General features: G+C 70.3%; 53 protein-coding genes (2 of these 53 cut by a window edge). 16 read left to right on the top strand and 37 right to left on the bottom strand.

Going from position 1 to position 56,505, the window contains the following annotated elements; all coding sequences use genetic code 11:
- From gltX to FBY41_RS12650, 3 genes are all read right to left on the bottom strand, one after another.
- On the bottom strand, positions 1-1,237 hold the 5' portion of the coding sequence (gene gltX, locus FBY41_RS12660; RefSeq protein ID WP_260439732.1) for a glutamate--tRNA ligase. 407 nt of this gene lie to the left of the window's left edge; the window shows 1,237 of its 1,644 coding nt (coding positions 1-1,237); its start codon is at positions 1,235-1,237; the stop codon falls past the left edge of the window.
- Positions 1,238-1,270: 33 nt separating this feature from the next.
- Complete coding sequence (locus FBY41_RS12655) at positions 1,271-2,050, bottom strand: fumarylacetoacetate hydrolase family protein (RefSeq protein WP_141844599.1); 780 nt, start codon at positions 2,048-2,050, stop codon at positions 1,271-1,273.
- Between the two features lie 64 nt (positions 2,051-2,114).
- Positions 2,115-3,575, bottom strand: coding sequence for a hypothetical protein (locus FBY41_RS12650; protein ID WP_141844598.1), 1,461 nt, complete (start codon positions 3,573-3,575; stop codon positions 2,115-2,117).
- A gap of 69 nt (positions 3,576-3,644) precedes the next feature.
- Between FBY41_RS12650 and FBY41_RS12645 the strand changes: the two genes are divergently transcribed.
- On the top strand, positions 3,645-4,526 hold the full coding sequence (locus FBY41_RS12645) for a 3-methyladenine DNA glycosylase (protein WP_141844597.1): 882 nt from the start codon (positions 3,645-3,647) through the stop codon (positions 4,524-4,526).
- Positions 4,527-5,350: 824 nt separating this feature from the next.
- Here the strand turns inward: FBY41_RS12645 and FBY41_RS12640 are convergent.
- Positions 5,351-5,758, bottom strand: coding sequence for a hypothetical protein (locus tag FBY41_RS12640; RefSeq protein WP_141844596.1), 408 nt, complete (start codon positions 5,756-5,758; stop codon positions 5,351-5,353).
- Positions 5,759-6,003: 245 nt separating this feature from the next.
- Between FBY41_RS12640 and FBY41_RS12635 the strand changes: the two genes are divergently transcribed.
- Positions 6,004-6,645, top strand: coding sequence for a TMEM175 family protein (locus FBY41_RS12635; RefSeq protein WP_141844595.1), 642 nt, complete (start codon positions 6,004-6,006; stop codon positions 6,643-6,645).
- A gap of 455 nt (positions 6,646-7,100) precedes the next feature.
- On the opposite strand, the gene FBY41_RS12630 is transcribed toward FBY41_RS12635, so the two are convergent.
- From FBY41_RS12630 to FBY41_RS12615, 4 genes are all read right to left on the bottom strand, one after another.
- The gene (locus tag FBY41_RS12630; protein ID WP_141844594.1) at positions 7,101-8,207 is read right to left on the bottom strand and encodes a hypothetical protein; all 1,107 of its coding nucleotides are present in this window, start codon (positions 8,205-8,207) and stop codon (positions 7,101-7,103) included.
- On the bottom strand, positions 8,204-9,175 hold the full coding sequence (locus FBY41_RS12625) for a hypothetical protein (protein WP_141844593.1): 972 nt from the start codon (positions 9,173-9,175) through the stop codon (positions 8,204-8,206). The genes FBY41_RS12630 and FBY41_RS12625 overlap by 4 nt, the downstream gene beginning before the upstream one ends.
- Positions 9,176-9,185: 10 nt before the next feature.
- Entirely contained in the window at positions 9,186-9,416 is a 231-nt protein-coding gene (locus FBY41_RS12620; RefSeq protein WP_141844592.1) for a hypothetical protein, read from the bottom strand.
- A gap of 686 nt (positions 9,417-10,102) precedes the next feature.
- Positions 10,103-11,524, bottom strand: coding sequence for a hypothetical protein (locus FBY41_RS12615; RefSeq protein ID WP_141844591.1), 1,422 nt, complete (start codon positions 11,522-11,524; stop codon positions 10,103-10,105).
- Between the two features lie 234 nt (positions 11,525-11,758).
- Between FBY41_RS12615 and FBY41_RS12610 the strand changes: the two genes are divergently transcribed.
- Positions 11,759-11,968, top strand: a complete 210-nt coding sequence (locus FBY41_RS12610) for a hypothetical protein (RefSeq protein ID WP_260439731.1) — start codon at positions 11,759-11,761, stop codon at positions 11,966-11,968.
- 113 nt (positions 11,969-12,081) lie between these two features.
- Here FBY41_RS12610 and FBY41_RS12605 read toward each other — a convergent pair.
- Positions 12,082-13,247 (bottom strand): IS3 family transposase gene (locus FBY41_RS12605; RefSeq protein WP_141841416.1). Its coding sequence is split into 2 segments (ribosomal slippage): positions 12,082-12,960 and positions 12,963-13,247, totalling 1,164 coding nucleotides; the frame shifts between segments, so codons are not numbered across the junction.
- Between the two features lie 77 nt (positions 13,248-13,324).
- Between FBY41_RS12605 and FBY41_RS12600 the strand changes: the two genes are divergently transcribed.
- Positions 13,325-14,044 carry a class I SAM-dependent methyltransferase gene (locus FBY41_RS12600; RefSeq protein ID WP_141844589.1) on the top strand — a complete coding sequence of 240 codons (720 nt, stop codon included), beginning with the start codon at positions 13,325-13,327 and terminating at the stop codon, positions 14,042-14,044.
- A gap of 78 nt (positions 14,045-14,122) precedes the next feature.
- The gene (locus tag FBY41_RS12595) at positions 14,123-14,392 is read left to right on the top strand and encodes a hypothetical protein (RefSeq protein WP_221629271.1); all 270 of its coding nucleotides are present in this window, start codon (positions 14,123-14,125) and stop codon (positions 14,390-14,392) included.
- A 6-nt stretch (positions 14,393-14,398) separates the two neighbouring features.
- On the opposite strand, the gene FBY41_RS12590 is transcribed toward FBY41_RS12595, so the two are convergent.
- On the bottom strand, positions 14,399-15,073 hold the full coding sequence (locus tag FBY41_RS12590) for a TetR/AcrR family transcriptional regulator (protein ID WP_141844588.1): 675 nt from the start codon (positions 15,071-15,073) through the stop codon (positions 14,399-14,401).
- A 156-nt stretch (positions 15,074-15,229) separates the two neighbouring features.
- Here FBY41_RS12590 and FBY41_RS12585 point away from each other — a divergent pair, with 156 nt between their 5' ends.
- The 3 genes from FBY41_RS12585 (at position 15,230) to FBY41_RS12575 (ending at position 16,765) form a co-directional block, all read left to right on the top strand.
- Positions 15,230-15,724 carry a DUF6326 family protein gene (locus FBY41_RS12585; protein WP_141844587.1) on the top strand — a complete coding sequence of 165 codons (495 nt, stop codon included), beginning with the start codon at positions 15,230-15,232 and terminating at the stop codon, positions 15,722-15,724.
- A gap of 37 nt (positions 15,725-15,761) precedes the next feature.
- Positions 15,762-16,025, top strand: a complete 264-nt coding sequence (locus tag FBY41_RS12580) for a DUF1905 domain-containing protein (protein ID WP_141844586.1) — start codon at positions 15,762-15,764, stop codon at positions 16,023-16,025.
- A 107-nt stretch (positions 16,026-16,132) separates the two neighbouring features.
- Complete coding sequence (locus tag FBY41_RS12575; protein WP_141844585.1) at positions 16,133-16,765, top strand: alpha/beta hydrolase; 633 nt, start codon at positions 16,133-16,135, stop codon at positions 16,763-16,765.
- 86 nt (positions 16,766-16,851) lie between these two features.
- On the opposite strand, the gene FBY41_RS12570 is transcribed toward FBY41_RS12575, so the two are convergent.
- From FBY41_RS12570 to FBY41_RS12545, 5 genes are all read right to left on the bottom strand, one after another.
- Complete coding sequence (locus FBY41_RS12570; RefSeq protein WP_141844584.1) at positions 16,852-19,221, bottom strand: arylsulfatase; 2,370 nt, start codon at positions 19,219-19,221, stop codon at positions 16,852-16,854.
- Between the two features lie 162 nt (positions 19,222-19,383).
- On the bottom strand, positions 19,384-20,262 hold the full coding sequence (locus tag FBY41_RS12565; protein WP_185749033.1) for a PD40 domain-containing protein: 879 nt from the start codon (positions 20,260-20,262) through the stop codon (positions 19,384-19,386).
- A gap of 521 nt (positions 20,263-20,783) precedes the next feature.
- A complete protein-coding gene (locus FBY41_RS12560) occupies positions 20,784-21,398 on the bottom strand; it encodes a TOPRIM nucleotidyl transferase/hydrolase domain-containing protein (RefSeq protein ID WP_185749032.1) in 615 nt (204 codons plus the stop codon).
- Between the two features lie 8 nt (positions 21,399-21,406).
- Positions 21,407-21,916, bottom strand: a complete 510-nt coding sequence (locus tag FBY41_RS12550) for a VOC family protein (protein ID WP_185749031.1) — start codon at positions 21,914-21,916, stop codon at positions 21,407-21,409.
- A gap of 228 nt (positions 21,917-22,144) precedes the next feature.
- Positions 22,145-22,702 (bottom strand): TetR family transcriptional regulator, encoded by a 558-nt coding sequence (locus FBY41_RS12545; RefSeq protein WP_141844580.1) that lies wholly within the window; start codon positions 22,700-22,702, stop codon positions 22,145-22,147.
- Between the two features lie 122 nt (positions 22,703-22,824).
- Here FBY41_RS12545 and bioB point away from each other — a divergent pair, with 122 nt between their 5' ends.
- From bioB to bioD, 4 genes are read left to right on the top strand one after another with little or no spacing between them, the layout of a single operon-like run.
- On the top strand, positions 22,825-23,892 hold the full coding sequence (gene bioB / locus FBY41_RS12540; protein WP_141844579.1) for a biotin synthase BioB: 1,068 nt from the start codon (positions 22,825-22,827) through the stop codon (positions 23,890-23,892).
- On the top strand, positions 23,885-25,225 hold the full coding sequence (gene bioA, locus FBY41_RS12535) for an adenosylmethionine--8-amino-7-oxononanoate transaminase (RefSeq protein WP_141844578.1): 1,341 nt from the start codon (positions 23,885-23,887) through the stop codon (positions 25,223-25,225). The genes bioB and bioA overlap by 8 nt, the downstream gene beginning before the upstream one ends.
- On the top strand, positions 25,222-26,385 hold the full coding sequence (locus FBY41_RS12530; protein WP_141844577.1) for an 8-amino-7-oxononanoate synthase: 1,164 nt from the start codon (positions 25,222-25,224) through the stop codon (positions 26,383-26,385). Before bioA ends, FBY41_RS12530 begins: the two co-directional genes overlap by 4 nt.
- Positions 26,382-27,104, top strand: a complete 723-nt coding sequence (bioD, locus tag FBY41_RS12525) for a dethiobiotin synthase (RefSeq protein WP_260439729.1) — start codon at positions 26,382-26,384, stop codon at positions 27,102-27,104. Before FBY41_RS12530 ends, bioD begins: the two co-directional genes overlap by 4 nt.
- Here the strand turns inward: bioD and cimA are convergent.
- The 14 genes from cimA to serA all read right to left on the bottom strand — a co-directional run bounded on the left by cimA (position 27,083) and on the right by serA (position 42,955).
- On the bottom strand, positions 27,083-28,663 hold the full coding sequence (gene cimA / locus FBY41_RS12520; protein WP_141844576.1) for a citramalate synthase: 1,581 nt from the start codon (positions 28,661-28,663) through the stop codon (positions 27,083-27,085). The genes bioD and cimA overlap by 22 nt on opposite strands.
- Before the next feature lie 415 nt (positions 28,664-29,078).
- Positions 29,079-29,819, bottom strand: a complete 741-nt coding sequence (locus FBY41_RS12515) for a gamma-glutamyl-gamma-aminobutyrate hydrolase family protein (RefSeq protein WP_141844575.1) — start codon at positions 29,817-29,819, stop codon at positions 29,079-29,081.
- 32 nt (positions 29,820-29,851) lie between these two features.
- The gene (locus tag FBY41_RS12510) at positions 29,852-30,619 is read right to left on the bottom strand and encodes a 3-oxoacyl-ACP reductase (protein WP_141844574.1); all 768 of its coding nucleotides are present in this window, start codon (positions 30,617-30,619) and stop codon (positions 29,852-29,854) included.
- Positions 30,620-30,630: 11 nt separating this feature from the next.
- Complete coding sequence (locus tag FBY41_RS12505) at positions 30,631-32,001, bottom strand: aldehyde dehydrogenase family protein (RefSeq protein ID WP_141844573.1); 1,371 nt, start codon at positions 31,999-32,001, stop codon at positions 30,631-30,633.
- Positions 31,998-33,365, bottom strand: a complete 1,368-nt coding sequence (locus FBY41_RS12500; RefSeq protein ID WP_141844572.1) for a glutamine synthetase family protein — start codon at positions 33,363-33,365, stop codon at positions 31,998-32,000. The genes FBY41_RS12505 and FBY41_RS12500 overlap by 4 nt, the downstream gene beginning before the upstream one ends.
- A gap of 9 nt (positions 33,366-33,374) precedes the next feature.
- Positions 33,375-34,127, bottom strand: coding sequence for a FadR/GntR family transcriptional regulator (locus tag FBY41_RS12495; RefSeq protein WP_141844571.1), 753 nt, complete (start codon positions 34,125-34,127; stop codon positions 33,375-33,377).
- 1 nt (position 34,128) lies between these two features.
- A complete protein-coding gene (locus FBY41_RS12490) occupies positions 34,129-35,661 on the bottom strand; it encodes an amino acid permease (protein ID WP_141844570.1) in 1,533 nt (510 codons plus the stop codon).
- A gap of 100 nt (positions 35,662-35,761) precedes the next feature.
- Entirely contained in the window at positions 35,762-36,601 is an 840-nt protein-coding gene (locus FBY41_RS12485) for an HAD family hydrolase (protein ID WP_141844569.1), read from the bottom strand.
- A 13-nt stretch (positions 36,602-36,614) separates the two neighbouring features.
- Entirely contained in the window at positions 36,615-37,733 is a 1,119-nt protein-coding gene (locus FBY41_RS12480) for a branched-chain amino acid aminotransferase (protein WP_141844568.1), read from the bottom strand.
- Positions 37,734-37,924: 191 nt separating this feature from the next.
- Positions 37,925-38,986 carry a 3-isopropylmalate dehydrogenase gene (locus tag FBY41_RS12475; protein WP_141844567.1) on the bottom strand — a complete coding sequence of 354 codons (1,062 nt, stop codon included), beginning with the start codon at positions 38,984-38,986 and terminating at the stop codon, positions 37,925-37,927.
- 131 nt (positions 38,987-39,117) lie between these two features.
- The gene (locus FBY41_RS12470) at positions 39,118-39,204 is read right to left on the bottom strand and encodes a 3-isopropylmalate dehydrogenase (protein WP_246069834.1); all 87 of its coding nucleotides are present in this window, start codon (positions 39,202-39,204) and stop codon (positions 39,118-39,120) included.
- A gap of 282 nt (positions 39,205-39,486) precedes the next feature.
- Entirely contained in the window at positions 39,487-40,287 is an 801-nt protein-coding gene (locus FBY41_RS12465) for an ABC transporter permease subunit (RefSeq protein ID WP_141844566.1), read from the bottom strand.
- Positions 40,277-41,182 (bottom strand): ABC transporter ATP-binding protein, encoded by a 906-nt coding sequence (locus FBY41_RS12460; RefSeq protein ID WP_141844565.1) that lies wholly within the window; start codon positions 41,180-41,182, stop codon positions 40,277-40,279. Before FBY41_RS12460 ends, FBY41_RS12465 begins: the two co-directional genes overlap by 11 nt.
- A gap of 189 nt (positions 41,183-41,371) precedes the next feature.
- Positions 41,372-42,955, bottom strand: a complete 1,584-nt coding sequence (serA, locus tag FBY41_RS12455; RefSeq protein ID WP_141844564.1) for a phosphoglycerate dehydrogenase — start codon at positions 42,953-42,955, stop codon at positions 41,372-41,374.
- A 258-nt stretch (positions 42,956-43,213) separates the two neighbouring features.
- Here serA and FBY41_RS12450 point away from each other — a divergent pair, with 258 nt between their 5' ends.
- Positions 43,214-43,966, top strand: coding sequence for an SDR family oxidoreductase (locus FBY41_RS12450; protein WP_141844563.1), 753 nt, complete (start codon positions 43,214-43,216; stop codon positions 43,964-43,966).
- 81 nt (positions 43,967-44,047) lie between these two features.
- On the opposite strand, the gene ilvC is transcribed toward FBY41_RS12450, so the two are convergent.
- The 3 genes from ilvC to FBY41_RS12435 all read right to left on the bottom strand — a co-directional run bounded on the left by ilvC (position 44,048) and on the right by FBY41_RS12435 (position 47,609).
- Positions 44,048-45,076 carry a ketol-acid reductoisomerase gene (ilvC, locus tag FBY41_RS12445; protein WP_141844562.1) on the bottom strand — a complete coding sequence of 343 codons (1,029 nt, stop codon included), beginning with the start codon at positions 45,074-45,076 and terminating at the stop codon, positions 44,048-44,050.
- 130 nt (positions 45,077-45,206) lie between these two features.
- Positions 45,207-45,719 (bottom strand): acetolactate synthase small subunit, encoded by a 513-nt coding sequence (gene ilvN, locus FBY41_RS12440; protein WP_141819059.1) that lies wholly within the window; start codon positions 45,717-45,719, stop codon positions 45,207-45,209.
- A 3-nt stretch (positions 45,720-45,722) separates the two neighbouring features.
- Positions 45,723-47,609: an acetolactate synthase large subunit gene (locus tag FBY41_RS12435; RefSeq protein ID WP_141844561.1), complete on the bottom strand. Its 1,887-nt coding sequence runs from the start codon at positions 47,607-47,609 to the stop codon at positions 45,723-45,725.
- A gap of 322 nt (positions 47,610-47,931) precedes the next feature.
- Here FBY41_RS12435 and FBY41_RS12430 point away from each other — a divergent pair, with 322 nt between their 5' ends.
- A complete protein-coding gene (locus FBY41_RS12430; RefSeq protein ID WP_141844560.1) occupies positions 47,932-48,873 on the top strand; it encodes a GNAT family N-acetyltransferase in 942 nt (313 codons plus the stop codon).
- A gap of 9 nt (positions 48,874-48,882) precedes the next feature.
- Here FBY41_RS12430 and FBY41_RS12425 read toward each other — a convergent pair whose 3' ends face one another.
- Complete coding sequence (locus FBY41_RS12425; protein ID WP_141844559.1) at positions 48,883-49,716, bottom strand: phytanoyl-CoA dioxygenase family protein; 834 nt, start codon at positions 49,714-49,716, stop codon at positions 48,883-48,885.
- A gap of 126 nt (positions 49,717-49,842) precedes the next feature.
- Here FBY41_RS12425 and FBY41_RS12420 point away from each other — a divergent pair, with 126 nt between their 5' ends.
- Positions 49,843-50,673: a helix-turn-helix domain-containing protein gene (locus FBY41_RS12420; protein WP_141844558.1), complete on the top strand. Its 831-nt coding sequence runs from the start codon at positions 49,843-49,845 to the stop codon at positions 50,671-50,673.
- Positions 50,674-50,776: 103 nt separating this feature from the next.
- On the opposite strand, the gene ilvD is transcribed toward FBY41_RS12420, so the two are convergent.
- From ilvD to FBY41_RS12400, 4 genes are all read right to left on the bottom strand, one after another.
- Positions 50,777-52,477, bottom strand: coding sequence for a dihydroxy-acid dehydratase (gene ilvD / locus FBY41_RS12415; RefSeq protein WP_141844557.1), 1,701 nt, complete (start codon positions 52,475-52,477; stop codon positions 50,777-50,779).
- A gap of 85 nt (positions 52,478-52,562) precedes the next feature.
- A complete protein-coding gene (locus FBY41_RS12410) occupies positions 52,563-53,087 on the bottom strand; it encodes a SixA phosphatase family protein (RefSeq protein WP_141844556.1) in 525 nt (174 codons plus the stop codon).
- A gap of 46 nt (positions 53,088-53,133) precedes the next feature.
- Positions 53,134-55,197: a YhgE/Pip domain-containing protein gene (locus tag FBY41_RS12405; RefSeq protein WP_141844555.1), complete on the bottom strand. Its 2,064-nt coding sequence runs from the start codon at positions 55,195-55,197 to the stop codon at positions 53,134-53,136.
- Positions 55,194-55,841 (bottom strand): hypothetical protein, encoded by a 648-nt coding sequence (locus FBY41_RS12400; protein ID WP_141844554.1) that lies wholly within the window; start codon positions 55,839-55,841, stop codon positions 55,194-55,196. Before FBY41_RS12400 ends, FBY41_RS12405 begins: the two co-directional genes overlap by 4 nt.
- A gap of 59 nt (positions 55,842-55,900) precedes the next feature.
- Here FBY41_RS12400 and FBY41_RS12395 point away from each other — a divergent pair, with 59 nt between their 5' ends.
- On the top strand, positions 55,901-56,505 hold the 5' portion of the coding sequence (locus tag FBY41_RS12395) for a TetR/AcrR family transcriptional regulator (RefSeq protein WP_141844553.1). It continues 31 nt past the right edge of the window; only the first 605 of its 636 coding nucleotides appear in the window; the start codon lies at positions 55,901-55,903; its stop codon lies off the right edge, out of view.

Below are 56,505 nucleotides of genomic sequence, written 5' to 3'. Positions count from 1 at the left end.
CGGCCTTGAGCCGGGCCAGCTCGCCGAGCGACTGCGTCTCGCCCAGCACTCCGTCCTCGATGAGATAGGGCAGCAGGCGGCTCGCGAACTCGCCCACCTCGAGCGAGCGGATGTAGACGCCGTTGAGCCAGTCGAGCTTCTTGAGGTCGAAGATCGGGCCGATGGGGTTGACCTTCGCCCAGTCGAACGTGCGGCTGAAGTCCTCGAAGGTGAACACCTCGACATCGGCGCCCTCCGCATCCTGCTGCGGCGGATAGGCAAGCAGCGCAAGGAAGTTCACGAGCGCCTCGGGGAGGTAGCCCTGCTCGCGGAACCACGTCAGGCGGGCTGCCGGGTTCTTGCGCTTGGAGATCTTGGACTTGTCGGTGTTGCGCAGCAGCGGCATGTGCGCGAACTTGGGCGCCTCGAGCCCGAGCCAGCGGTAGAGCAGGATGTGCTTCGGGGTCGAGCTGATCCACTCCTCGCCGCGCACGACGTGGGTGACCCCCATGAGGTGGTCGTCGACCACGACGGCGAGGTGGTAGGTCGGGAAGCCGTCGGCCTTGAGGATCACCTGGTCGTCGGGGCGCGGAGCCGACACCTTGCCGCGGATGACGTCGTCGAAGACGAGCGGCACGTCGTCGGGCACGAGCATGCGCACGACGGGCGTCTCGGTGAAGCCGGGCAGCTCGGCCCGTTCCTCGCGGGTCTTGCCGACGCAGAGCCGGTCGTAGCCGGTCGGCTGCTTGGTCTTCTGCTGGACCTCGCGCATCTGGTCGAGGCGGTCGCGGGAGCACCAGCAGTAGTAGGCGTGGCCCGACTCGAGCAGCTGGTCGACGTAGGGCCGGTAGGTGTCGAGCCGCTCCGACTGGCGGTAGGGCGCGAAGGGTCCACCGATGTCGGGGCCCTCGTCCCAGTGCAGCCCGAGCCACCCGAGCATGTCGTAGAGCTGCGCCTCGCTGTCGGCGCGGAAGCGGGCGCGGTCGGTGTCCTCGACGCGCAGGATGAACTGGCCACCCTGCTGGCGCACGAAGGCGAGGTTGAAGAGCGACATGTAGGCCGTGCCCACGTGCGGGTCACCGGTCGGCGACGGCGCCACGCGCACGCGCACCGGGCCCGACCCGTCAGAGGTCGAGACGCGCGCACCCTCCGGCTGACGGACCTCGACCTGCTCGACGGAGCTGGGGTCGAGCGCGCCGACGGGTGCGTCGGGGACGGGGGAAGACGGCATACCGGTGCTGGAGGTGTTGTCGCTCATGGTGCGACCCAGCCTAGTGGGAGCCCGAAAGGGTCAGCGACGCACGAAGGTGTTGGTCAGCGACCCGATGCCTGCGATCTCGACGGTGACCTGCTGGCCGGCCTCGACGAGCCCGACGCCCGCCGGCGTGCCGGTGAGGATGACGTCTCCGGGCAGGAGCGTGAAGGCGGCAGAGGCGTGCTCGATGATCGCGCCGATGCCGTGGATCATGTCGGCCGTCGTGCCGTCCTGCTTCACGTCGCCGTCGAGCGTCGTCACGATGGCGAGATCGCTGGGGTCGAGCTCGGTCTCGATCCACGGGCCGAGGGGGCAGCTCGTGTCGAAGCCCTTGGCGCGGGCCCACTGGCCGTCGGTGCGCTGCCAGTCGCGGGCCGTCACGTCGTTGGCGATGGTGTAGCCGTAGATGCACTCGGCGGCGTTCTCGGCCTTCACGCCCTTGGTGATCGTCTTGATGACGACGGCGAGCTCGCCCTCGTAGGAGATCTCGCTGCTGCCCGCAGGCAGCACCACCGGGTCGAACGGGCCGACGACCGAGGTGTTGGGCTTGAAGAACATCATCGGCTCGGCCGGAGCCTCGCCGCCCATCTCCTTGGCGTGGTCGGCGTAGTTCTTGCCGATCGCGACGATCTTGGAGCGCGGGATGACGGGCGCGAGCAGGCGCACGTCCTCGAGGAGGACGGGGTCGCCGCCGCTCGGCTGGAGCCCGATGTAGAGCGGGTCGCCGGCCAGCGGGGTGATCACCTCGGTGCCGGGGTCGCCCTGGACGATGCCGTATGCCGGGTCGTCCCCGGTCGTGAACCTCGCGATGCGCACGCGCCCACCCTACGACGGGCCCGGCGCGGCCATGCGTTCGGCGCCGTGTGCGCCGTCGGCGCTGTCAGCGTGGCCAGACGATGGTGACGTCGGCCGGTGACCCCGGCGTGCCGCTCGGCCGCGTGCGGTACTCCGGCACGCCGACGCACGTCCACAGCAGCCCTGCGACGTCGCGGCCCAGCAGGCCTGCGAGGTCGGAGTCGCGGAAGGTCATGCCCGAGGCCGCCGCGCCCAACGCATACGCCATGAGGTGGAGCCGGCCCTCGGCGAGCCCGGCGAGCAGCTGGGCCTCGCGGTAGCCGTGGTCGTCGAGCCCGTCGAGCGGGATGCCGCTCATGGCGACGAAGGAGGCGTCGCGCGCGAGCCCCTGCTCGAGGGCAGCCGTGAAGAGCTCGTCACGGAGGGACTGCTCGTCGAGCGGGCGCACCGGCGACGTGAGGTCGGGCCAGAGGTGGATGCCGGTCGGCACGTCGTCGACGCCGCTGACCGCCACCCAGTGCGGCACGTCGATGCCGCGCAGCGAGGCACTCATCGCGTCGACGAGCACACGGCGCGGGAGGGAGCGGTCGGGGTGGAGCCGGCGGATCGACCCCTTGCTGACCACGACGGCGTCGGTGCTCGGGCCGCCCGCGGAGGTGAGCTCGACCGGAGTCCCGCGCTCGAGCTCGGCGCCGAGGACGCGCTGCTCCCCCGCGCGCTGGGCGGCCGTGACGAGCGGGAACTCGAGGCCGTCGGCGTCGTGGTGGCCGGACATCGGGTCGCCGGTGAGGTGCACGGCGGGGTCGCCCGGGCCGAGGGCCACGAGGGCGACCGGGAACTCGTGCACCCGGTCGGCGCCCACGAGGGCGGCCACCTCGGCGTCGGGGAAGGTCGTGAACAGGCGCGCCGTCAGGCCCGCGGAGTCGGCGAGGGCCAGCGTCTGGGCGAGCATGGTGCCGGCATCCCAGTAGATGTGGCGGAAGCCGCGTTCGCGGTAGCGCCAGCCGGTGCGCCACGGCACCCCCGTGACGACGACGGTCACGGCGTCACCCGACGGCGGCGGTCCGAGGACGACGAGGGCATGGGCCTCGGGGTCGTACCAGTGAAGTCCCGGCTCCAGCCCGTCGACGGCAGCCCCGCGCGGGACGGCGACGTAGAGCTCGAGCGGGAAGCGCGCCCCCGCCGAGCCCGCGGCGCGGAAGAGCATGACCCCACCGTCGGGGCGCGTCGTGCGCCGGGTGACCCCGGAGGACAGGTAGAGCAGACGGGACAGGCCCGGGAGGTCGAGCCGGCTCGCCTCGACGTCCGCGGTGCCCGCGAGCACCGCCGTGGCGGGAGCCGACGACCCGGCGAGGTCCGGCGGCAGGAGGACCCGCCGCAGGTCGTCGTCGTAGCGCTTGTAGCACTGCGGACGCCGCGTCACGTCGTTGGGCACGAGGTCCTGCACGAGCCGGTCGTCGTCCGGGACCTCGGTCCACTCGCGCTCGGGGGTGTAGCACGTCAGGCGGTGCAGCACGTGCGTGGGTAGATCGACGTCCGGTGCCATGAGGCCATCCTGCCCCGGCCCGCCGGTGGGCGGTGGGGATCGCCGGCGGCAGTCACCTACCCTCGTGGGGTGCAGGTCCTGGACGAGCCGACGTGGCGGGAGCGGGCGGCGGCGCACGAGGCGCGCGTCGACTCCGCCACTGCCGCGCACGTCGCGCGCCGGCGCGACCACCGCGCCCATCCCGTCGAGGACTTCCTCTTCACCTACTACTCCTTCAAGCCGGCACAGCTTCGACGCTGGCACCCGGGCGCCGGCGTGGGTCTCGCAGGGGCCGGTGGCGCGCCACACCGCGACTGGCGCTTCTACGCCGTCGACGGCGACGTCGTCAGCGTCGACATCGAGGCGTTCGCTACGGCACGCGGCGACACCCTGCGCTTCGTGCGCGACCTGCTCGTCAGGACGGCGGGGCGTCCGGCGCGTTTCGGCTGCTTCGGGTTGCACGAGTGGGCGATGGTCTATCGCCAGGGTCCCTCCGCGGTGCGGCACTCGGCTTGGCCGCTGCGCCTCGGGGCCTCCGGCACCGATGCCGTGGTCGAGAGCCACCAGCTGACCTGCTCACACTTCGACGCCTACCGCTTCTTCACCCCTGAAGCCGCACCGCTCAATGCCATGACGCCCACGCGTGAGACCCAGCCGCAGCTCGAGCAGCCCGGGTGCCTGCACGCGGGGATGGACCTCTACAAGTGGGCACACAAGCTCGTGCCCGTCGTGCCGAGCGACCTCGTCATGGACTGCTTCGAGCTCGCCCGCGACATCCGTTCGCTCGACATGCGGGCGGCGCCCTACGACCTGCGCGAGCTCGGCTACGAGCCGGTGCCGATCGAGACCGCGGAAGGCAAGGCCGCCTACGTCGCCGAACAACGTGCGTTTGCCGAACGCGGCCAGGCACTGCGGAAGCGCTTGATCGCCGTCTGCGACGACATCCTGCACACCGCCCGAGACGGGACTTGATCGCAGTGCGGCAAGAGCGGACGTTCAGCCCTCTCCACCCTGACGGTTCCGCGCCGCGGCCGGGGTCGGCGTCAGGAGGAACGCGGGCGCGTCAGCCGCTACGACCGGTCGCACGGTCACGCGCCCGTCGGTCAAGGGCCGAGAGCGCCTCATACCGACCGGACCGTAGCCCATCACTGCACGTGACAGCCTCACCTTTACCCCTCGCTCGCAGCGGCAGGATCGGCCGTGACGTCCGCGGCACGATCGGACGTCACGTCCGCGGCAGAAGCGGAGGTTGCACACTTCCTGTCCTTCGGCTGTCCTCAGCGAGTGCGGGCGGTCGTCGGCTGGGTCGTGGCGTCCAGAAGCACTGATGCTCCCGTCTGGGGGGCAGGCATACCCGGGGCGCTGACGTACGCAATCACTCTGCCAGGTGAGGGGCGCAGCACGTGAGCGCGGGCGAACTCCAGGACCGTGGAGACAGAGGGGCCCTGCACGTACATCGTCAGTTGATCATTTTCGACGAAGGGGCCATGCACCGTCATTCCCGCTCGCGGGTCCGCGGCCGAGGCCCGGGAGAGGATCTGAGGCAGCTCGCGCCACCACATGACAACGGGTTCCTCCGTCCCGTAGGAGCCGAGGACGAGCCGTCGAGACCTCCACCCCCGGCCACCACCACCTGTACGTCCCCGTCGCGTGACCGGGCTCTCCGACCCGACGACGTGGGATGCGTGGTCGGTCCTCGGCACGAACACCACCACCGTCTACTGAGAGGAGGAACCCATGGGTTCTGTGCCCCTGCCGAGGACGTTCGTCGCCGGCGAGACCGGACTTCGACATGGTCAGGCGGGACGGGCCCGCGCTGTATCGGGGCGCTGGAGGCAAGCCGTCTCCGGTGATGGTCCAGTTGTCCGAGCTGCAGGCGCCCTCGCGGCAGCGACCACGGTGCCCTGCAGGTCGCGAGCCACCAGCTGGTCGCGGTCGCACTGGTAGCTGCTGGCCGGCCAGTACCCCTCTGTGGGCCACACGAGTGAGCCCCGCCCGACCTCGCCCGGAGACGTCGGGGTGTCCGCGCGCTCGATGAGCAGCGGGCGACCGGTCTCGTTGGTGACATTCAGGTACGGATATGGCTCCCGCAACCCGTAGAAAAGCAGGCCCATCAGCGCGATATAGCCGACGACGCCCACACCGATGATGATGAGGGCGACCCGCAGCGCCCTGCCTGCGACGGCCTGAGTCCCTGTCATCACGCCCCCGGTCTCTGTGGGGCCACGTTAGAAGCGGCAGTGGCTCCGGGCTGCCGATCACGCGTCAGTGTGCGGGCAATCGTGACCTGACGACTGCTGGTCGCCGGGAAAGCGGAGCGCCGCGACGCGCGGTGAGATCTGACGAGCGCTCACATCGGCACGACCGCTCTGCGGCATGTGAGCGCGGCTGTGAATGTCATACCCGGTGGGTGAGGTCTCGAAGGCGGAGGCGGCCATAGGGTCCGACCATGACTGAGTCCAAGGCTCCTCGAGCTCAGCCAGCGTATCGAACTGGTCGGATTGAAGCCTTCAGCGATGGAGTCTTGGCAATCGCGATCACACTGCTGATTCTGGAGATCGGTGTGCCGGCCGGCGCCGGTGATGACTTACTGGCGGCGCTGGGCGAGCAATGGCCCTCGTACCTGGCGTACTTCGTGAGTTTCGCAACCATCGGAGCGGTCTGGTTCGCCCACACCGTGATCACGGAGTACTTGGAACACGCTGACTCCGTGCTGGTACGTCTGAACCTCATGCTGCTCCTTGTGGTGTCGTTCCTGCCCTTTCCCACGAAGCTGCTGGCGGAATACGTCCATGAGCCTGATGCAGAACGGATTGCTGCCACCGTTTACGGCATCAACCTTCTGCTTGCCCTGGTCATGGTCTCGGTTGTCTGGCGCTACGCCGTCCGCGAGCACCTGGTTAGCCCCGACCTGGCCGACGAGGACGTGAAGACCCTGACCAAGCGACTGACACCGACCCTGGGCCTGTACGTCGTGATGATCCTCGTGGGCCTGTTCCTGCCCATCGCGGCTGTTGTCGGCTACCTGTTGCTCGCCTTGTTCGTCCTCATCCCTTTCGGCGCCATTCGACATCGGCCAACTCAGGCCTAGAGAATCTCCGTCTATCCATCAACCACGATCAGGCCTGTCAGTGAGTCTGTGGAACCCTGACGCATCACCGCCGAGCAGATGGGGGCTGGAGGCTCTGTGCGAGGCTTGTCGGCACTGGTCCCGGTCTCGCGGCCCGGGGCCACACCCGGCTCCGCCCTCAGGCGCGGCGATTGTTCCCGCGCCACTGGCGCGGCAGCCTGGTTATCGACGGGCCGGAGCGACGCATCGTGACGCGGTCACCGTCGACGGTCCACCCAGGGGCAGCCATGCGCGCGGGGTGCCGTGGGCCATGGCGCGCCAGGTTCGCCCTGAAGGTCTTTGCACAGGCCGTCCGCGGGCAGTGCCGGCTCCGCTTGCGCCCGCGCCGCCGGCGCGCTCGGGTCCAGAGGCGGCAGCGGAGGCCCTGTCGCGAGGCGGGCGGAGATCCGGTCATCGTGCGGGCCGATGCCCACTCCTCAGAGAACTTCCAGGAAGGTAGCGGCGTGGTCCGACAGCTCGATCGGCGCACCTCTTGCTGTCACGGGGGCCATGCATGCGCTCGGCACGGGGAAGCCAGCCGGCCATGGTGGCGCGGTTGCCCCCTGTCCCATGAACCAGTAGTCGTAGAGGTTCCCGCCCCGAGTGGTTCCGCCCTTCCACTGCGCCGTCGCCGGGCCGCCGGGAACCAGGACAGAGCCCGGGCCGAAGAAGCCCGGAGGTGAGAGCAGCGGCGGGGCGCTCGCGGAGAAGGTCCGGAGACGAGCCACGCGATCGGTGCCGATGTACTGGTGGCCTGGCTCCTGGTTCGCCGGCGAGTTGAAGTCCCCGCCGATGAAGACGTAATCGGGGGTAAAGGGGTTCTCGCTCATGATCGCTTTGACGACGGTAGGTAGCTGCTGCATCGCGATGAGGCGCTCGGCGGCGGCCTTGCTGTCCCGTGCACTGGAGCTGTCTGCAGAGCCTTTGTACCTGTTGTGGATCCAGGCGACAGCGATCACGGTCGACGGTCTGGCAGCCTTGGCCAACGTCGTCGTCCTCGGCACCCGAGCGCCGACCGCAGTCTGCGGGCCGATGGAACCCACGACGTACACCGGATACCGGTAGTCCGGGGTGGAGTCCGCGCCGGACGAGGCTCCCCACTGTTGCAGGCCGGCAGTGGGGCCGATCACCGTCCAGTCCTTCGGGGCAGGCGGAAAGTAGTCGTGTATCGGCCGCGACTGCTGACCGGTGACGGTGAATCGCACTCGACCGACCGAGTGGACATTGAAGGCGGTGCCTGCACCACCGGGACGGCCAATCGCGATGCCGAGGTACTCCTTGTTTCCCAATGCGCTGGCACCGCAGGCGATGACCGCCAGCATCCGCAGGCCTGGGTCGAGAGCGCCGACTAACGCCGTGTCGAGGGAGTGCATCGTCCGGTCCCAGTTCCTCAGCTCGGTGAAGCCGGCCGCCAGGATCTGTGGTGGGGTGAGGATCGTGGCGGCCGCGCGTGTGCGGGCGTAGGCCTGCTGATAGAGCTGCTGCCGCGGGGCGGGCCCGCCCGCGTAGTTCTCCATGTTGTGGTGGAACAGGTGGTACGTCACGACGACTTTGGGCTGACCCGTGTGGCCCTGACGACGCTCCGTGATGGCGTCACAGCGGCTGCCGACGACGACCAGTCAGGACCTACGCCCGGGTCGATAACGTTGCTTGAGATGGTTGGCCTCTGGCCGGTGAGCACCGCAGCCAGTGGACGATGGCTCGCATCAAAGATGGTGAGCACGTCCATGAGCTGCCAGACCAAGACCATGGCGGAGTGGAGGGGATCGGTGTTGCTGACTTGCTGCTCTTCGAACGCCGTCGTCTGTGTCGAAACGGTCACTTGATGGAATGAGGTGCTGGAACGGCTGAGACTGGCAGACAGGCTCGCCGATACCGGGCCCCAGCCGCCACTGACCGAGATGCCGAGCGAGGCGGCCACCGTCCTCTGCTCCGATGTGGTCACGTCCATGCCGTTCGAGACCGTCGTGCTGATGGTTCTCGTCTCTCGGGGGGCGAGGCAGTAGGAGGTCGAGCAGCGCTGCCAGAACTGTTCCCTCGTGACCAGGTTTCCGTTGGGGGCCATGCCGCACCCCACCAGCACCCTGGTGCCGTCGGCGGGTATGACGACCCCCAGTGCCGGGTCTGGCACGGGGGGAGAGCCGATCTCATTCGGCGCCACGAGCATCGTCGCGTCGATCGAGGTGACCGTGAGACTGGCCTGCGTCGGCTTCGTCGTCGGTAGCGGATATGCAGTGACGAATGCTCCGGAGTCTTTGGCCAGCACGAGCACGAACTCTCCGAGATGCCAGTTCGTGAGGCCTACGCCCTCGGCCGGGGCCAGGGTGAGTCCCGGTTGGCCGGCGCTGAGACGTCCTGCGGCGTCCCAGCCGGAGTGCTCTCCGTCCGCCTCGAGCATGTAGAGGGTGATCGGGACGGGGAGCCCGTTCTCCAGTTGGATGGGAATCGACGTCACGTCACCGAACTGTGGTGCGAGCGCTCCGTTGACTGCCCCTTGGTTGATCTGTACCACGGCTGCCCCCTCAGTCCAGCACGCTGCACATGGCCAACGGCCCGCCGTCCTGAGTGCCTGGCAGGAACCAGTACAGGGCGATGCCGAAGGCGAGGAGGCTGGGTCGGGCAGGTGGGAGGACGTCAGCCTCGGGGACCGTGGTGGGGGTGCTCCAGGCGAGACCGTCCCCCGTGCTGAGGAAGACGAGACTGCCGGACCCGACGTTGGCAGCGACTGCACAGTAGAGGTCCCCGTTGAACACTGCCAGACCCGGCGGACCGGCTGCTGGGACCGGCGCTCCCCCGACGGAACACGCCGTGGAGCTCGCCCGCCATGACCTGCCGTTGGGCGAGGAGGTTGTCCACAGCTGGGCCTGTGTCGCCATCGAGGACCCGGCCACGTAGAGGCGCCCGTTGAAGGAGAGCGCTGCGGGGTCGCTTGCGCTCCGACAACCCGGCACCGCCACCGGTGGGCCCCAAGCTTGTCCGTCGGTGGTACTTGTCCACCAGACCCGTCCGCTCCCACCCCGGTAGAAGCAGAAGAGCTCCTCACCAAACGTCACCAGAGTCGGACTCCCGGTTGGATCGTCTGACGGATCTGGCAGCGTCGTGACGGTGGCCGAGGAGCTCAGCGCGGCCACGATGGGAGGGCCGGGCTGGGGCCCGTAACCCGACACGGCCGCACAGTAGATGTCACCGCGGAAGAGGGCAGCGCTGATGTTGCCCGGAGCCTCCAAGGAGCTGCTGGGGTGCGCATACGCGGTCGGCGTGCCCCATGTGCTGCCATCGCTGGTGCCGGCCGCCGCGACGCCTAGCGTTGGGCTTGCATTCTGGTAGACGCACTGCAGCTGCCCTTGCGTAACCACGGCAGACACCGCCAGCCCGGCCGGGCCCGCTGACACGGGTGCAGGCATCGTCCAGGCCAACGCGGCGGGTTCTGGTGATTCCATCACGCCTCCTCCCCTGTCACGTTGCCTGCGTCGTCCGTGGACAGCGACACCAATGTCGTCTCGGTCATTCCGTCCGTGACGCTCAGCACTACCGTCGAGTCAGGTGGAAACGCAGCACCGGTCACGGCGACCGTCGATCCAGGGCCAGCCACCGCAGGGGTGAGCAGGATCTCCGGGGCAAGCACCGTGCACGTCATCGAGGACTCGCTCGAGCCCACCGACACGCGAAGGGCGTAGTCACCTGGCGCTGACGGCAGCGTCAGCGTCGTCCCTGGTGGAATGGAGCCGTCCGGTGTCGTCACGCCACCGACGGGTGAGACCGTGGCGGCCCCATAGGTGTCGCTCCCAGGGCTGACCTCGATCTCGACCTCGAAGGCCTGGCCGCTCGCGAAGCCGGAGGCTAGGAGCTGCACGTCGGTTCCGGCCGCGCCGTACTGCGGCATGAGCGACGCGAGCGGCCCGCCCGGGATGACCAGATCAGCGGTCGCTGTCAGATCGTTGGAACGAGCGGTCACCAGGTGCCGTCCGGGGGCCAGACCGGCTGGCACGGTGAACTGCGCGACGTCGCCGGGCAAGGTGTGCCGCGCAACGATGGCTGGCGGGATTGCCGTCACCACCGACGCCTTCGGCTGCCCGCTGGCGTCGAGTACCGTGACGACATCGGTGAGCTGCCAGAAGAGCAGGTAGGCACCACCTGAGCCGGAGTTGTCGAAGGTGCTCGAGTTGAAGATCGTGCTTTCCGTCGTCACCGTGACCTGCTGGAAGGACGTGCTGGAGAGGCTCAGCGTCGACGAGACACTCGCCGAGACTGCGCCCCAGCCACCTGACGCCGACAGTCCCAGGCTGCTTTGGAGCTCTTGCTGGGCGCTCGTCGTATCCGACATTCCAGACACCACCGTCGTTGCACGAGTCAGCAGCTCGTCCGGAGACAAGGTCGTGGACTCGGGAAGTCGTTGCCAGTACTGCTCCCGCAGCAGATTCGCACCGTTTGCTGCCTGGCCGCACCCCACCACCACGCGTGCGGAATCGGCCGGGATGATCGAGTCGTTCGTCGGCAGGGGAACCGGGCCAATGGCATTGGGGCGAAGCAGGGCATCAGCGTCGACGGTGAATGTCGTCGCCGTCGGCGTGCCGGGCAGCGGCCCCAGGAAGCAGATGAAGCCGCCCGTGGCCGGGGCCAGCACAGCCGCATACCCGTTGCCGTACCAAGAGTGCAGAACCTCGCTTGAGGTGGCGGGGACCGGGACGACGGGATCACAGTGTGCTCCACTGGTGTCCAGCTGCACCACCAGAATCGGGATCGGCAAGCGGTTGTCGACCGTGACGGCGGTGCTGCTCTTGGCGCTGTAGATAATCTGGGATCCCGGTGGTGACGGCAGCTGGCCGTTGAGGGCTTGGGACGTCATCAGGTCCAACCACATGCGCTTCTCCTTCGGGAGCGGCAACACCTGGACATCCCTCGGCGTGCACCGCCGAAGGACGGCGCATGCTCCACGGACTCGATGATCGGGGCTCTCTGGCTGCGGCATCCTCGCTCGTCGTGCTCCCCACCAAGTGTGCGCTCACGAGACTCCGCACACACGACGAATGGCCAGATTGTCCCGTTCCGGGCCTGATGCAGGCCAACCCTGAAGACCAACCACGACCGCACCGGTTTGGACCAGCTCGACCCGTCGACTCACCCGGCCCGCGATGCCGCGTCCTTCCGCTGTATCATCGCCGCCCGAAACCAGCTCGCGGACGCCGAGAAGGAGCTGCGTGAGGCTGTCCGCGCAGCCCGTGCGGCGGGCGACTCGTGGACCGTGATCGGTGCTGCACTCGACATCTCACGTCAGGCCGCCCAGCAGAGGTTTGGGGAGCGCTGACGGCGGCAAGATCGGACGTCCCCGTCCGCGGCAGATCCGGGCGCAAACGCGTTGCCCGTTCTGTCGCTACTCGTGACGATAGGGACTGCTGCACGGATAGGTGACAGGTGGGGTCAGGCTGCCTGAGTGGCAGGTTTGGTCATGATGGTCTCGAACTCGATGGGGGTCAATCGTCCGAGGGCGTCCTGACGGCGTCGGCGGTGGTAGGTCCGTTCGATCCAGGTGACGATCGCGATCCGTAGCTGTTGGCGGCTGTCCCAGGCTCGACGGTTCAGGACGTTCTTCTGCAGCAGGGCGAAGAAGGACTCCATGGCGGCGTTGTCACCGGCCGCGCCGACCTTGCCCATCGAGCCGACCATGCCGTGCCGGTGCAGGGCACGGACGAATCTCCGTGACCTGAACTGCGATCCGCGGTCGGTGTGCAGGATGCAGCCGGCGACCTGCCCGCGTCGGGCGACCGCGTTTGCCAGGGCGTCGACGGCCAGCCGGGAGGTCATCCGGTCGCTGATCGAGTAGCCGACGATCCGGTTGGAGTAGACGTCCTTGATCGCGCAGAGGTAGAGCTTGCCCTCACCGGTCCAGTGCTCGGTGATGTCGCTGAGCCACAGCCGGTTCCGGTCCGGGGCGGTGAAGACGCGCTGGACGAGGTCGTCGTGCACCGGTGGCCCGGGCTTCTTGCCGTTCTTGCCGCGCTTCTTGCCGAACGCCGACCACCAGCCGTTGGCCGAGCAGACCCGCCACATGGTCCGGTCGCAGGCCTGCTGGCCGGCGTCGCGTGCCTCGTCGGCCAGGTACCGGTAGCCGAACTCGGGGTCGTCCCGGTGGGCGTCGAACAGGACGTTGGCCAGGTGCGCCTCGGCTCTGTCGCTCGCGGTGACTGGTGCCGCCAGCCAGCGGTAGTACGGCTGGCGGGCGAGTTTCAGGACCCGGCACGTCACCGCGACGGGGATCCCGTCGGCGGCCAGCTCGCGGACGAGCGGGTACATCATTTTCCCGGCAGGTTCGCCTGCGACAGGTACGCCGCGGCTCGGCGCAGGACCTCGTTCTCCTGCTCGAGCAGACGGATCCGTTTCTTGGCCTCGCGCAGCTCGGCACTCTCAGCCGCTGTGGCTCCTGGCTTGATGCCGTCCTCGACGTCGGCCTCGCGCATCCAGTTACGCAGGCAGGACTCGGCGATGCCGAAGTCGGCCGCGATCTGCTTGAGCGACTGGCCCGGCTCGCGGCCGCGAGCGACGTTCACGACGTCGTCACGGAACTCTTTGGGGTAGGGCTTGGGCACGGTGAACATCCTTCCAGCGGCGCCCTTCAGCGCCACAGATCAGGTGTCACCTATCCGTGCAGCAGTCCCATAAGGGCATGAAAGGCCCTGAAGCTCAGCAGCCCCGAGCGCAACCGGTCGACTACGACCTCGACATTGACCGGTTTCTGACGAACCAAACGGCAACTCGACTGTTCTCGACGTCAGGAGACGTTCATGAGCCGGTAGCCGATCAACTCCAGCTGCAGCACGCGGGCGGGCGCGTCCTCGATCTGGGCGGGGGGAACGGTCTACTGGCTCGACACCTTCAAGATCGCGGCTTGTCCACTGTGGTCCTGGATCAAGCTCGTTACGTGACGACAGCGCCGCCACCCGTTGTCATGGCAGACGCCGAGCGACTCCCGTTCGCCGGCGAGACCTTCAACGCCGTCGCCGCACTATGGATGCTCTACCACGTCGCTGAGCCGCTCACGGTCCTGCGTCAGGCCGCCATGGTGTTGCGCCCAGGGGGCACCTTTGTCGCGTGTGCGCCCAGCCGCTACAACGATCCGGAGTTCGAGGCCGTTCTGCCGGAATGGGGGTACCCGTCCACCTTCGACGCCGAAGACGCTGCGGAACTGATCGGCCGGGTTTTCGACGTCGTCGACGTCGAGCGCTGGGACGCGCCGCTAATGTCGCTGCGCGACGCCGTTGCCGTAGAGCAGTTCCTTCGGGGTCGGGGACTGAGCCCCCAAGCCGCGGCTGAGGCGGCGACCGGGTTCGAGCGGCCCGTGACCGTGACCAAAAGGGGCGCCGTGGTTTGGGGACGTGTCCGCTAGCTGACGCATGGGACGTCCTGTCGTCGGCAAGAGCGGAAGACTTCGTGCCGAACTTGGGTGTGCGGTGACCACGCGTAGATGGACGTCTACAAGTGGGCACACAAGCTCGTGCCCGTCGTGGCGTGCGAGCACGTCATGGACTGCTTCGAGCTCGCCCGCGACATCCGTTCGCTCGACATGCGAGCGGCGCCCTACGACCTGCGCGAGCTCGGCTACGAGCCGGTGCGCATCGAGACGCCCGAGGGCAAGGCGCGGTATGCCGCCGAGCAGCGCGTCTTCGCCGAACGCGGCCAGGTGCTGCGGGAGCGTCTGATCACTGCGTGCGACCGGATGGTGCGACCCCTCTGAGCGTCGCTATGCGGAGCCTCTCAGGGGCTCGAGGGCAGCCAGGACGAGGTCGAGGCCGAAGCAGAACTCGTCTGCCGGGTCGTAGCCGGCAGCGACGAGCACCGCGGCCGACTCGTTGAGGTAGGGGAACTCGTCAGCAGGAAGCTGGGGCAGGAAGACGTCCTCGGCCATGTCCGCGAACTCATCGGCGGTGTCGAACGGCAGGCTGGCTGCCTGCAGGGCGAACCCGTAGACGTAGACGTCGAGCAACCAGTTGGCGTGCGTCGCCATCACGACCGAGAAGCCGGCCCTGCGCAGACAGGCGGTGACCGCTTCGCGGTGGCGCAGGTGCGCGGGCCCCGGCGATGTCCGTGACTCCATAAGCCCGATCGCCCACGGGTGGCGTGCGAGAACCTCTCGGGCGGACACCGACCGCCGTCGCATCGCCGTCTGCCAGTCGGTCCCCTCGGGCGGGAGCTCGATCTCCTCGAACACGACGTCGATCATGGCGTCGAGCAGCTCCTCCTTGCTCGCCACGTAGTGGTAGAGCGACATCGCCCCCGCTCCGAGCGCGCCGGCCAGCCGGCGCATGCTCAGCCCGTCGACCCCCTCGCGGTCGGCGAGCCGGATCGCCTCGACCACCACCCGCTGCGTGCTGAGCCCCGCGTCTGACGCGACCTGACGTTGCTTCCTCACAGACACGGGTCTCCTCGCTCCCTGGAACGGCTTGACAACCGTACAGCGTACGCTCATAGTACGGCGTACGACGTACAGCGTACGAGCCAGCGTGAGTCCTCCGGGAGCTGAGGGGCCACCTCCACTCCGGCGGACGGATCTCCCCTAACGAAGGAAGAAGAGATGACCATCCGAACGACAACCCCGAGCCCGCTCGACAACCCGACGATCCCCGTGCAGGCCAAGCTTGCGGCAGCCTGGACCAGCTTCATGTTCCTCGTCATCTACATCGACTACTTCCACCTCTACCAGCCAGGCGAGATCGACGTCATCAGAGGTGGCGAGATCTTCGTGTTCGACATCAGCGGGACCTTGATGAGCGCGTTCTTCGCGCTCATAGCGATCCCGACCCTGATGGTGCTGCTCTCCATGACGCTGCCCGCCCGGGTGAACCGCGCCACGAACCTCGTCGTCGCTTTGCTCTTCATCCCCATCTGCGTGTTCAACGCCGCGGGAGCGTCCTGGGACTGGGCCTTCTACTACGGCCTCACCATCGGAGTCGAGGTGCTGATCCTGGCCTTCATCCTGCGCTCCGCCTGGACCTGGCCCCGCACGACCTCATCCTCGCTGCCAGACCTCGTCGAGCCCGACCGGTCGCAGGTCCAGATGGAGCGCTAGGGCCCCGTGCGTGTGCAGCGAGATTAGGGTTGATCGCATGGCGACCTTCCGGACAGTGCTTGAGGCGACCGGCGGCAACAACGTCGGCATCGTGGTGCCCGAGTCGATGGTGCTCGCCTTCAACCGCGGGAAGCGAGTGCCCGTCATCGTCACGATTGACGGCGGCTACTCGTACAAGACGACCATCGGGGTCATGGGAGGTCGTTACCTCGTCTCGTTCAATGCGGAGACCCGCAAGCAGACGGGCCGAGTTGCCGGCGACGAGGTCGACGTGGAGCTGTTGGCCGACCCCGAGCGCTGAGGGTCGGCCGGGTTCCGCTCGCGCACCATCAGCGGCCTGGAAAGGCGCGTTTGCGTGGTGGGGGCTCGCGTCGCCCCACGCTGGCCGCGCGTGAGAGCGTGTGTGTCATGCACGAGTACGTCTTTGTCCCGGCCCAGGGAACGGGCGCTTCCGCTGCTCCTCTCGTGCTCCTCCATGGTGCCGACGGGCGCGAGACAGATCTGCTCCCACTCGCCGAACGGCTCATGCCCTCCGCGGCCAGGATCAGCATTCGCGGGGCTGTTGCGACATCTGGTGGCTTCGCGTTCTTCCACCGTTTCGTTGACCGAGGCATTGACGAGCAGGACCTCGCAGCCCGAGTCTCCCCGCTCTGCGAGCTCATCAGAACCACCCTGTCCGAGCACGGGGTGCTCCGACCCCCGATCCTCGTCGGGTTCTCCAACGGCGCCATCATGGCGGCAGCCATCCTCCAGACCCAACCAGAGGCGTTCTCCGGCGCGATCCTGCTCCGAGCCCTGTCGCCGTTCACGGCCGATCCTGAGCAGCCACTGAACGGGCTCCCGGTCCTGCTCCTCGATGGTGCTCACGACGACCGCAGGACACCTGGCGACGGCCACGTACTCGCCGAGACCCTTCGCCGGGCGGGAGCAGCCGTGGAACACGAGGTACTCCCCACCGGACACGCGATCAGCGACCTCGACGAGCAGATCGCGAGCCGGTGGATGCAGCGAATCATCGACTCGAAGACTCGCCCCGAATAAGCCACTGAGAATCGGACGCCCAACGTCCTCCACGCGGACCGACCGGGCGAGCGTAGCCGCCCTCAACACGGCGGGGCGGAGGGTCGCTACTGGCGGGCCATGGCCACGCGGAGTCGCTCCTCGGGAGTGATGAGGTGGTCGGCGTCCTCGGCGTCGTCGCCGAGGTCGATCTGGACCCAGTTCACCCGGCCGGTGAATCCACTGGTCTCGCCCGTGTACTCGTTGCTGACGGGCGAGGCCCCGTCGCGGCCGATGTCTGCGGTCTCGTCGGCGGAGAACACCAAGGGGACTGTCGCCTCCACGCGCCCTTCACCGTCCTTCGTCCCATCGAGGTAGAGGCTCACGGTGCCGCCCTTGGCCAGGCCGCCGCCGTCGTAGCTGAACTCCATGCGCACCTGGTGCGTGCCCGGCGGGACTGCTGACTCGCCCTCGACGATGAAGTGCTGGAGCCCGAGCAGGTTGTAGCAGTAGCGCGCTTTCCCCTCCTTGACGTAGAGGCTCCAGCCGGCGAAGGCACCCCCCTGGGCGATGATCACCCCTTCGACGCCGGACGCTGGCACCTCGATCTCTGCGGTCACGGCATGGGACCTGTTCTTGGTGTTGATGACCGACGCCTCGCTGAGTCGGCCCATCCCGCCGAACAGCAACTGGGTGTTCCCGCGCACCAGCACGGGTCGTCCCGCGAGGTCAGCGTCGAACCGCTCGATGCGGCGGTCGTCGAGCGGCAGGACGTTGTACCTGCGTGCCTCGGCCAGCCAGAGCTCCTTGAGCTCCGCGAGCTTCTCCGGCATCTCGGCCGCCAGGTCGCGGGACTGGCTCCAGTCCGTGGTCGTGTCGTAGAGCTCCCAGACATCCTCGTCGAAGGAGGCCAGCGGCTCGACCACCCAAGGGGTGCTGTGGCGAGTGACCGCGGTCCAACCCTCGTGGTAGATGCCGCGGTTGCAGAACATCTCGAAGTACTGCGTCTGGCGCTGGTCAGCCGCGTCGCCGTGGTCGAACGAGTACGCCATGCTCACGCCCTCGATGGGACGTTGCGGGACACCGTCGACCGTGGTGGGCTCCGGCAGCCCTGCGGCCTCCAGGATGGTCGGGGCCACGTCGATGACGTGGTGGAACTGTGCCCGGACCTCGCCCTTGGCGACGAACCCGCGCGGCCAGTGCACGATGGTGCCGTTGCGGGTGCCGCCCCAGTGCGAGGCGACCTGCTTGGTCCACTGGTACGGCGTGTCCATCGCGTGCGCCCAGCCCACCGCGTAGTGGTTGTACGCCGTGGGAGTTCCGAGCTCGTCGATGCGCGCTGCCACGAACTCAGGTGTCTCCAGGTGGGCGGCGCCGTTGAAGAGGAACGTCTCGTTGAACGACCCGTTGATCGTGCCCTCCGCCGAGGCCCCGTTGTCGCCGATGATGTAGTAGACGAGCGTGTCGTCGAGGACACCGAGGTCCGCGACTGCGTCGACCAGGCGGCCGACGTGGTGGTCCGTGTGCTCCATGAAGCCGGCATAGACCTCCATCTGGCGCGCCAGCACGGGCTTCAGCTCCTCAGGCATGTCGTCCCAGGCGGGGATCTCGTCGTGCCGCCGGGTGAGCACGGTGTCAGCCGGCACCACACCGAGCTCTTTCTGCTTGGCGAGGATCTCCTCGCGCAGCACGTCCCAGCCGGCGTCGAACCGGCCCCGGTACCTGTCGGACCACTCGGTGGGCACGTGGTGCGGTGCGTGCGTGGCGCCCGGGGCGTAGTAGACGAAGAACGGCTGGTCCGGGGTCAGCGACTTCTGCTGCCGGATCCAGTTGATCGCCTTGTCGGTCATGTCCTCGGTGAAGTGGTACCCCTGCTCGGGCGTCCGGGGCGGCTCCACGGGCGTCGTTCCCTCGTAGATTCCCGGGTAGTACTGGTTGGTCTCGCCGCCGATGAACCCGTAGAAGTAATCGAAGCCGCCCCCGCCCGTGGGCCACGCATCGAACGGCCCGATGGGGCTGGTCTGCCACGCCGGTACCTCGTGGCACTTGCCGAACTGCGCAGTGGCGTAGCCGTTCAGACGCAGCGTCTTGGCCACCGGCGCGCACGTGTTCGGTCGCACCGAGTTGTAACCGGGCGCCGAGGTCGCCAGCTCCGTGATGACGCCCATCCCCACCGTGTGGTGGTTGCGACCGGTCAGCAGCGCGGCGCGAGTCGGCGCGCACAGGGCCGTGGTGTGGAACCGGTTGTACTTCAGGCCCCCGGAGGCCAGCCGCTCCGCCGTCGGCGTGTGGCACGGGCCACCGAACGCACTCGAGGCAGCGAAGCCCACGTCGTCGAGCAGGATGACGAGCACGTTCGGTGCTCCCGCCGGTGGCCGCAGCGGCTCGATGGGCGCGAAACTCGCTTCCGGATCCTTCGCGTCGAACGGCAGCGAACCGGCATACGGCCGGTCAGGGATCGGAAGTGTCTGGCGTGAAACGGTGCTGTCGCTCGTCATCGCGGGTTCCTCCGGTTGGTTCCATTCAGGGCTGCGCGCCCTGGGAGCTGCACGCGCGTTGCGCCGCGTACCGCCCGGAACTCATCGTCCTGCGCTCGGTCCCACAGCCGGATCATCCTCAGCGGATGAAATCAGGGAGAAGGCCGAGCTGACGGCGCCTCCTCACCAATCGAGCCCCCAGCGGAACCAGTGCTCGTCACCCATCAGGACGGTCGGGGCGGCCGTTGTGCCGAGCTGCTTGACGACGATCCTCGTCCAGTCGTCCTCGTGGCCCCGCGCCCAGGCGAGCCAGGCCCCGTCCGGCGAGAAGGCGGGCGAGCCGTCGTTGAGTCCGTCGTGGTAGCTGCCGGCCGTGTCGTCGGTGACCCACTCGAGCGGCCCCGGAGGGCCACCGGCAGGGGCCGGCGGCGTGACGATGGCGACGTCCATCTGCAGCACCGGCGTGCCGTCCGGCTGGGTCGTTGCACAGGGACGACTGGCACTGAAGGCGATTCGCGCGCCGTCAGGAGACCAGTCCGGACCCGCGGGCCAGGTGCACCCGGGAGCGACGTCGGCGAACGATGCTGCGGTCAGTGGCGCTCCGCCCGTCAGGGTTGCCGAGACCGTGGCCGCGGGTGCGAGGACGAGCTGTGAGGACACCCACTCACCGGTCGCCGGGTCCTCACGGGTGAGCGTTGCCGCGAGCCCGCCCGTCGGGTGCCACGCCGGTTCGCCGAGCAGCTCACCGGGGGCGACCGCGGTGAGCGGGCGAGCCGTGCCACCGGGCACATCCACCGCCACGAGGTCCTGCAGTCTGCCGGTGCCGTCGGGCTCCGCTCGGCCGACGACGCACAGCACCGTGGCGGTATCGAGCCAGACCGGTGTCATGCCCTGCACCGGCAGGTCGGCCACCGGAGCTCCCGCCGCCGACAGCACCGGCAGGTGCGTCGGTGCGACAGCGTCGCTGCTCATGAAGACGATGTGGGTGTGGTCGGGCGACCACGAGGCGTCGCGGTCCGAGACGAAGGGCACGCCCGACGACTGGTCGGTCAGCCGCCGCACGGTGCCCGTCGCCGCGTCGACGGCGAAGATGTCCTCCTGGGAGGTCGGCTCGGTCCCGTCGATCGTCCAGGCGAAGAAGAGGATCTCCCCCGTCGGCCCGGTGCCGTGCCCGTGCCCGTGCCCGTGCCCGTGGCCAGGTCCGTACCCGTGTCCGTACCCGTGTCCGTGTCCTGGTCCAGGTCCTTGTCCAGGTCCTTGTCCAGGTCCTTGTCCAGGTCCGTTCCCGTGCCCGGGGCCTTGCCCCGGACCGTTGCCGGGCTTGGGTCCGTCACCCGGCCCGGGTGCCGGCGACGGCGGTCGCCCGGGAGTTCGCGTGGGCTGAGGGCCGCCTCGTGCCCCCGGTCCGGGCGGCCACCACCCGGACGGCCCGTGCCCTCGGCCCGGAGTCCTCGTGTCATCGGTGGTCATGGGATCCCCCTCTTCCTCAGCTCGCCTCCCCTCACTGTGGCACCGGGCGTGGGCCTGGGGGCGGAGACGGTGCAAACCGGGCGTACCTCACACCGCGGGCGCACGCCCTCGCGTCACGAGCCGGTGCGCTCCGTCGCCCCGAGGGAGGAGAAGGTGGGGCCGTCGCCCGAGAGGTCGTCGAGCAGTCCGCGCAGCGGGGCAGGCAACGACCGCGGGTGAAGGGCGAGGGCCAGGGCCTGCGCCATGAGCTCCTTGCGTCCGGACGCCACCCCCGCGAAGCGGCGCGCCTGCTCATGGAAGTCCCGCGCCGCCCACGCCGGCTGCTGCGTGAAGGTGGCGAAGCGATCGGTCAACCCGAGGTCCTCGAGGACGGCACGCACCCGACCGGGCCCGAGCGCGCGCATCAGCTCGTCCTCGAGGTCGCGGTCGCAGAGCTGGAACCCCCAGCCGGGCAGGGCCTGGGCACAGCTGACGGCGCAGCCGAGGTCCCGCAGGGCCCGGACGAAGAACGTGGCCTCCTTGATGTCGCACATGCCGAGCACGCGAGGACTCGCCGGTGCCCGCGCCGCGTCGAGGAGGTGCCGACGGACGTTGGTCGCCCCGCCCATGTCGACGAGTCGCACGCCCGAGCCGTCGAGCCCCAGCCCCGCGCGCTCCGCCAGGGCACGCACGGCGGCCACATCGCTGGCGCCCTCGAGCAGCACCCACGTCGCGGGCCCGGCAGGCATCCCGGTCGTCATCTCGCCTCTGAGCCCTCTGAGCCCTCTGAGCCCTCTGAGCCCTCTGAGCCCTCTGAGCCCTCTGAGCCCTCTGAGCCCTCTGAGCCCTCTGAGCCCTCTGAGCCCTCTGAGCCCTCGGAGCCCTCGGCGTCGACATAGAGGCAGAAGGGGTGCCCCGCGAGGTCGAGCAGGACACGAACGTCCTCCTGGGGCTGGAAGGAGGCGAGCCGCGCTCCGACCTCCACGGCATACGCCGTCGCCTCGTCGAGATCGTCGACCTTGAGGTCGAGGTGCGACATCATGAGCGGCTCCCCCGGACGGCTCGGCCACACCGGCTCCACGTAGTGGGGCTCCTGCTGGAAGGCGAGGTTGTAGCCGGCGTCCGCCGACGGCGCGAGAGTGGCCCAGGCCGGGGTGTCCTTGTAGAGCGTCCAGCCGAGGAGACGCGCGTAGAAGCGGGCGAGCTCGGAGGCGTCGGGGCAGTCGAGCACGACGCCGAACCAGTGCTTGGTCGTTCGCAGCGGCATCGCTCCACTGTGCCACCGAAGTGCCGCCAGCGCGTGCCGCGAGAACGTCTCTCGAGTGACGTATCAGCGACGCCCCCCGCCCCTCTGACCGGTGTCGGCGAAGGTTCAGGCACGCGCGTCGACACTCCACACCCTGCAGGGGGGTGGTGCTGGGCGGGGCCTGAGCCGCCCAGCACTTCGCATGTCCGGGCACGCCCCGAGAGCAAGCGCCCGCAGGGCAGCAACCACTCAGCGGTATGCCGCGAGCCCCCTCACGATGACGCCCATCCCGATCTCGAAGGCCTTGGTCTCCCCCACCGCGTCCGGCGCGGGAAGCTCCGGGTCGACCGCCGCAGCAAGTGCGCGATCCTGTTGTGCCGCAACGGATCCGAGGATGTGGTGCACGACGAGAGCCGCGACGTGGTCACGCTCGCCCATCGGCACACCCGCTGCAGCGAGCAGCCGGGTCACCTCACGCAGCGGGCGCGCGGCGCCCGGCTCGACGGCATACGCGAGGGCGACGACGTCGGCGCCGTCCGGCACGGGAGCGACGGCCTCACGGATCGCGAGGGCCAGCGCGGCGAGCGCCTCCGCCGGCGGCCGGTCGGCCGACACCTCGGGCACCTCCGAGAGCAGGGCGTCGGCGACCTCGACGAGCAGCTCCTGCTTGTTGGCGACGTGCCAGTAGAGCGCGCCGGGAGCCACCCCGAGCTCGCGGGCGAGGCGCCGCATCGAGAGGTCGCCGAGACCGTATCTGCGCAACAGATCGACCGCCGTGCCGATGACCTGCTCCCTGCTGAGCGCCACGCCACCGCCTCCCTCACCGAGCGACTCCAGGCGGACCCGCGTTGACAGCCGACCCTAGCGAGTCGGCATACTGAACACCGTTCAAGTTGAACACCGTTCAATGACGTGCGCAAGGAGCCCGCATGACCCGCTTCGACGATCTCGCCGACGCCGTCCTCGCCGGACGGGTGGCCGGCGCCGACGATGCCCTCGACGTCCTTCGCGCCACCGACGACGAGCTGCTGCCACTCGTGGCCGCGGCAGCGCGCCTGCGCCGCAAGCACTTCGGCAACACGGTCAAGGTCAACTACCTCGTCAACCTCAAGTCGGGCCTGTGCCCCGAGGACTGCCACTACTGCTCGCAGCGCCTCGGCTCGCAGGCCGACATCCTCAAGTACACGTGGCTGAAGGCGGACGAGGCGGTCGAGCAGGCGACGGCCGGCCTGCGCGGCGGGGCGAGCCGCATCTGCATGGTGTCCAGCGGCCGCGGGCCCACCGACCGCGACGTCGAGCGGGTGGCCGGGATGGTCGGCGCGCTCAAGGCGGAGCACCCCGACGTCGAGGTGTGCGCGTGCCTCGGGCTGCTCAAGGACGGGCAGGCCGAGCGCCTGCGCGCCGCCGGTGTCGACGCCTACAACCACAACATCAACACGGCCGAGTCCCACCACGACGACATCGTCTCGAGCCACACCTACGCCGACCGTGTCGACACCGTCAACCGCGCCAAGGAGGCAGGCCTCTCGCCCTGCTCGGGACTCATCGCCGGTCTCGGCGAGAGTGACGAGCAGCTTGTCGAAGCACTCGTCGCCCTGCGCGACCTCGGCTCCGACTCGATCCCCGTCAACTTCCTCATGCCCTTCGACGGCACGCCTCTCGAGGGCACCTGGGAGCTCACTCCGGGGCGGTGCCTGCGCATTCTCGCCGCGGCGCGTTTCGTCTGTCCTGACAAGGAGATTCGCATCGCGGGCGGTCGCGAGATGCACCTGCGGTCCCTGCAGGGTCTTGCCCTCCACGTCGCGAACTCGATCTTCCTCGGCGACTACCTCACCTCCGAGGGCCAGGCTGCCGAAGCCGACCTCGAGCTGATCCGCGACAACGGCTTCGTCGTCCTCGGGGCGGAGTCCGTGGCCGCGAGTGTCGAGGGCGCCGACTCGCACGACCCCTCCAAGCGCCGGCGCGGCGCGGGCACCGACCTGCCGGCCAATGCGTGACGGCACGCTCTCCACGCTGTCGACCCGCGACCGCGGGCTCGTGTGGCACCCCTACGCACCGCTCGACGGACCCGACCCGTATGCCGTCCACTCGGCCTCCGGGGTCACGCTCGAGCTGAGCGCCTCGGACGGTGAGCGGTTCACGGCCACCGACGCGATGGCCTCGTGGTGGTGCGCGATCCACGGCTACCGGCACCCCGACCTCGACGCCGCTGCCCACGCCCAGATCGACCGCTTCAGCCACGTCATGTTCGGGGGCCTGACCCACGAACCCGCCGTCGCGCTCGCCGAGCGGCTCACGGCCATCGCCCCGGGGCCGATGGCCCACGTCTTCTTCGCCGACTCCGGATCCGTGTCGGTCGAGGTCGCGCTCAAGCTGGCACTGCAGTTCCAGGCCGCTGTCGGGCGCCCGGAGCGGCAGCGCTTCCTCACCGTCCGGGGCGGCTACCACGGCGACACGTTCGCCGCGATGAGCGTGTGCGACCCGGTCGACGGCATGCACTCCGCCTTCCCCGGCGTGCTGGCGCGACACGTCTTCGCCCCGCGGCCACCGGCCGCCCGTCTCGTCATGACAGAGTCCGGTGAGGAGCACTGGGAGACAGACGAGCTCGCCCTCTCGGCCTGGACAGCAGAGCTCGAGGCCCTGGCTGACCGTCATCAGGGCGAGCTGGCCGCCGTCGTCGTCGAGCCGGTCCTGCAGGGCGCCGGCGGCATGCACGTCTACGACCCGGCCTGCCTGCGCGTGCTTCGCGAGGTCGCCGACGCGTACGGCCTCCTGCTGGTCGTCGACGAGATCGCGACCGGCTTCGGCCGCACCGGAAGGCTCTTCGCCTCCGAATGGGCTGACACCGCCCCCGACATCATGTGCGTCGGAAAGGCGCTCACCAGCGGATACCTCACTCTCGCAGCCGTGCTCGCGACCGCGAGGGTGGGCGAGGCCATCACGTCATCCTCCTACCGAGCGCTGCTGCACGGACCCACCTTCATGGCCAACCCGCTGGCCTGCGCTGTCGCCAACGCCTCGCTCGAGCTCGTGGAGGCAGGCTGGAAGGACGAGGTGCCGCGGATCTCGCGGCTGCTCGACGAGCACCTGTCCCCCGCGCGTGAGCTCTCACGCGTGCGTGACGTACGCACCCTGGGGGCGGTCGGCGTCATCCAGCTGGACACCCCCGTCGACGTTGCACGGGTGACCCGAGCGGCCCTGCGCCGGGGCGTCTGGGTGCGTCCGTTCCGCGACCTCGTCTACACGATGCCGCCCTACGTCTGCACCGACGACGACGTGCGCAGCATCGCCGCGGGCATCGTGGGCGCCGTCGAGGAGGTGCACGGGTGACCGTCGGCGCCTGGGATGCCTGGCTCGCCGAGCGCGCCGACCTGCGCCGCGCCCGGGGGACCGTGCGCTCCGACCCGGTCCTGCGCGAAGGCCGCGTCGAGGGCAGCGACGACACCGTCCTCGACCTGGCCTCCAACGACTACCTCGGCCTCTCGCAGGACCCGCGGGTGCTCGCCGCCGCCCATGCCGCCCTCGACCGCTACGGCGCCTCCGCCACGGCGAGCCGCCTCGTGACCGGCACCCTTCCCGTGCACCGCGACCTCGAGGCCGCGCTCTGCCGGCTCACCGGCCAGCCCACCGCCCTCGCCTTCTCGACGGGGTATGCCGCCAACCTCGGTGCCCTCACCGCGCTCAGCGGCCGAGGCGCCGAGATCCTGCTCGACGCGCACGCCCACGCCTCGCTGCACGACGCGGCCCGCATGTCCCGGGTGCCGCACGCGACCTTCGCGCACTCCGACCCCGTCGACCTCGACCGGGAGCTGGCGCTGCGTGCCGGCTCGCGGGTCCTCGTCGCGGTCGAGTCGATCTACTCGGTGCTCGGAGACGCCGCGCCGTTGCCGGAGCTGCTCGCGGTGTGCGACCGCCACGGCGCGCTCCTCGTCGTCGATGAGGCCCACGGCATCGGCGTCGCGGGCCGGGGGCGCGGCCTCGTCGCAGCGCTCGGGCTCACCGGCACGGCCAACCTCGTGGTCACCATGACGCTGAGCAAGGCACTCGGGTCGCAGGGCGGCGCCGTCCTCGCGCCGCTCGCCGTGCGCGACCACCTCGTCAACACGGCCCGGAGCTTCATCTTCGACACCGGCCTCGCACCCGCCGCGGCAGCCGCGGCTCGGGCAGCGGCCGACATCGTGACGTCCGATCCGGCCCTGGCCGGCAGGGTCAGATCGCACGCCGAGACGATCGCCGCGGCTCTGGCCATCGAGCCTGCGGCCGGAGCCGTGCAGTCGCTGCCGATGCCGTCTCCGGATGCCGCGGTCGCAGCCTGCCTGGCCCTGCGAGAGCGGGGCGTGCTCGTCGGCTGCTTCCGGCCGCCGAGCGTGCCCGACGGCGTCTCGCGCCTCCGGGTGACCGCGCGCGCCGACCTTTCCCCCGACGACGTCGCCACCGCTGCACGACTCATCGCCGAGGTCGCCGCAGCCCACTGCGGAGCCGCAGCTTGACGGCCGGAGGTCTGCCCCGGGTCATCGTCGTCACGGGCACCGACACCGACGTCGGCAAGACCGTCGTGACGGCGGCCGTGTGCGCGACGCTGCGGGCAGCGGGCCTGCGCGTGACGGCATACAAACCCACCCAGACGGGCGTGGGCCCGCTCGACACCGGGGACATGGCCGAGGTGTCGCGACTGACCGGCGTGCCCACTCACGAGGGCGTGCGCCTGCTCGCACCCATGGCACCCCGCCCGGCCGCGGCCCTCGAGGGGGCCACGCTGCCCACGCTGGAAGACCACCTCACGACGATCGAGGCCCTCTCGAGCGACCACGACCAGGTCGTCGTCGAGGGAGCCGGCGGGCTTCTCGTCGAGCTGACCGAGGCACGCGCCACGCTCGCCGACCTCTCCGGGCGCGCCCGCGACTGCGGCGTGCTCGTCGTGGCGCGGAGTGCGCTCGGCACGCTCAACCACACGATGCTGACCCGAGAAGCACTGTGGCGCCGAGGAATCCACGAGCTGGGGGTCGTGCTCGGCTCGTGGCCGAGCGACCCGACGGTCATCGAGACGTCGAACCGCGACTACCTCGCGGAGCTGCCGGAGGGACTCCTCGGCGCGATCCCCACGGGAGCGCCGCGGCTCGACCCGTCCGCCTTCCGTGCAGCGGCGGCGGGGTGGCTCCCCGGTCTCGCGAGGCGGTCAGCCGGAGCTCAGCGGCGCGAGACGCCCTGACGGAGCAGCCCGTAGACGATGCCGTCGGTGAGGGCGCGCCACGACGCGGCGAGGATCGACCCCGCGACGCCGATGGTGTCCCACGACGTCTCGCCGTCGGAGGTCTCGATGAGCACGCGCGTGACGGCGTCGGTGCCGTGCGACGCGTCGAGGATGCGCACGCGGAAGTCGATGAGCTCGATCTTCTCGATCTCCGGGTAGGCGCGGGTCAGCGCGTCGCGCAGCGCGTGGTCGAGCGCGTTGACCGGCCCGTTGCCCTCACCCGTCGCGATGAGTCGCGCCCCACCGGCGCGCAGCTTGACCGTCGCCTCGGAGGTGGCGTCACCCTCGCCGGACGAGTCGGTGATGACCCGCCACGACTCGACCTCGAAGAAGTCGGTGCACCCGGGCTCGAGCGCCTCGCGGAGCATGAGCTCGACGGTCGCGTCGGCGGCGTCGAAGGTCCAGCCGCGCAGCTCGAGGTCCTTGACCTCGGCCAGCACGGAGGCGACGACCTGAGGGTGTCCGGTGAGGTCGAGGCCCGCCTCACGCGCCTTGAGCTCGATGCTCGCGCGGCCCGCCATGTCGCTGACCAGGGTGCGCATCCCGTTGCCGACGAGTGCCGGGTCCATGTGCTGGTAGAGGTCGGGGTCGACCTTGAGGGCGCTGGCGTGCAGGCCGGCCTTGTGGGCGAAGGCACTCGCGCCGACATACGGCTGGCGGCTGTAGGCGGGCACGTTGGTGACCTCGCTGATCGCGTGGGCGATGTGCATGGCCCGCGCGAACGCCTCCGGCTCGATGACGTGCATGTCGAGCTTGAACTGCAGGTTGGCCGCGACCGTCACGAGGTCGGCGTTTCCGGTGCGCTCGCCGTAGCCGTTGACGGTGCCCTGCACGTGGGTCGCCCCGGCCCGCACCGCGGCGACGGAGTTCGCGGCCGCGCAGCCCGTGTCGTTGTGACAGTGGGCTCCGACGCGGGCACCGGTCGAGGCGATGACATCGGCGACGACCTCCTCGACCTGATGAGGCAGCATGCCGCCGTTCGTGTCGCAGAGCACGACGACCTCGGCCCCGGCCTCGTGGGCGGTGCGCACGACGGAGAGGGCGTAGTCACGGTCGAGGTGCCAGCCGTCGAAGAAGTGCTCGCAGTCGAGGAAGACGCGGCGGCCCTGTCCGACGAGGTGGCTCACGGTGTCGCGCACCATGGCGAGGTTCTCCTCGAGCGTCGTGCGCAGGGCGCGCTCGACGTGCCCGGTGTGCGACTTCGCGACGAGGCAGACGACGGAGGCGTTGGAGTCGAGCAGGGCCTGGACCTGGGGGTCCGCCGCTGCGGAGCCGCCGGCCCGACGCGTGGCGCCGAAGGCGGCGAGCGTCGCGTGCTGCAGGTGCAGCTCGGTCTGGGCTCGCTCGAAGAACTCGGTGTCCTTGGGGTTGGCGCCCGGCCACCCCCCCTCGATGAAGTCGACCCCGAGGTCGTCGAGGAGCCCGGCAATGGCCAGCTTGTCCGACACCGAGAGGTTGAGTCCCTCCTGCTGGGCACCATCGCGCAGAGTGGTGTCGTAGACGTGCAGCGCTTCCATGACCTTCAGTGTCCTCGATCTCGGGGGTCTCGGTCGACCGCCGTGCCGGCGGTCGACCCCTCGTGTGGTGCCAGTGCCCTGCTCTTGTCGGTATGCCGTCCGGCTTCGTGGGCCTCGCGACGTCTCCTCCGGGGTCGCCTCGGGAAACAAAAAGACCCCCCAAGGGTTGGGAGGTCTGCGCGACGAGGGTGGCTCGTCGCGCTATTCGATAATGAGCGTGCCGGTCGGCACGGGGCGTGTCATCACAGGCTCAAGGTACGGCTCGCGAAACCTGCGCGAAACATCCCGTCCGGATCGTGGGACCGCCGTCCCACTCCGCCACGCCACATACGGGATCGAGGCGATCCCGTCACCCACGTGAGGGTCGCGATCAGCTCCACCCAGCCTCACGGCATACGGATGCAAGGTGATCAGGTCACCCACGTGAGGGCCGCGACCACCTCGAACGGGTGGGCGTCGCCGCGGCGATGAGGGCCTCGAAGAGGCGCGGGTCGCTGCCGACCTCCGGGTGCCACTGCACCGCGAGGCGGAAGCGGGCCTCCGGCACCTCCATCGCCTCGAGGGTGCCGTCGGGCGCCCAGGCCGAGGCGACGTAACCGGGGTGCGTCAGCACCGACTGGTGGTGGTAGCTCGGCACGTCGACCTCCTCACCGAGGATCTCGGCCACCCTCGTGCCGGCGACGGTGTGCACCGGATGGCTGCCGTAGACGGTCGGAGCGGGTGAGTGCTCGTCGTGGCCGACTCGATCGGGCACGTGCTGCTCGAGCAGGCCTCCCGCCTCGACGGCCATGACCTGCATGCCGCGGCAGATGCCGAGCACGGGGAGGTCGAGCTCCGCCGACATGCGGGCGATCGCGATCTCCGTCGTGTCACGGTCGGGCCGGGACGCCTGCACCGACGGGTGCCGCTCGTCGGCGTAGAGCTCCGGCGCCACGTCTACCCCTCCGGCGAGCACGACGCCGTCGAGTCGCTCGAGCAGATCGCGCGCGGTCGAGTCGTCGGCGTCGAGACGTGGCGGGATGACGACCGCGATCGCACCGGCCTCCTCCACCTGGCGGACATATCGATGCGGCACGAGAGCGCCAGGCACGTCGACCCAGCGTCCCCACGAGGCACGCTCGACGTAGGCGGTGATGCCGATGACCGGACGACCCATGACGACCTCCTGCCCCCAGCCTGCCACCGGCCTCAGAGCGGTGTGACGTACGCGCCCGAGATGCCACCGTCGACGAGGAACGTCGACGCCGTGATGAAGCTCGACTCGTCGGAGGCGAGGAAGAGCACGGCGTCCGCCATCTCCTCCGGCTCGCCGAAGCGGCCCATCGGCACGTGGACGAGGCGGCGCGCGGCCCGCTCCTCGTCCTTGGCGAAGAGCTCTTGCAGCAGCGGCGTGTTGACCGGCCCCGGGCAGAGCGCGTTGACGCGGACCCCCTGGCGGGCGAACTGCACGCCGAGCTCGCGGGACATCGACAGGACGCCGCCCTTGCTCGCGCTGTAGGAGATCTGCGAGGTGGCCGCGCCCATGACGGCGACGAACGAGGCGGTGTTGATGATGGAACCCTTGCCCTGCTCGAGCATGTAGGGCAGAGCGGCCTTGCAGCACAGGTAGACCGACGTGAGGTTGACCTCCTGCACCCTGCGCCAGGCGTCGAGGTCGGTGTCGAGGATCGAGTCGTCCTCGGGCGGGCTGATGCCCGCGTTGTTGAAGGCGATGTCGACCGAGCCGTAGGTCTCCTTGGCGGTGCGGAAGAGGGCGTCGACATCGTCCTTGCTCACGACGTCGACGCGCACGAAGGTGCCGCCCACCTCGTCGGCGATGCGGGTGCCGGTCGCCTCGTCGAGGTCGCCGATGACGACCTTGGCACCCTCCTCGGCGAACCGCCGCACCGTCGCCAGCCCGATGCCGGAGCACCCGCCGGTGATGACCGCGACCTTGCCGTCCAGCCTGCCTGCCATGGGAGTTCCCTTCAGTCCGTGGAGATGAAGACGTTCTTGACCTCGGTGAACGCGTCGAGCGCGTCCGGCCCGAGCTCGCGGCCGATGCCGCTCTGCTTGAAGCCACCAAAGGGCGTCGAGTAGCGCACGCTGCTGTGCGAGTTGACCGACAGGTTGCCCGCCTGGACCCCCCGCGCGACGCGCAGTCCACGCCCGAGGTCGCGCGTCCAGATCGATCCCGAGAGCCCGTATGCCGTGTCGTTGGCCTTGGCGATCGCGTCGGCCTCGTCGTCGAACGGCATGACGGCCACGACGGGGCCGAAGACCTCCTCCTGCCACACCCGGTCGGTGGTCGCGGCGGGGAGCACCACGGTCGGTGGGTACCAGTAGCCGGCGCCGGTCGGGCCCTCGCCGCGGAAGGCGACGTCGACGTCCTCGCCCGAGTCCTCGACGTAGGACCGCACCCGCTCCCGCTGACCGGCGCTGATGAGGGGGCCCATCTCGGCGGACTCATCACGCGGGTCGGTGACGACGACGCCACGCACCGCGGTCTCGAAGTGCTCCATGAAGCGGTCGAACGCGCTGCGCTCCACGAGGATCCGGCTGCGGGCGCAGCAGTCCTGACCGGCGTTGTCGAAGACGCCGTAGGGCGCACGGGCGGCCGCGAGCTCGAGATCCGAGTCGGCGAAGACGATGTTGGCGCTCTTGCCGCCGAGCTCGAGGGTGACCCGCTTGACCCGGTCGGCAGCTCCTCGCATGATGCCCTGGCCCACGGGCGTCGACCCGGTGAAGCAGATCTTGCCGACGTCGGGGTGGGTGACGAAGCGCTCGCCGACGACCGAGCCCTTGCCCGCCACGACAGTGAACACCCCTTCGGGCAGCCCGGCCTCGAGGGCGAGCTGTCCGAGCCGGAGCGCCGTCAGCGGGGTGAGCTCGGCGGGCTTGAGCACGACGGTGTTGCCGGCCGCCAGGGCGGGGGCGAAACCCCAGCCGGCGATCGGCATCGGGAAGTTCCACGGCACGATGATGCCGACGACACCGATCGGCTCGCGGAAGGTGATGTCGATGCCGCCGGCGACCGGGATCTGCCGTCCGAAGTTCCGCTCGGGCGCGGCCGCGTAGTAGGCGAGGACGTCACGGACGTTGCCTGCCTCCCAGCGCGCGTTGCCGATGGTGTGGCCGGAGTTCGCCACCTCGAGCTGGGCGAGCTCCTCCTGGTGCTCCCCGACGAGATCGGAGAAGCGGCGCAGGAGGAGGCCGCGGTCGGCCGGTGACACCTCGGCCCAGGCCGGCGCTGCGGCTCGGGCCCGCGCGATGGCAGCATCTGCCTCCTCCACGGAGGCGAGTGGCACCGTGGCCACGACCTCCTCGGTCGCCGGGTTGATGACGTCGTGCGTGGTCACAGTCGCTCGAATCCTCTCTTGCGCTCCCAGTCGGTGACGGCGGCGTTGAAGGCCGTGATCTCGACGTCGGCGGCGTTGACGTAGTGGTCGACGACCTCGTCGCCGAACGCGGCTCGCGCCACCGACGAGCCGTGGAGCAGGTCGCGGGCCTCCTGCAACGTCGAGGGCACCCGCGGCTTGTCGGAGGTGTAGGCGTTGCCCTCGAGGGGTGGCTCGAGGGGCAGCTCGTTCTCGATGCCGTGCAGGCCGCCCGCGAGCATCGCTGCGACGGCGAGGTAGGGGTTGAGGTCTCCCCCACCGACGCGGTTCTCGACGCGCAGGCCGGCGCCGTGACCGACGACGCGCAGGGCGCAGGTGCGGTTGTCGCGACCCCATGCCACCGCCGTCGGCGCGAAGCTCGCAGCCGCAAATCGCTTGTAGGAGTTGATGTTCGGCGCGTAGAAGTAGGTGAGCTCCCGCTGCGTGGCGAGGATGCCGGCGAGGAAGTGGTCGAACATCTCGCTGTGTCCGTTCTCGCGGTCGTCATCGGCGAAGACGATCTCACCGCCTCGACCGCGCAGCGAGAGGTGGATGTGGCAGGAGCTGCCCTCGCGCTGGTCGAACTTCGCCATGAAGGTCAACGACTTGCCGTGCTTCGCGGCGATCTCCTTCGCGGCGTTGCGGTAGACGACGTGGTTGTCGCAGGTGCGCAGGGCCGCGTCGAAAAGGAAGCCGATCTCGTGCTGACCCAGGTTGCACTCACCCTTGGCGCTCTCGACGACGGCGCCCGCGGCATACATCTCGTTGCGGATCTCGCGCAGCAGCGGCTCGACCCGGTCACCACCGAGGATGGAGTAGTCGACGTTGTAGCGGTTGGCCGGCGTGAGACCGGCGTAGCCGCGGTCCCAGGCCGCGTCGAAGGAGTCCTCGAAGACGATGAACTCGAGCTCGGTGCCGCACTGCGCGGTGAGGCCGAGCGCCGCCGCGCGGTCGACCTGGGCCCGCAGCACCGAGCGCGGCGACTGGGCGACGAGCCCACTGCCGTCGAGCCAGGTGAGGTCGCACTGGACCGTCGCCGAGTGCCGGGCGCCGGGGGTGCGCCGCAGCGTCGAGAGGTCGAGCTCGAAGAACATGTCACCGTAGCCGCGCTCCCATGAGCTGATCGCGTAGCCGTCGACGGTGTTCATGTCGACGTCCACGGCGAGGAGGTAGTTGCACCCCTCCGTTCCGTCCTCCAGCACGTGGTCGAGGAAGTAGTGCCCGTGCAGGCGCTTGCCCTGCAGGCGGCCCTGCATGTCGGTGAAGGCCACGACGACGGTGTCGATGTCGCCGGCCTCGATCTCGGCGCGGAGCTGGTCGACGGTCAGTGCCGGTGGGTTCGCCATGTCCTCTTCCTATCCGATGAGGCCCCGGAGCAGGGCGGAGGTCGCGTCGCAGTGCTCCTCCATCACCTCCCGGGCCCGGTCAGGGTCGCCGCCGAGGATGGCCTCGACGACCTGGTGGTGCTGGATGTCCGAGTGCTCGATGTTGCGCCGCAGCACGGGGATCGCCAGCAGCATGTCGTGCAGCGCCGCCTGCGCGCGGGTCACGGCGTCGACGAGCATCGGTGACCCCGAGAGCGTCGCGATCGCCAGGTGGAGGCGCGAGTCGGCGACCCGGTGGGCGGCTGCGTCCGCGGCCTCCTCGACCTCCCTCAGGCTCTCGGTCAGCCAGGCCCGCTGGTCGCCGGCCAGCGGCTGGGTCGCCGCGAGCCACGCCGCCCCCGGCTCGACGACCCGTCGGAAGGTGAGCGCGTCGAGCATCGCCGCACCGCTACGGACGAACGTCCCCGGGACGCCGCCTGACGACGCCGGCAGCTCGGCGGCATACGTCACCGTCGTGCCGCCTCCGCGCCCCCTCTTCGTCGTGACGAGCCCCGAGTCGCGCAGGGCAGCGATGGCCTCGCGCAGCGTGTTGCGGCTGACGCCGAGCCGCTCCGCGAGGTCGCGCTCCGGCGGCAGCTGCTCCCCGTCGGCGAGCACACCGAGGCGGATCGCCCGGGCGAGCTGCTCGACGGTGTTCTCGAAGGCGTTGCCGGACGCCGGCCGGAGCACGGCGTCCGGCAGAGCCGTGAGCGCGAGGTCACGCTCTCCCCCGACGATCTCCATGTCAGCCGAAGATCTCCGACGCCGGCTTCGTGTCGTGGCCCTGGGGGACGTCACGCATGAAGTGCACCCGGCCACCGATGAACCACGTCACGGTCGAGAAGACGAGGACGGCAAGCACCGCGAGCGGCGCATAGTTGAACGTGTTGACGGTGATCGGGCTCGCCGGCGGGAGCATGAAGAGCACGACGATGAAGCCGACCCAGACGACGGAAACCCACCCGATGGGCCCGCTCCACCGGCCGAGGTTCCACCGGCCGGGGCGGAAGTCCGGGTTCGTCCGGCGCAGGAAGACGGGCACGACGTAGGCGATGTAGAGCCCGATGACCGCGATGGAGGTGACCGCGAGGTAGGCGGTCGTCGACCAGAGCGCCGGGGTCGTCAGCACGATCGAGCAGACGACACACAGCCAGATGGAGTTCGTCGGTGTGCCCGTGCGCGGGTTGACCTGCGCCCACAGCCGCGACCCCGGCAGTGCGTTGTCGCGCGAGAAGGCGTAGGACATGCGCGAGTTGGCCGTGACCGAGGCCATGCCGCAGAAGAACTGGGCGACGGCCGCGATGAAGAGCAGGAAGATCCCGAGCGAGCGCCCGGCGGCGTCGATGAAGATCTGCGCTGGGGGGAGGCCGATGTCGGTGGCGAGAGCCGCGTCGTAGTCCTGGATCGAGGCGGTCACCGCGACGAGGAGCACCCAGCCGGCGAGGATCGAGACCCAGACGCTGCGCACGAGGCCCTTCGGCGCCTCGGTCGTGGCGTTGATCGTCTCCTCGGCCACGTGCGCCGAGGCGTCGAAGCCGGTGTAGGTGTACTGCGCCATGAGCAGGCCGATGAGGAAGGCGTAGAACGGCGCGTCCCACCCGGTCCGGTTCTCGAAGTGGAGGAAGGTCCACGAGAGGCTCTGGTGCTGGTCGGGCACGAGGGCGAGCACCGCGACGATGATGGCCACGCCGACGAGGTGCCACCACGCGCTGACGTTGGAGAGCACCTTGACGAGGTTGACACCGAAGGTGTTGAGCAGGCCGTGGAGGCCGATGATGATGAGGAAGGCGATGAAGGTCGACACCGCGGTGACCTCGATGCCCGTCAGGAGGCTCAGCAGCGCCATCCACGTGACGGCGGCGCCGAAGTCGATGGCCGCGGTCACCGCGACCTCGCCGAGGAAGTTGAACCACCCGACGTACCACGCCCAGACGCGCTTGTTGCGCCGCGCGAGCCGGCCTGCCCAGAAGTAGAGCCCGCCGGCGGTCGGGTAGACCGAGCAGATCTCGGCCATCGCGAGGGCCACGAGCAGGACGAAGGCGCCGACGAGCGGCCACCCGATCGAGATGGCGATCGGACCGCCGGCGTTCATGGCGATGGCGTAGCTGGTGATGCACCCGGCGAGGACCGAGATGATCGAGAACGAGACGGCGAAGTTCGAGAAGCCACTCATGCCGCGATGGAGCTCTTGCTTGTAGCCGAGCTCGGCCAGCATCGCCTCGTCGGTGGCGGCGGACGAGGTGCTCGTGGTGACATCGGGGGACGGAGGAACGCTCATGCACTACCTCACAAACATCGTGCAATGGACCTTTGCCATTGCTCCACCATGACGTCAGGCATCCTTCACCCGCACGGCGACCATCGTCAATGGTTCTGCATCAAACCTTTTGAGCCAGGACTACTTCGAGGACGCGCGCCACGCCGTCGTCGTCGTTGGCCGGACACTCCCGGTCGGCAGCGCGGCGCACCAGCTCGTGGCCGTTGGCCACGGCCCAGCCGATGCCCGCCCACTCGAGCATCGGCAGGTCGTTGGGCATGTCGCCGAAGGCCCACACCTGGTGGGCCTCGATGCCCAGCCCGGAGGCCCATCGCTCGAGCCCGGCGGCCTTGGTCACGCCGGGGGCGTTCACCTCAGCGAGCCCGTGGGCGCCGGAGAAGTGGAGGTGACCGCGGTCGCCGACCACCTGCTCGACCGCGGCGAGGAACTCCTCGAGCGGGAGGTGCGGCGCGAGCGCGAGCAGCTTGCCGACCGGCTCGGCCTCGAGCTCGCGCCACGACCCGTGCACGACCCGCTCGGCGCCGCGGTCGCGGTGCGGGTCGGGGTAGTCGTCGGCCACGAAGGGCCCGCTGGCCCACTCGGCCGCGAAGGTGACCGACGGGACGGCTCGACGCAGGTCGGCGACGATGTCGTCAACCCCACCGCGCTCGAAGCAGTGCGTCTCCAGGATCCGGCGCGTGGCCACCTCGTAGACGAACGCGCCGTTGCCGCAGATCGCGGTGCCGCGAGGGCCGACGACTCGCTCGAGATCGTGCAGCCAGCGTGGCGGACGGGCCGTCACGATGACCGTCTCGATGCCCGCGTCGGCGGCGGCCGACCACGCGGCCGCCGTCCGCGGCGAGACCGACCCGTCCGTGCGCAGGAGGGTGCCGTCGAGGTCGGACGCGACGAGCCGGGGCCGGTCGAGGTCGCCGAGCCTCGCCCCGGGCACCGGGCCCATCGGCGATCTCTCGTCAGACGAGGCGGGTCAGCCAGCCGCGGGAGTCCTCGACGCGGCCGTACTGGATGTCGAGCAGCTTGGCCCTGATCGCCTCGGCGTAGCGGTCGACGTGGCCCTCGCGGCGGTGGTCGACCGAGCCGCCGTTCCAGCGCAGCTCGCCGACGGGAGTGACGACGGCGGCGGTGCCGCACGCGAAGACCTCGACGATCTCGCCGCTCGCGGCGCCCTCCTTCCACTCCTCGATCGGGATGCGACGCTCCTCGGGCTCGAGGCCCTCTTCCTTGGCGATCTCGAGGATCGAGTTGCGGGTGACGCCCTCGAGGATCGACCCCGTCAGCTCGGGTGTGACGATGCGCCCGTCCTTGGTGACGAGGAAGAGGTTCATCCCGCCGAGCTCCTCGATGTAGGTGTGCGTCGAGGAGTCGAGGAAGACGGCCTGGTCGCACCCGTGCTCGATGCCCTCGAGCTGGCCGGCGAGCGAGCTCGCGTAGTTGCCACCGCACTTCGCGGCGCCCGTGCCGCCCTCGCCCGCGCGGGCGTAGTCGGTGGAGATCCAGAGGGTCACCGGCTTGAGGCCGCCGGAGAAGTAGGCGCCCGCCGGGGACGCGATGACGGAGTAGGTGACCTGCTGGGCAGGACGCACCCCGAGGAAGGCCTCGGAGGCGAACATGAACGGCCGCAGGTAGAGGCTCTTCTCCCCCGCGCCGCCCGCCGGCACCCACTCCTGGTCGACGGTGACGAGCTGGCGGAGCGACTCGATGAAGTCTGCCTCGGGCAGCACCGGCAGCGCCAGACGTCGCGCGGAGCGGGCGAAGCGCGCGGCGTTCGCCTCGGGACGGAAGGTCCAGATCGAGCCGTCGGCGTGACGGTAGGCCTTCATCCCCTCGAAGATCTCCTGCGCGTAGTGCAGGACGGCGGCCGCGGGGTCGAGCTGGAACGGGCCGTAGGGCTTGACCTTCGCGTCACCCCAACCACCGTCGGCCGTCCACGTCGCGACGACCATGTGGTCGGTGAAGGTCTTGCCGAAGCCGGGGTCGACGAGGATCTCGGCGATCCGCTCGGAAGGCGTGACGTCCTCTCGGCGCGTGACCTCGAACGTCAGGGCCTCAGCCTTCGCGGCATCGGTGGACATGGCACTACCTCCAGAGCGATCAGCGGTGATTCGACGTCAGGCTATCGCCCACATCGTGAGACGCAGAAGTAACCCCACCCGCCACAGCCGGGCGTATGCCGCCGCGCGGGCTATGCCGTCCGGGGGGGCGGTGCCGCCCGACGGGGTGTGCCGTCCGGCGGGCCCGGCAGGTCGGGTCGGAGTCGGTGGGATCAGAGTCGGGAGACCACGGCGTCGCCGACGGCAGCGGTGCTGCGCACGGCGTCACCCCGCTCGGCGAGGTCGGCCTCGACGGCGGCCTCGACCCGGGCGGCCTCGGCCTCGAGGCCGAGGTGGGCGAGCATCATGCCGACCGAGAGGATGGCCGCGGTCGGGTCTGCCTTGGACTGGCCGGCGATGTCGGGCGCCGAGCCGTGCACCGGCTCGAACATGCTCGGCGTCGTGCGGGCCGGGTTGATGTTGCCGGAGGCCGCGAGGCCGATGCCGCCGGCGATGGCCGCGGCGATGTCGGTGAGGATGTCACCGAAGAGGTTGTCGGTGACGATGACGTCGAAGCGGCCCGGGTCGGTCGCCATGAAGATCGTTGCGGCGTCGACGTGCTGGTAGGCGGTCTCGACGTCGGGGAACTCGGCGCCGACCTCCTCGACCGTGCGGCGCCAGAGGTGTCCGGCATACGTGAGCACGTTGTGCTTGTGCACGAGCGTGAGGTGCCGGCGCGGACGGGCCTGGGCCCGGGCGAAGGCGTCGCGGACGACGCGCTCGACGCCAAAGCGGGTGTTGACGCTGACCTCGGTCGCGATCTCGGCGGGGGTGCCGACCCGCAGCGCGCCGCCGTTGCCGGTGTAGGGGCCCTCGGTGCCCTCGCGCACGACGACGAAGTCGATGCCGTCGGGGGCGACGCGGGCCACGTCGAGTGGGCTGCTCACCCCGGGGTAGAGCTTCGCGGGACGCAGGTTGACGAAGTGGTCGAGCGCGAAGCGCAGCGGGAGCAGGACGCCCCGCTCGAGCACGCCGCTCGGCACGCTCGGGTCGCCGATGGCGCCGAGCAGGATCGCGTCGTGGCCACGGAGCTCGTCGAGAACCGACTCGGGCAGGGTCTCGCCCGTCGCGTGCCAGCGCCGGGCGCCGAGGTCGTAGTCGGTCGTCGCGAACTTCGGGCCGCCGGCGGTGGCGGCCTCGAGCACCTTGAGGCCCTCGGCCACGACCTCCGGACCGATGCCGTCTCCGCCGATGACAGCGATGGAGTAGGCGTCCCGAACCTGCGTCTGCGTCATGATTTCAGCCTAGATCCCGTCTTGTGATGTGGGATCGCCGTCTCATTTTCCGAGCCGGCGACACGGTGGAGCGGTCTCGCTCCGGGGAATGCACGAGCCCCCGCCGTGGTGGCGGGGGCTCGTCGGCGAGGTCAGTCCTCGGTGTGGCCCTGGTCGCGCAGGTCCATGGACTCCTGCAGCGCCTGGCGGGCGGCCATGGCATCGTCGCTCATGGTCATCACTCCTTCGTGGTGTCGGTTGGGTCTCGGGTGGCTCGAGCCCCTGTCGGGGCGAACCGGTCAGCCGGGCAACGCGGGATCTCCGCGGCGAGGTGGCTGACTACCCGGACTCGCCGCGGCTGGCAATGAGTACGAGCCGCCGCGTCATGTCTTCGACGGTACGCCTCGGTAACTACCGGTAAAGGGGGTTTCCACCACGTGAGACGCGGTGTCCGACATGTGTCCAGCCGGTTCGACGACGGATTCCGAAGGGGCCGGCGGAGGGCGTCCCCGATCCCGTGCTCAGTTGTGCACATCACGTCGCTCGAAGCCCAGGACGGCGACGACGACGAGCACGACGACCGTGACGAACGCCACGACGACCGCCGGCCACGACACGCCGGTACGCAGGGGGTCGTGCGCGGCGTACTGGTAGAAGGGCGAGTACTTCTGCAGCGGCTCGAGCCACGAGACCATCCCGCCGAGCCCGTTGACGATGTAGGTGACGACGGCGAGCACTGCGGGGATGCCCTTGCTCAGCCCCGGCGAACCCGTGGCGCACCCGATCGCGAGTGCCACCCCGCCGAAGACGAGCCCGAGCAGGGCGAGGTGGAGCATGGCGGCGGCGACATCCGCGGTCGGCAGCGACATGTCGGCGAAGCGGCCCTCGACGACGAGGGCGAGACCCAGCAGCGCCGAGAGGCCCACGGTCCCGATGACCATCGCCAGTGTCTTCTCGAGGACGAGGCGCCGGCGGCTGACCGGCGCGGTGACGAGCAGGTCGAGGGTGCGACGGCTCTCCTCACCGGCAACCGCAGCGGAACCCGCCGTGACGGCATAGAGGATGACGAGGATCGGCGCCATGAACGAGAGGAGCTCGATCTGGAGGTAACCGACCGGTGTCGACATGTCGGCCCCTGAGGTGGCGAAGAGGTTGCGGAACGCCTCCGGCATCTGGTCGATGAAGTCGCTCATCGCCGGCTGGTCACGCATGCTCGGCCAGATCGCGACGTACATCGCGACGAGCAGCACGATCGCGACGCCCCACCCGGCGAAGGCCCTGCCCTGGTCTCTCAGCGTCTTCGTCGTGATGTCACGCAGCATCGGTCTCACCCGCTCCGTAGTAGGCGAGGAAGGTCTCCTCGAGCTCGGCCTCGGCGCAGGCGAAGTCGACGACGGGATGCGCGCTCACCACCTTGAGGACGGCGTCGAGCGAGGACTGCGGCGCGCTGCACCGCAGGCTGGACCCGTCGACGGTCACGTCGCGCAGGTCAGGCACCGGGTCGAGGATGCCCGCGGGCACCGCCTCGGCGAACTGCACCTCGACGTGGTGGAGCGACTTCGCCCGCAGGTCGTCCAGCCGCTCCACGGCCACGAGGCGCCCTGCCCTCAGCACCCCGATGCGGCTGGCCACGCGCTGCACCTCGCCGAGCACGTGTGAGCTCAGCAGGACCGCCCCTCCCCCGGCCGCATGGTCGAGGATGAGCCCCTGGACGGTTCGCTGGACCATGGGGTCGAGCCCACCGGTGGGCTCGTCGAGCACGAGCAGCTCGGGCTCGGTCATGAGCGCGAGGACGAGAGCGACCTTCTGCCGGTTGCCGCGCGACAGCTCGCGCGCCGGCCGGCGCAGGTCGAGGTCGAGCTGCTCGGCGAGCTGGTCGACACGAGCCGGCCGGGTGCCCCCGCGCAGCGCCGCGAGGTAGTCGACGTGGTCGTAGCCCGTGAGCCGGTCGTAGAGCACGAGCTCACCCGGCACGTAGCCCACGCGTGCGTGGATCGGCACCGCATCGCGCCAGGCATCCATGCCGAGCACGCTGACGCTGCCCGTGGTCGGTCTGATGAGCCCCATGATGAGCCGCAGCGTCGTCGTCTTGCCGGCGCCGTTGGGCCCGAGGTAGCCGAACACCTCACCGGGCTGCACCTCGAGGGTGAGGTCGCGAAGCGCGACGGTGGCACCGAACGCCTTGGTCAGCCCCTCGGCTGTGATGACAGATCCCATGCCTTCAGCGTCGACCGGCCGACCACGCGGTGACAGGGCCGTTCGTCCCCCTCCCGGCCGGGCGCCCGGCTCGCCACCGCCCCGGTATGCCGCTGGGCCGGCACCCGTGGTCGGGTGCCGGCCCAGCGGCATACGGCAGAGGAGCTCGCGGCTCGGGGTAGGTCACTCCCTCGGGGCGGGCGGTCGGGGTCAGGCCCGGAGGTCGACGACGGAGAACGAGGTCGCGGCGATGGCCTCACTGAGCGAGGCGGTGAGGGCCGGCGGCACGGCGCTGTCGACGTTGAGCACGCCGATCGCGTGGTCGCCCTGGCGGGATACCTGCATGCCGCCGATGTTGATGCCGGCGTCGCCGAGGATGCGCCCGACGTTGCCGATGACGCCAGGGCGGTCGGAGTACTCGAAGACGAGCATGTGGTCCGAGAGCGGCACCTCGAGGTCGTAGCCGTTGATGCCGACGAGCTTCTCGACCATCTTCGGGCCGGTGAGCGTGCCGGAGACCGAGACGACCGTGCCGTCGGCGAGCGTGCCGCGCAGCGTCGTGACGTTGCGGAAGTCGCCCGAGTCGGGGTCGGTCACGAGGCGCACCACGACGCCGCGCTGCTCGGCGAGCACCGGCGCGTTGACGTAGGTGACGGAGTCCTCGACGACATCGGTGAACAGGCCCTTGAGCGCGACGAGCTTCCACACGCTGACGTCGTGGGCGGTGATCTCGCCGCGCACGTCGACGTCGAGCTGCGCGGGCACGGCACCGGCGATGGCCGTGAACATGCGGCCGAGCTTCTCCACGAGGGCGATGCCGGGACGCACCTCCTCGGCGATGAACCCGCTGCTGACGTTGACGGCGTCGGGCACGAGCTCGCCGCCAAGGGCGAGGCGCACCGACTTGGCGACGGCGATGCCGGCCTTCTCCTGGGCCTCGTCCGTCGAGGCCCCGAGGTGCGGCGTCACGACGACCGACTCGTGCTCGAAGAGCGGAGACTCGGTGGTCGGCTCGGTCGCGAAGACGTCGATGCCGGCGCCGGCGACCCGGCCCTCGGCGATGGCGCGGGCCAGCGCGGCCTCGTCGACGATGCCGCCGCGGGCGGCGTTGACGATGCGCACCGACGGCTTGACCTTGGAGAGGGCCTCCTCGCCGATGAGGCCGAGGGTCTCCGGCGTCTTGGGCAGGTGCACCGTGATGAAGTCGGACTGCACGAGCAGGTCGTCGAGGCTGACGAGCTGGGCGCCGAGCTGGCCGGCCTTGGCCGGCGAGGCGTAGGGGTCGTAGGCGACGATCTTCATGCCGAAGCCCTTGAGTCGCTCCGCGACGAGCGCGCCGATGCGGCCGAGGCCGACGACGCCGACGGTCTTGTCGAGCAGCTCGACGCCGGAGTACTTGCTCCGCTTCCACGCGCCGCCCTTGAGGGCCTGGTTGGCGGGGGCGATGTTGCGGGCCGTCGCGAGGAGCAGGCCCACGGCGAGCTCGGCGGCGGAGGTGATGTTGGAGGTCGGGGCGTTGACGACCATGACGCCGGCCTGCGTGGCCGACTGCACGTCGACGTTGTCGAGACCGACCCCGGCGCGGGCGATGACCTTGAGGTTCTTGGCCGCGGCGATCGCCTCGGCGTCCATCTTGGTGGCCGAGCGGATGAGCACCGCGTCGACGTCGGCGAGCGCGGGGAGGAGCTCCTCGCGGTTGGCTCCATCGGCCGAGCGGACCTCGAAGTCGGGTCCGAGCGCCTCGATCGTGGCGGGCGACAGCTCTTCGGCGATGAGGACAACGGGCTTGCTCACAGGGGGATCCCTTCCGGACGGGTGCGGGGCCCGCACGCTGGTCCGGGCGCGGGCCGTCGGAGGCACCGCGATGTGCCCCGGCGAGTCTAGGCGCTTCCGACGGCGATATCACGACGTGTAACCACCATGTGAACAGCGCCACGCCGCCCGGTCGCGATATCAGCACGTGGACCCGCCATCCCGTATGCCGGAACGCCGGGCCTCGCGCGGCGGCGCCATACCGCTCCTTGCGAGCCCTCGCAGCACTACCGTGAGGCCATGAGAGTCGTCGTCACGGGTGCGGCCGGAGATCTGGGTGCGCGAGTGGTCCGAGAGCTGACGAGCCGTGGGCACGAGGCGGTGCCGGCGAGCCGGCGGACGGGTGTCGACCTCGTCTCCGGCGACGGGCTCGAGGCGGTGCTGGCCGGCGCGGAGTCGGTCGTGCACTGCGCCGACGACCCGTCTCGCGGCGACTGGGTGACCGTCTACGGCACGCGTCGTCTCGCCGATGCGGCCGCCGCCCACGGCGTGCACCTCGTCCACATCTCGATCGTCGGCATCGACGACCACCCCCTCGCCTACTACCGGCGCAAGCTGCGGGCCGAGCAGGGCATCGCCGCAGCGGGTGGGTCCGCATCGGTCCTGCGCGCCACGCAGTTCCACTCCCTCGCAGCGTCTTTCGCGCAGCGCCTGTCCTTCGGACCGGTCACCGTGACCATCGGGGACCTTGCCTTCCAGGCCGTCGACACGGACTTCGTGGCCGAGCGGCTCGCGGACCTCGCCCTGGGGCCGCGCCCGGCGGCATACGCCCGGGCGACCGACGTGGCCGGGCCCGAGGTGCTGACGCTCCCCCAGGTCGCGACCCTGCTCCGCGCGCAGCGCGGCGCCTCGGCTCCCCGGGTCGTGCGGGCACCGGCCCTGGGTCGCGCCATGCGCGCCTTCGCCGAGCAGCGCAACGTGCCCGCCCCCGGCACGGCCCAGACCGGTGGCCGGACGTTCGCCGAGTGGCTCGCCACCCGCCCGGAGCACTGACCAGGGCACCGACGACGGAGGCCGGCCGCCCCACGAACGGGCGGCCGGCCTCAGGGCCGAGCTGGTCGACCTCGGCAGGCGTCAGCGAGCGGCTGAACCCTCGATGTAGTCGCTGTCGGTCTGCTTGACCCAGGCCATGAGCCCGCGCAGCTCGCGACCGGTCGCCTCGATCGGGTGCTGAGCACCCTTCTCGCGCAGGGCCTTGAACTCCGGTGCGCCGGCGTCCTGGTCGTCGATGAAGCGCTTGGCGAACGTGCCGTTCTGGATGTCGGCGAGGACGGCCTTCATGTTCTCCTTGACGTGCGGGTCGATGACGCGCGGCCCGGAGACGTAGTCGCCGTACTCGGCCGTGTCGGAGACCGACCAGCGCTGCTTGGCGATGCCGCCCTCGATCATGAGGTCGACGATGAGCTTGAGCTCGTGGAGGCACTCGAAGTAGGCGACCTCGGGCTGGTAGCCCGCCTCGACGAGCGTCTCGAAGCCGTACATCACGAGTTGGCTGGCGCCACCACAGAGCACGGCCTGCTCGCCGAAGAGGTCGGTCTCGGTCTCCTCGGTGAAGGTCGTCTTGATGCCGCCCGCACGCAGGCCGCCGATCGCCTTGCCGTAGGACTTCGCGAGCTCCCAGGCGGTGCCGGAGGCGTCCTGCTCGACGGCGAGGAGCACGGGCACCCCACGGCCGTCGACGAACTCACGGCGCACGATGTGCCCGGGGCCCTTGGGGGCGACCATGAGCACGTCGGCGTCGGCCTCGGGCTTGATGTAGCCGAACCGGATGTTGAAGCCGTGCCCGAAGAGCAGGGCGGCGCCATCCTTGAGGTTGGGCTGGATGTGCTCGGCGTAGACGCCGCGCTGCACCTGGTCGGGCGTGAGAATGACGACGAGGTCGGCCTCCTTGACCGCGTCGGCGACGGTCAGGACGGTCAGGCCCTCGGCCTCGGCCTTCGCCTTGCTCTTGCTGCCCTCGGCGAGGCCGATGCGCACGTCGACCCCCGAGTCACGCAGGTTGAGCGCGTGGGCGTGGCCCTGGCTGCCGTAGCCGATGACGGCGACCTTGCGCCCCTGGATGATCGACAGGTCGGCGTCGTCGTCGTAGAACATCTCGGCCATCGTGGCCTTCTCCTTCGGTTGGGGATCTGCGGCGGTGTGCCGCTGGGCTGAGCGGGACGGTGAGGCTGGTGGGGCGGGCGTCGCTGGGGCTGAGGTCGGGTGAGGTCGGCACGAACCGGGCTGGTGCCGGTCAGGCGCTGCGCAGACTCCGGTCGGTGATCGACCGGGGTCCGCGACCCACGGCCACCATGCCCGACTGGACGAGCTCCTTGATGCCGAACGGCTCGAGCACGTCGAGCAGCGCGCGCAGCTTGTCGGAGTTCCCGGTGGCCTCGATCGTCATGGCGTCGGTCGACACGTCGACGACCTTGGCCTTGAAGAGCTGGATCGTGTCGATGACCTGGCTGCGGGTGCCGGCGTCGGCACGCACCTTGACGAGCATGATCTCGCGCTGCACCGAGGCGTTCGGCTCGAGCTCGACGACCTTGAGCACCTCGATGAGCTTGTTGAGCTGCTTCGTCACCTGCTCGAGCGCGGCTCCCTCGACCTCGACGACGACCGTGATGCGCGAGATCTCGGGGATCTCGGTCTGGCCGACCGCGAGCGAGTCGATGTTGAAGCCGCGTCGCGAGAAGAGGGCCGCGACCCGGGTGAGGACGCCGGGCTTGTCCTCGACGAGCACCGACAGGGTGTGCTTGCTCATGCCTCAGTCCTCCCGCTCCCAGACCGGCGCGGCGTGGCGCGCGGCCTGGATCTTGTCGTTGCTGACGCCGGCCGGCACCATCGGCCACACCATCGCGTCGCGGTGGACGATGAAGTCGATGACGACGGGGCGGTCGTTGGTCTCGAGCGCCAGCTTGATGACCTCGTCGACCTCCTCCGGTGTCTCCGCTCGCAAGCCGAGCGCCCCGTAGGCGTCGGCGAGCTTGACGAAGTCGGGCACGCGCTGCTCGAGCGGCTGGAGATTGGTGTTGGAGTAGCGCTCGTTGTAGAAGAGCGTCTGCCACTGGCGCACCATGCCGAGCGAGCTGTTGTTGATGATGGCGACCTTGATCGGGATGTTGTTGATGACGCAGGTCGCGAGCTCCTGGTTGGTCATCTGGAAGCAGCCGTCGCCGTCGATCGCCCACACGGTGCGCTCCGGCTCGGCAACCTTCGCTCCCATGGCCGCCGGCACCGAGTAGCCCATCGTGCCAAGGCCGCCCGAGTTGATCCAGGCGTTGGGACGCTCGTACTGCACGAACTGCGCGGCCCACATCTGGTGCTGGCCGACGCCCGCGACATACGTCGCCTCCGGACCCGAGAGGGCGCCGATGCGCTCGATGACGTACTGCGGCGAGAGGGTGCCGTCGTCGCTGTCGGTGTAGCCGAGCGGGAAGGTCGCCTTCCACTCGGCGACCTGCTCGCGCCACGACCCGAAGTCCCACGTCTGGTCGTCGTCGGAGGCGGTCGCCCGGTCGAGGGTGATCTGGGTGATGAGGTCGTTGATGACCTCGCCCACGTCACCGACGATCGGCACGTCGGCGGTGCGGTTCTTGCTGATCTCGGCCGGGTCGATGTCGGCGTGGATGACCTTGGCGCCCGGCGCGAAGGTCGAGAGCTGGCCGGTCACGCGGTCGTCGAAGCGGGCGCCCAGCGCGATGATGAGGTCGGAGCGCTGCAGCCCCGTCACCGCCGCGACCGTGCCGTGCATGCCGGGCATGCCGAGGTTGAGCTCGTGGCTGTCGGGCACCGTGCCACGGGCCATGAGGGTCGTGACGACGGGGATGCCGGTGAGGTCGACGAGGGTGCGCAGCTGCTCGCTGGCGCGAGCGCGCACGATGCCGCCACCGACGTAGAGGATCGGCCGCTTCGCCTCGGACATGAGGCGGCTCGCCTCACGGATCTGCTTGCCGTGCGGCCGGGTCACCGGCCGGTAGCCCGGCAGGTCGATCGGCGGCGGCCAGCTGAAGGTCGTCGTCGCCTGGAGGGCGTCCTTGCTGATGTCGACGAGGACGGGGCCTGGGCGGCCGGTGCTCGCGACGTGGAAGGCCTCGGCGATCGCCTGCGGGATCTTCGCCGCGTCGGTCACGAGGTAGTTGTGCTTCGTGATCGGCATCGTGATGCCGCGGATGTCGGCCTCCTGGAAGGCGTCGGTGCCGATCGAGCCGCTCGAGACCTGCCCGGTGATCGCGACGATCGGCACGGAGTCCATGTGGGCGTCGGCGATCGGCGTGACGAGGTTGGTCGCACCCGGCCCCGAGGTCGCCATGCACACACCCACGCGACCGGTCGCGGCGGCATACCCCTCGGCGGCGTGGCCGGCGCCCTGCTCGTGGCGCACGAGGATGTGGCGGACCTTCGTCGAGTCGAGCAGCGGGTCGTAGGCGGGCAGGATCGCGCCGCCGGGGATGCCGAAGACGGTGTCGGCACCGATCGCCTCGAGCGAGAGGACGAGCGACTGCGCCCCGGTGACCTCTACGCCCGGGACCACCTCGTGGCCGGGGGTGTGGGCCGCGCCCGTCTGGCCACCGGGGGCCGTCGGGGTCGGACGCTGACGGGCCAGGGAGGCCACGTCAGCCGGCGAGGGCGCCTGCTTCGTCGTGTCGCTCACGATCTCATCCTTGTCTCGAGCACATCGTCGTGTTGCCGTGGTGGGCCGACTCGACCCACAAAAAAACCCTTCTGTCCCGCAGGGACGGAAGGGAGCGCGCTGACCGGTCGAGCTGGTCGCGCGCTATGGAAGTACGAGGAGTCGGGCCACCTGACAACCGTCCTACGCCGCCTCGGTGGTGTCAATCGGCCCACGAGTCCGTCTCAGCATGTGGGTCCGTGATCTCACCCACTGTCACGGGGGCACCCTCCCGATGCCGCCGCACCCCCCTTCCGGGGAATTCGGTTGTCGGCGCCGCGCCCCGATCGGGACACTCGGCGCCATGACGACCGCACTGGCGCCCGTGCCCCTGACGCTGCCCGCGTCGACCGACCTGGCGACCCGGCCGCTGCGCCCCGACGACGCGGCCGCCGTCGCAGCTCTCATCGGTGCCTGCGAGGTGCACGACGTCGGCGAGGAGCTCATCGAGGAGGCCGACATCGTCGGCGACTGGCAGCGGCCGGCGTTCGACCTCCCCACGCAGTCGGTCGGGGTGTTCGACGGGGAGCGCCTCGTCGCGTACGCCGAGGTCTACAAGGCCCGCTGGGGCGACGCGGCCGTCCACCCGGCCTACCGCGGGCGTGGCATCGGGACGGCGCTGGCGCAGTGGTCGCAGGCCGTGACGGCCCGCGACGGCGGCGCGCTCGTGGGCCAGCCGGTGCCGGGCGACTCCCCGAGCGAACGGCTCCTGACCGCGCTCGGCTACCGGGCGCTCTGGACCTCGTGGGTGCTCGAACTGCCCGCTGGCGCGGTCATCGCGCCCCAGCCCCTCCCGCAGGGGTATGCCGTCCGGCCCGCCTCCGGTGACGCCGACCACCGCGCGGCCTGGGTCGTCAACGAGGACGCCTTCCTCGAGTGGTCGGAGCGGGAGCGTGCCACCTTCGAGGAGTGGGCGGCGAACGTCGTCAACCGGCCCGGCTACGACGACTGGCAGCTGCGCCTCGCCGTCGACCCCGCCGGCGAGGTCGTCGGGATGGCCTTCGTCATCGTGTCGAACCGCTGCGCCTACGTCGACAAGCTGGCGGTGCGGAGGGACGAGCGCGGACGCGGGCTGGCGAGGGCGCTGCTCGTCGACGCCTTCGAGGCCGGGCGGGCGCACGGCGGCGACCGGTCCGAGCTGTCGACCGACTCACGCACGGGTGCGCTGGGGCTCTACGAGAAGGTCGGCATGGAGGTGACGTCGGTGTGGCGCCACCTCGCCATCGACGTGTCTGCGCCCGCCTGACGGGAGAGGTCAGCTCGGCACCGCGGTGGCCGGGATGACGGGGTTGGCGGCCGACGCGGCGAGGTCACCGGGGGCGAGGCCGGGTAGCCACGAGGCCAGGTCGTTGGCCTGAGCTGGGTTGGCCGGCTCGAGGACGGAGAGACCGTCCGCGAACCAGATCACCGTCATGACCTCGCGCATCTGCGTCGAGGTGTTGCTGAGGGCCTTGTGCACTGTCCAGCCCGAGTGGAAGGACGCGTCGCCGGCCCGCATCGCGACCGGCTCGTCGACGACGAGACCGCGCTCGGGCAGCAGCCGGTCGAAGTGCTCCTCGGAGGCGTCCGAGATGCCGATGTCGCTGAGCGGCCCGTCGACGTGGCTCCCACTGGCGAAGGCGAGGCCGCCGTGGGCAGGCGTGATGTCGACGAGCGGCATCCACATCGTGAGGCATCGCGAGCCGTCGAGCGGCCAGTACATCGCGTCCTGGTGCCACGGGGTGTAGCCGCCGCCCGGCTCCTTGAAGAGCGCCTGGTCGTGGTAGACCCGGACGCGCGGCACTCCGAGCAGCTGCGCCGCGACGCCCGCGAAGCGTGATGCCATGACGAAGCGGGCCACGGCCTCGTCGTGCCGCCACAGGTTCATCACCTGGAGGAAGGCCATCCCGTAGCTGTCGCGCGCCTCCAACGGCCGCGTCTCGGTGCGGAGTCGCTCGACGGCCGCCGCCACCGGCACGCGGTAGGCCGCTGCCTCATCTCGCGTCGCCACCTGGGACAGGCGGACGTGGCCGTTCGTGCGGTAGGCCGCGACGTCGTCGTCGCTGACGGGGTACGCCGTGGTGAGGTCAGGAAGCAGGTCGGTGGGCATGGATGGCTCGTCCTTCGTGGATCGTGAACGACCCGTGTGGTCGTCGCAGGCCTCAGCAGACCAGCCGCAGGATGACGAGACCCGGAACGCCGTGGGTGGAGGGGAACGATCTGGTTGGATCGCCCCATGGACGATGACCGGCGGTCGGGCGTCCCCTCGCGACGGGCCCCTGCGGGACGGCTCGGTGAGGTGCTCGTGGCCGGCCACATCGCGGGGGGCAGCGGCCTGGCGGTGGGGGCGGTGCGGCGGCACCCGACGTGGGGCCTGACGTTCGTCACGGCCGGCACCGGCCGCTACCGGGACGCGACACGCGACGAGGCCGTCCGGCCCGGCACGCTCGTCGTCGTGCACCCCGGCCACCCCCACTGGTACGGCGCCGACCGCGGCGGCTGGGACGAGGTCTTCGTCGTCTTCGACGGCGTCGCCTTCGAGCTGGCCCGGCACCGTGGCGCCCTCTCGGTCGACCGGCCGCTCGTGCACGACCTCCCCGTCGCGCGGTGGCACCACCGGTTCGCCGCCTTCGGCAGGCGGAGCCGCCCGAGCACGCCTGAGGCTCGCGATGCAGAAGCCGTCGACCTCCTCGCGGCCCTCCTCGAGGCGACGGCCGCCGTGGCACGCTCGAGTCGAGGCGGCGACCGGCTCGGCTGGCTCGAACGCTCCCTCCACCTCCTGGAGCACGACCTCGGCGAGTCCCTGGACCTGCGCGCCGTGGCTGCCGAGGTCGACATGCCCTACGAGACGTGGCGACGGCGGTTCCGCGCGCAGACCGGCACGAGCCCCTACGCGCACCGGGCCGCACGGCGGCTCGACGCCGCCACCGACCTGCTTGTCCACACCGGCCTCGGCGTCCGCGACATCGCGGCGGCCACCGGCTTCAGCGACGAGCGCCACCTCGTGCGCCGGTTCCGTGAGCGCACCGGCGTCACGCCACGCGCCTTCCGCAACCTCGACCGCTGACCTGAGCCGGACGGCATACGCCCTCGAGCTCCCGATCGGAGGTGATCGCGGCACCGACATGGGTGCCGTGATCACCTCCGATCGCAGGGGGTATGCCGACCGGTCAGCCGCAGACGGCGCCGCCGCTGGCGCTGCCGACGAGCTTGCGGTACTTCGCGAGGACGCCTCGGGTGTACTTCGGCTCGGGGTGCGTGACCCCCTCGGCGCGGCGGCGCTGCATCTCCTCCTCGTCGACCAGCAGGTCGAGGGAGCCGCTCGCGACGTCGAGACGGATCGCGTCGCCGTCGCGGACGAAGGCGATCGGCCCCTCGTCGACGGCCTCGGGTGCGACGTGCCCGACGCAGAGGCCGGTCGTGCCGCCGGAGAACCGGCCGTCGGTGAGCAGCAGCACGTCCTTGCCGAGGCCGGCGCCCTTGATCGCACCGGTGACGGCGAGCATCTCGCGCATGCCGGGACCGCCCTTGGGGCCTTCGTAGCGGATGACGACGACGTCGTTCTTCTGGAGCGACCCGTCCTCGACAGCGTCCATCGCGGCACGCTCGCCGTCGAAGACGCGGGCCGTGCCCTCGAAGACCGACTCGTCGAAGCCGGCTGACTTCACGACGGCACCCTCGGGAGCGAGCGAGCCGGTGAGGATCGTCAGGCCACCCGTCTTGTGGATCGGCCGGCCCATCTCGCGGATGACGCGGCCGTCGATGTGCGGCGGGTTGAGCTCCTCGAGGTTCTCGGCCATCGTCTTGCCGGTCACCGTCATGCAGTCCCCGTTGAGAAGGTCTGCCTCGAGGAGCGTCTTCATGACGACGGGGATGCCGCCGATGTGGTCGATGTCCTTCATGACGAACCTGCCGAAGGGCTTGACGTCGGCCAGGTGCGGCACCTTGGCGCCGATGCGGCGGAAGTCCTCGATGGTCAGGTCGACGTCCGCCTCGTGTGCGATCGCGAGCAGGTGCAGCACCGCGTTGGTCGAGCCGCCGAAAGCCATGACGACGGCGATGGCGTTCTCGAAGGCCGGCTTCGTCATGATGTCGCGCGCGGTGATGCCCCGGCGCAGCAGCTCGACGACGGCCTCGCCCGACTTGCGGGCGTACATGTCGCGACGGCGGTCGGTCGCGGGGGGCGCGGCCGAGCCGGGGATCGACATGCCGATGGCCTCGGCGACCGCGGCCATCGTGTTGGCGGTGTAGAAGCCACCGCAGGCGCCCTCGCCCGGGCAGATGGCGCGCTCGATGGCGTCGACGTCCTCGCGCGACATGAGTCCGGCGTTGCACGCACCGACGGCCTCGAAGGCGTCGATGATCGTGACCTCCTTCTCGGTGCCGTCGGAGAGCTTGGCGACCCCGGGGAGGATGGTGCCGGCATAGAGAAAGACGGAGGCGAGGTCGAGGCGCGCGGCGGCCATGAGCATGCCGGGCAGCGACTTGTCGCAGCCGGCGAGCAGCACTGAGCCGTCGAGGCGCTCGGCGCTCATGACGGTCTCGACCGAGTCCGCGATGATCTCGCGCGACACGAGCGAGAAGTGCATCCCCTCGTGGCCCATCGAGATGCCGTCGGACACCGAGATGGTGCCGAACTCGAGGGGGTAGCCGCCCCCGGCGTGCACGCCGTCCTTGACCGCCTTGGCGAGCCGGTCGAGCGAGAGGTTGCACGGGGTGATCTCGTTCCACGAGCTCGCGACGCCGATCTGCGGCTTGGCGAAGTCGTCGTCACCGAGCCCTACGGCCCTGAGCATCCCCCGCGCGGCGGTCTTCTCGAGACCGTCGGTGACATCGCGGCTGCGGGGCTTGATGTCAGGCGTCTGCGTCATGCCTGCAGCATAGGACCGTGTCCGCGTGGTGGACACGGCATCTCAGGGGCCGATCCGCTCGGCGTCCTTCCCCGGGCGTATGCCGTCAGCCGCGGGCGACGTGGAAGCGGTGGAGTGCGCAGGTCCCGGCGTCGAGGTCGGCCCAGTCACCGGCATACCTCATGACGGCGAGCCCGCTCGTCACGAAGCCCTGGGCGAGGGCCTCGTGCGCCTCGTGGCTGCCCTCGCCGTCGCAGAGCAGGCTCGTGAGCTCGGCGGCAGTCGGGTTGTGCCCGACGACGAGCACGGTCTCCATCTCACCCCCGTCCTCGCGGATGGTCTCGAGGACGCCCTCGGCACCTCCGGTGTAGACACTGCGCCGGAACTCCACGAACTCGGCCTGGGCCCCGCCGCTCCGGGCGTGCTCCCAGGTCTGGCGGGTGCGCACGGCGGTGGAGCAGATGACGAGGTCGGGCACGAGACCCTCCTCGCGCAACCAGCTGCCCGCCGCCGTGGCGTCGCGCCGACCGCGGGCGGCGAGCTCGCGGTCGTGGTCGGGCTTGGTGAGGCCCTCCTCGGCCTTGCTGTGCCGCATGAGGATGAGGGTCTTGTCTTTGGCCGCACTGCTCATACCTCCACAGCATGCTCTGCCGCGCGGGGCTTGTCAGCCCGAGGGCCTAGAGGCTGAGCTCGGGCTTGATGCGCTTCGGCGTCCACACCCGGAAGCGACGGGCCGCGATCGTCGAGACGGTGAGGGCCGCGACGAGGAAGCCCGCCAGGACGCCGAGGTCGAGCAGCACCGGGGCGAGGTCGGCGCCGTACATGAGTCGCCGCAGACCGTCGATCGCGTACGTCATCGGCACGACGTGGTGCACCGCCTGGAGGGGCGCAGGCAGGGTCTGCCACGGGAAGGTGCCACCTGCGCTGACGAGCTGCACGACCATGAAGACGAGGCCGAGGAACTTCCCCACGGCGCCGAGGCGGGCCGCGAGCGCGTGGAGGATCGCGACGAAGGTCAGCGAGACGAAGCCGACGAAGAGCACGACGAGCAGCGGGTGCGCGACGGGCAGATCGAGGGCGAGGGCGACGATGCCGAAGAGGACGACGCTCTGCACGAGGCCGATGGCGACGGGGGCCAGCCAGCCACCGAGGGCGGTGCGCACCGAGCGCTGGCTCGTGGCGAGCGCGCGGGTGGAGAGCGGACGCACGAGGAGGAAGAGCACGTAGGCGCCGATCCAGAGGGCGAGGCTGACGAAGAACGGGGCCAGGCCCGCACCATAGGTGCCGGCGGTCGCCAGGGAGTCGGGCTGCACGGTCACGGGGTCGCCGATGGTCTTGGCGACGGACGTGCGCTGGGCGTCAGTCGGGTTGGGCACGGCGTCGCGGCCCTTGGCGAGCTCGCTGTGCAGCTCGGCCTCGCCGGAGGCCAGCTTGTCGAGGCCGGCCTTCAGCTGCCCGATGCCGCTGGCGAGCGAGTCGCCACCGGTGGCCGCTGACGCCGCGCCGCGGCTCAGCTGACCGGCACCGGCATCGAGGGTGCGCAGGCCCGACTCGAGGGACGCCGAGCCGTCTCTCAGCCGGCGGGCGCCGTCGGCGGCGTCGCTGATGCCACCTGTCAGCGCGGGGGTCGCGTCGGCGAGGGCTCGGGCGCCGGTGGCCACCTGCCCGGCACCGGTCGCGAGACGGTCGAGGTCGGAGGAGGCCTGCTGCACCTTGCCGTCGGCCTGCACGACGAGGGAGTCGACCCGGTCGAGACGCGCCTGCACGAGAGCGATCTGGGTGTCGTCGAGACCGGCGGCCCGCAGCTGGGCGACGAGGGGGTCGCGTTCGGCGCCGACCTTGGCGCGCAGGTCGGTGGAGATGCCGGCCACCCGGTCACCGATGACGGCGATCCTCTTGTTGCCCGCGGCCACCTGCGCCGCGCCGTCGGCGAGCCGTTCGGTCTGGGCGGGCAGTGATGCCGTGCGCGACTGCAGGGTGCCCAGGCCGGAGGCGAGCGAGCTGGCACCCGTGTGCAGGCGGTCTGCACCGGAGACGGCCTGACCGAGGCCGTCGTCGAGCTTCGCGGCGCCGACGGAGAGCTGGTGGAGACCGGAGGCGAGCGACTGAGCGCCCTGCTGGGCCTTGGCCGCTCCGGAGTCGGCGTCCGCGAGCCCGGAGCGCAGCTTCTCGGCGCCGTCGACGGCCGCGCCGAGCTCGTCGTGGATGCGGGTGAAGCCCACGAGCAGCCGGTCGGCAGCGGTCTCACTGACCTGCGAGGCCACCGAGGCGCGCACCTCCTTGATGACCGTGTTGCCCATCATCGTCGTCATGTAGTTGTTGGCGTCGTTGGTCTCGAGGATGACCTCGGCCTTGCGGGGCGTGAAGTCGCCCGTCGCGGCGAGGTCGGCCGAGAAGCTCTCGGGGATGACGACGGCGAAGGAGTAGGTGCCGTCGTAGACGCCGGCCAGCGCCTCCGCACTCGACACGTGGTGCCACGCGAACGACTTCGAGTCGACGAGCTTGTCGGCGACGGACGACCCCGCATCGAGACGCTCGCCCCCGTCCAGGGTGGCTCCGCGGTCGTCGCTGGCGACGGCCGCGGGCACCTGCGACAGCGCGGCGTAGGGGTCGTGGTTCGCGTAGAGGTAGAGGCCGGCATACAGCGTCGGGATGAGCGCGAGTGCGATGACGCCGAGTCGCGCCATGCGCGAGGAGGTGAGCCGGCGCAGCTCGGAGGCCGCGAGACGGAAGGGGTTCATGCAAAGGCTCCAGAGGGGGTGAGCGACTGCAGCGCCGCCGCGGTGGCGGGCGAGCAGAGGACGATGACGGTGAGGCCGGAGTCGGCGACCTGACGGGCGGACTCGAACCACTCCCCGACGTCGCCGCCGTGGCGGTCCGGCCCGGCGAGCACGAGCACACGCACGCGCGGGTGCCACGAGCCCAGCTCGATGAGCAGGCGGGTGCGCAGTCCGGCAGGGAGGCTTTCCCACCGGCGCTGCCGCAGGCCGCTGAGGTCGCGGTCCGCGAGGTAGGTGTCGACGTCGGCGCGCGAGGAGGGTCGCTCGGCGAGGGCCAGCTCCTCAGCGACGACCGCGCGCAGCGCGAGCGTGTCCTCGGGCGCGGTGACGTCGGCGACGTCGACGAGGCGGGTGCGGACCTGGAGGTCGGCGCGGTCGGTCGAGCCGCCGACCGAGATCTCGCCCCCGGCGAGGGCGACGCGCCCACCGATGGCGAGCGCGAGGGCGACCTGGGGCAGGCCGGGGTCGCAGGGCACCACGGTGACGGCGCCCCCGGGCGCGGTGAAGGCCACGCCGTCCACGAAGGGCTCGTGAGTGCCTGCGACGGTGACCCCCGTCGCGAAGACCTCACGCTGGCTGCGGACCTGTGCCTGTCGGTTGTTCACGATACGAGTATGTATCCAATACACGTTCGTATGCAATACGACCGTGTATCGTATGCCGTATGCCGTCCCCTGCAGCCACCGCCGGCCCTCCCCGTGCCCGCGTCAGCGCTCGTCGTCAGGCCACCCGTGCCCGTGTCCTCGACGCGGCGAGCGAGGTCTTCGCCGAACGCGGCTTCCACGGCGCCACGGTCGAGGAGATCTGCGAGCGCGCTGGATTCACGCGCGGCGCCTTCTACTCGAACTTCTCGTCCAAGGACGACCTCGTCATCCACCTCTCGACGCGGCAGGTCGAGGGCATCGTCGAGCGCATCACTGCAGCGGCCCGCACCGAGGCCTCACCCGAGGCGGTGCTCGGCGCCGTCTTCGCCGCCCTCGCCGACGAGCCCGGCCGCCACGAGCGCTGGGTGCTGCTGACGACCGAGTTCACCCTCCACGCCATCCGCGACGCTGCCGCGAGGCGCGTCTGGGCCGCCCAGCAGCGGCGCATCCGCGAGGCGCTCGTCGCAGTGGTCGATGACGCGATCGCCTCTCGCGGGATCACCCTGCCGATGACGACCGAGCAGTTCGTGCGCGTGGCGATGGCGCTGACACAGGGGTCGATGACGCAGCGACTCATCGAGCCCGGCGCCCTCGAGCGCGGAGAGCTCGAGCAGGTCGTGCTGCC

The sequence above is a fragment of the Humibacillus xanthopallidus genome (assembly GCF_006716675.1).
Classification (GTDB): domain Bacteria; phylum Actinomycetota; class Actinomycetes; order Actinomycetales; family Dermatophilaceae; genus Humibacillus; species Humibacillus xanthopallidus_B.
This window is presented reverse-complemented; position numbering and strand designations above follow the sequence as displayed.

Excerpts from the sequence above, each read along its gene's own strand:
- FBY41_RS12650 (WP_141844598.1), bottom strand. The coding sequence starts at position 3,575 with ATGGCACCGGACGTCGATCTACCCACGCACGTGCTGCACCGCCTGACG.
- FBY41_RS12635 (WP_141844595.1), top strand. The coding sequence starts at position 6,004 with ATGACTGAGTCCAAGGCTCCTCGAGCTCAGCCAGCGTATCGAACTGGT.
- FBY41_RS12615 (WP_141844591.1), bottom strand. The coding sequence starts at position 11,524 with ATGTGGTTGGACCTGATGACGTCCCAAGCCCTCAACGGCCAGCTGCCG.
- FBY41_RS12600 (WP_141844589.1), top strand. The coding sequence starts at position 13,325 with ATGAAAGGCCCTGAAGCTCAGCAGCCCCGAGCGCAACCGGTCGACTAC.
- FBY41_RS12595 (WP_221629271.1), top strand. The coding sequence starts at position 14,123 with ATGGACGTCTACAAGTGGGCACACAAGCTCGTGCCCGTCGTGGCGTGC.
- FBY41_RS12585 (WP_141844587.1), top strand. The coding sequence starts at position 15,230 with ATGACCATCCGAACGACAACCCCGAGCCCGCTCGACAACCCGACGATC.
- FBY41_RS12580 (WP_141844586.1), top strand. The coding sequence starts at position 15,762 with ATGGCGACCTTCCGGACAGTGCTTGAGGCGACCGGCGGCAACAACGTC.
- FBY41_RS12575 (WP_141844585.1), top strand. The coding sequence starts at position 16,133 with ATGCACGAGTACGTCTTTGTCCCGGCCCAGGGAACGGGCGCTTCCGCT.
- FBY41_RS12570 (WP_141844584.1), bottom strand. The coding sequence starts at position 19,221 with ATGACGAGCGACAGCACCGTTTCACGCCAGACACTTCCGATCCCTGAC.
- FBY41_RS12560 (WP_185749032.1), bottom strand. The coding sequence starts at position 21,398 with ATGCCTGCCGGGCCCGCGACGTGGGTGCTGCTCGAGGGCGCCAGCGAT.
- FBY41_RS12550 (WP_185749031.1), bottom strand. The coding sequence starts at position 21,916 with ATGCCGCTGCGAACGACCAAGCACTGGTTCGGCGTCGTGCTCGACTGC.
- bioB (WP_141844579.1), top strand. The coding sequence starts at position 22,825 with ATGACCCGCTTCGACGATCTCGCCGACGCCGTCCTCGCCGGACGGGTG.
- bioA (WP_141844578.1), top strand. The coding sequence starts at position 23,885 with ATGCGTGACGGCACGCTCTCCACGCTGTCGACCCGCGACCGCGGGCTC.
- cimA (WP_141844576.1), bottom strand. The coding sequence starts at position 28,663 with ATGGAAGCGCTGCACGTCTACGACACCACTCTGCGCGATGGTGCCCAG.
- FBY41_RS12515 (WP_141844575.1), bottom strand. The coding sequence starts at position 29,819 with ATGGGTCGTCCGGTCATCGGCATCACCGCCTACGTCGAGCGTGCCTCG.
- FBY41_RS12510 (WP_141844574.1), bottom strand. The coding sequence starts at position 30,619 with ATGGCAGGCAGGCTGGACGGCAAGGTCGCGGTCATCACCGGCGGGTGC.
- FBY41_RS12500 (WP_141844572.1), bottom strand. The coding sequence starts at position 33,365 with ATGGCGAACCCACCGGCACTGACCGTCGACCAGCTCCGCGCCGAGATC.
- FBY41_RS12495 (WP_141844571.1), bottom strand. The coding sequence starts at position 34,127 with ATGGAGATCGTCGGGGGAGAGCGTGACCTCGCGCTCACGGCTCTGCCG.
- FBY41_RS12490 (WP_141844570.1), bottom strand. The coding sequence starts at position 35,661 with ATGAGCGTTCCTCCGTCCCCCGATGTCACCACGAGCACCTCGTCCGCC.
- FBY41_RS12485 (WP_141844569.1), bottom strand. The coding sequence starts at position 36,601 with ATGGGCCCGGTGCCCGGGGCGAGGCTCGGCGACCTCGACCGGCCCCGG.
- FBY41_RS12480 (WP_141844568.1), bottom strand. The coding sequence starts at position 37,733 with ATGTCCACCGATGCCGCGAAGGCTGAGGCCCTGACGTTCGAGGTCACG.
- FBY41_RS12475 (WP_141844567.1), bottom strand. The coding sequence starts at position 38,986 with ATGACGCAGACGCAGGTTCGGGACGCCTACTCCATCGCTGTCATCGGC.
- FBY41_RS12470 (WP_246069834.1), bottom strand. The coding sequence starts at position 39,204 with ATGACCATGAGCGACGATGCCATGGCCGCCCGCCAGGCGCTGCAGGAG.
- FBY41_RS12465 (WP_141844566.1), bottom strand. The coding sequence starts at position 40,287 with ATGCTGCGTGACATCACGACGAAGACGCTGAGAGACCAGGGCAGGGCC.
- FBY41_RS12460 (WP_141844565.1), bottom strand. The coding sequence starts at position 41,182 with ATGGGATCTGTCATCACAGCCGAGGGGCTGACCAAGGCGTTCGGTGCC.
- FBY41_RS12450 (WP_141844563.1), top strand. The coding sequence starts at position 43,214 with ATGAGAGTCGTCGTCACGGGTGCGGCCGGAGATCTGGGTGCGCGAGTG.
- ilvC (WP_141844562.1), bottom strand. The coding sequence starts at position 45,076 with ATGGCCGAGATGTTCTACGACGACGACGCCGACCTGTCGATCATCCAG.
- ilvN (WP_141819059.1), bottom strand. The coding sequence starts at position 45,719 with ATGAGCAAGCACACCCTGTCGGTGCTCGTCGAGGACAAGCCCGGCGTC.
- FBY41_RS12430 (WP_141844560.1), top strand. The coding sequence starts at position 47,932 with ATGACGACCGCACTGGCGCCCGTGCCCCTGACGCTGCCCGCGTCGACC.
- FBY41_RS12425 (WP_141844559.1), bottom strand. The coding sequence starts at position 49,716 with ATGCCCACCGACCTGCTTCCTGACCTCACCACGGCGTACCCCGTCAGC.
- FBY41_RS12420 (WP_141844558.1), top strand. The coding sequence starts at position 49,843 with ATGGACGATGACCGGCGGTCGGGCGTCCCCTCGCGACGGGCCCCTGCG.
- ilvD (WP_141844557.1), bottom strand. The coding sequence starts at position 52,477 with ATGACGCAGACGCCTGACATCAAGCCCCGCAGCCGCGATGTCACCGAC.
- FBY41_RS12410 (WP_141844556.1), bottom strand. The coding sequence starts at position 53,087 with ATGAGCAGTGCGGCCAAAGACAAGACCCTCATCCTCATGCGGCACAGC.
- FBY41_RS12405 (WP_141844555.1), bottom strand. The coding sequence starts at position 55,197 with ATGAACCCCTTCCGTCTCGCGGCCTCCGAGCTGCGCCGGCTCACCTCC.